48 protein-coding genes (2 of these 48 cut by a window edge) are annotated in these 57,671 nt (G+C 70.6%); 29 read left to right on the top strand and 19 right to left on the bottom strand.

Annotation, left to right across the window (positions count from 1 at the left end; translation table 11 throughout):
* The 3 genes from AB0M46_RS02475 to AB0M46_RS02465 all read right to left on the bottom strand — a co-directional run.
* Window positions 1-839, bottom strand: partial view of an NADP-dependent oxidoreductase gene (locus AB0M46_RS02475; RefSeq protein ID WP_363332445.1) — the 5' portion only. The gene continues 130 nt to the left of window position 1, outside the view; 839 of the gene's 969 nt are visible here — the first part of the coding sequence; its start codon is at window positions 837-839; the stop codon falls past the left edge of the window.
* Between the two features lie 73 nt (window positions 840-912).
* Window positions 913-1,713 carry an alpha/beta hydrolase gene (locus tag AB0M46_RS02470; RefSeq protein ID WP_363332444.1) on the bottom strand — a complete coding sequence of 267 codons (801 nt, stop codon included), beginning with the start codon at window positions 1,711-1,713 and terminating at the stop codon, window positions 913-915.
* A 110-nt stretch (window positions 1,714-1,823) separates the two neighbouring features.
* Window positions 1,824-2,681 (bottom strand): alpha/beta hydrolase, encoded by an 858-nt coding sequence (locus AB0M46_RS02465; RefSeq protein WP_363332443.1) that lies wholly within the window; start codon window positions 2,679-2,681, stop codon window positions 1,824-1,826.
* A 290-nt stretch (window positions 2,682-2,971) separates the two neighbouring features.
* Between AB0M46_RS02465 and AB0M46_RS02460 the strand changes: the two genes are divergently transcribed.
* On the top strand, window positions 2,972-4,018 hold the full coding sequence (locus AB0M46_RS02460; protein ID WP_363332442.1) for a hypothetical protein: 1,047 nt from the start codon (window positions 2,972-2,974) through the stop codon (window positions 4,016-4,018).
* A 30-nt stretch (window positions 4,019-4,048) separates the two neighbouring features.
* Here the strand turns inward: AB0M46_RS02460 and AB0M46_RS02455 are convergent, their stop codons facing one another.
* The 7 genes from AB0M46_RS02455 to AB0M46_RS02425 form a co-directional block, all read right to left on the bottom strand.
* Window positions 4,049-5,920, bottom strand: coding sequence for a DUF4118 domain-containing protein (locus AB0M46_RS02455; RefSeq protein ID WP_363332441.1), 1,872 nt, complete (start codon window positions 5,918-5,920; stop codon window positions 4,049-4,051).
* A 183-nt stretch (window positions 5,921-6,103) separates the two neighbouring features.
* Window positions 6,104-7,756, bottom strand: a complete 1,653-nt coding sequence (locus AB0M46_RS02450; protein ID WP_363332439.1) for a hypothetical protein — start codon at window positions 7,754-7,756, stop codon at window positions 6,104-6,106.
* On the bottom strand, window positions 7,746-9,224 hold the full coding sequence (locus tag AB0M46_RS02445) for a glycosyltransferase (RefSeq protein ID WP_363332438.1): 1,479 nt from the start codon (window positions 9,222-9,224) through the stop codon (window positions 7,746-7,748). The genes AB0M46_RS02450 and AB0M46_RS02445 overlap by 11 nt, the downstream gene beginning before the upstream one ends.
* Window positions 9,225-9,281: 57 nt before the next feature.
* Entirely contained in the window at window positions 9,282-11,045 is a 1,764-nt protein-coding gene (locus AB0M46_RS02440; RefSeq protein WP_363332437.1) for a polyprenol monophosphomannose synthase, read from the bottom strand.
* A gap of 157 nt (window positions 11,046-11,202) precedes the next feature.
* A complete protein-coding gene (locus AB0M46_RS02435; protein WP_363332436.1) occupies window positions 11,203-14,757 on the bottom strand; it encodes a PA14 domain-containing protein in 3,555 nt (1,184 codons plus the stop codon).
* Window positions 14,758-15,008: 251 nt separating this feature from the next.
* The gene (locus AB0M46_RS02430; RefSeq protein WP_363332435.1) at window positions 15,009-16,247 is read right to left on the bottom strand and encodes a HEAT repeat domain-containing protein; all 1,239 of its coding nucleotides are present in this window, start codon (window positions 16,245-16,247) and stop codon (window positions 15,009-15,011) included.
* 131 nt (window positions 16,248-16,378) lie between these two features.
* On the bottom strand, window positions 16,379-17,101 hold the full coding sequence (locus AB0M46_RS02425; RefSeq protein WP_363332434.1) for a M24 family metallopeptidase: 723 nt from the start codon (window positions 17,099-17,101) through the stop codon (window positions 16,379-16,381).
* Window positions 17,102-17,176: 75 nt separating this feature from the next.
* Here AB0M46_RS02425 and AB0M46_RS02420 point away from each other — a divergent pair, with 75 nt between their 5' ends.
* The 8 genes from AB0M46_RS02420 to AB0M46_RS02385 all read left to right on the top strand — a co-directional run bounded on the left by AB0M46_RS02420 (window position 17,177) and on the right by AB0M46_RS02385 (window position 22,081).
* The gene (locus tag AB0M46_RS02420) at window positions 17,177-17,995 is read left to right on the top strand and encodes an MOSC domain-containing protein (RefSeq protein ID WP_363332432.1); all 819 of its coding nucleotides are present in this window, start codon (window positions 17,177-17,179) and stop codon (window positions 17,993-17,995) included.
* 91 nt (window positions 17,996-18,086) lie between these two features.
* Complete coding sequence (locus AB0M46_RS02415) at window positions 18,087-18,425, top strand: gamma-glutamylcyclotransferase family protein (protein ID WP_363332431.1); 339 nt, start codon at window positions 18,087-18,089, stop codon at window positions 18,423-18,425.
* A gap of 43 nt (window positions 18,426-18,468) precedes the next feature.
* On the top strand, window positions 18,469-18,900 hold the full coding sequence (locus tag AB0M46_RS02410) for a hypothetical protein (RefSeq protein WP_363332430.1): 432 nt from the start codon (window positions 18,469-18,471) through the stop codon (window positions 18,898-18,900).
* Between the two features lie 103 nt (window positions 18,901-19,003).
* Window positions 19,004-20,119 carry a sulfite exporter TauE/SafE family protein gene (locus tag AB0M46_RS02405; RefSeq protein WP_363332429.1) on the top strand — a complete coding sequence of 372 codons (1,116 nt, stop codon included), beginning with the start codon at window positions 19,004-19,006 and terminating at the stop codon, window positions 20,117-20,119.
* An 11-nt stretch (window positions 20,120-20,130) separates the two neighbouring features.
* Complete coding sequence (locus tag AB0M46_RS02400) at window positions 20,131-20,358, top strand: heavy-metal-associated domain-containing protein (protein WP_363332428.1); 228 nt, start codon at window positions 20,131-20,133, stop codon at window positions 20,356-20,358.
* Window positions 20,355-20,477, top strand: coding sequence for a hypothetical protein (locus tag AB0M46_RS02395; RefSeq protein ID WP_363332426.1), 123 nt, complete (start codon window positions 20,355-20,357; stop codon window positions 20,475-20,477). The genes AB0M46_RS02400 and AB0M46_RS02395 overlap by 4 nt, the downstream gene beginning before the upstream one ends.
* A 142-nt stretch (window positions 20,478-20,619) precedes the next feature.
* Complete coding sequence (locus AB0M46_RS02390) at window positions 20,620-21,054, top strand: MerR family transcriptional regulator (protein WP_363332425.1); 435 nt, start codon at window positions 20,620-20,622, stop codon at window positions 21,052-21,054.
* A gap of 136 nt (window positions 21,055-21,190) precedes the next feature.
* Entirely contained in the window at window positions 21,191-22,081 is an 891-nt protein-coding gene (locus tag AB0M46_RS02385) for a TIGR03619 family F420-dependent LLM class oxidoreductase (RefSeq protein ID WP_363332424.1), read from the top strand.
* An 80-nt stretch (window positions 22,082-22,161) separates the two neighbouring features.
* Here AB0M46_RS02385 and AB0M46_RS02380 read toward each other — a convergent pair whose 3' ends face one another.
* The gene (locus AB0M46_RS02380) at window positions 22,162-23,769 is read right to left on the bottom strand and encodes an ABC-F family ATP-binding cassette domain-containing protein (RefSeq protein ID WP_363332423.1); all 1,608 of its coding nucleotides are present in this window, start codon (window positions 23,767-23,769) and stop codon (window positions 22,162-22,164) included.
* 598 nt (window positions 23,770-24,367) lie between these two features.
* Here AB0M46_RS02380 and AB0M46_RS02375 point away from each other — a divergent pair.
* On the top strand, window positions 24,368-25,570 hold the full coding sequence (locus tag AB0M46_RS02375; RefSeq protein WP_363332421.1) for an MFS transporter: 1,203 nt from the start codon (window positions 24,368-24,370) through the stop codon (window positions 25,568-25,570).
* Between the two features lie 112 nt (window positions 25,571-25,682).
* Here AB0M46_RS02375 and AB0M46_RS02370 read toward each other — a convergent pair whose 3' ends face one another.
* Window positions 25,683-25,877, bottom strand: coding sequence for a hypothetical protein (locus tag AB0M46_RS02370; protein ID WP_363332420.1), 195 nt, complete (start codon window positions 25,875-25,877; stop codon window positions 25,683-25,685).
* 433 nt (window positions 25,878-26,310) lie between these two features.
* On the opposite strand from AB0M46_RS02370, the gene AB0M46_RS02365 reads away from it, so the two are divergent.
* From AB0M46_RS02365 to AB0M46_RS02345, 5 genes are all read left to right on the top strand, one after another.
* A complete protein-coding gene (locus tag AB0M46_RS02365; RefSeq protein ID WP_363332419.1) occupies window positions 26,311-27,699 on the top strand; it encodes an aldehyde dehydrogenase family protein in 1,389 nt (462 codons plus the stop codon).
* Complete coding sequence (locus tag AB0M46_RS02360) at window positions 27,699-29,156, top strand: sugar ABC transporter ATP-binding protein (RefSeq protein ID WP_363332418.1); 1,458 nt, start codon at window positions 27,699-27,701, stop codon at window positions 29,154-29,156. The genes AB0M46_RS02365 and AB0M46_RS02360 overlap by 1 nt, the downstream gene beginning before the upstream one ends.
* 85 nt (window positions 29,157-29,241) lie before the next feature.
* Window positions 29,242-30,204 carry an ABC transporter permease gene (locus AB0M46_RS02355; RefSeq protein WP_363332417.1) on the top strand — a complete coding sequence of 321 codons (963 nt, stop codon included), beginning with the start codon at window positions 29,242-29,244 and terminating at the stop codon, window positions 30,202-30,204.
* Window positions 30,201-31,154: a substrate-binding domain-containing protein gene (locus AB0M46_RS02350; RefSeq protein WP_363332416.1), complete on the top strand. Its 954-nt coding sequence runs from the start codon at window positions 30,201-30,203 to the stop codon at window positions 31,152-31,154. Before AB0M46_RS02355 ends, AB0M46_RS02350 begins: the two co-directional genes overlap by 4 nt.
* Before the next feature lie 9 nt (window positions 31,155-31,163).
* Window positions 31,164-32,963, top strand: a complete 1,800-nt coding sequence (locus AB0M46_RS02345) for a discoidin domain-containing protein (protein WP_363332415.1) — start codon at window positions 31,164-31,166, stop codon at window positions 32,961-32,963.
* Window positions 32,964-33,224: 261 nt separating this feature from the next.
* On the opposite strand, the gene AB0M46_RS02340 is transcribed toward AB0M46_RS02345, so the two are convergent.
* The 3 genes from AB0M46_RS02340 to AB0M46_RS02330 form a co-directional block, all read right to left on the bottom strand.
* The gene (locus tag AB0M46_RS02340) at window positions 33,225-37,538 is read right to left on the bottom strand and encodes a discoidin domain-containing protein (protein WP_363332414.1); all 4,314 of its coding nucleotides are present in this window, start codon (window positions 37,536-37,538) and stop codon (window positions 33,225-33,227) included.
* Between the two features lie 423 nt (window positions 37,539-37,961).
* A complete protein-coding gene (locus AB0M46_RS02335; RefSeq protein ID WP_363332413.1) occupies window positions 37,962-38,978 on the bottom strand; it encodes a dipeptide ABC transporter ATP-binding protein in 1,017 nt (338 codons plus the stop codon).
* Entirely contained in the window at window positions 38,959-39,879 is a 921-nt protein-coding gene (locus AB0M46_RS02330; RefSeq protein ID WP_363332412.1) for an ABC transporter ATP-binding protein, read from the bottom strand. The genes AB0M46_RS02335 and AB0M46_RS02330 overlap by 20 nt, the downstream gene beginning before the upstream one ends.
* 332 nt (window positions 39,880-40,211) lie before the next feature.
* Here AB0M46_RS02330 and AB0M46_RS02325 point away from each other — a divergent pair, with 332 nt between their 5' ends.
* From AB0M46_RS02325 to AB0M46_RS02275, 11 genes are all read left to right on the top strand, one after another.
* The gene (locus tag AB0M46_RS02325) at window positions 40,212-41,420 is read left to right on the top strand and encodes a membrane dipeptidase (RefSeq protein WP_363332410.1); all 1,209 of its coding nucleotides are present in this window, start codon (window positions 40,212-40,214) and stop codon (window positions 41,418-41,420) included.
* Window positions 41,421-43,007 (top strand): ABC transporter substrate-binding protein, encoded by a 1,587-nt coding sequence (locus AB0M46_RS02320; RefSeq protein ID WP_363332409.1) that lies wholly within the window; start codon window positions 41,421-41,423, stop codon window positions 43,005-43,007.
* Between the two features lie 5 nt (window positions 43,008-43,012).
* Window positions 43,013-43,978, top strand: a complete 966-nt coding sequence (locus tag AB0M46_RS02315; RefSeq protein ID WP_363332407.1) for an ABC transporter permease — start codon at window positions 43,013-43,015, stop codon at window positions 43,976-43,978.
* Window positions 43,975-44,868, top strand: a complete 894-nt coding sequence (locus AB0M46_RS02310; protein ID WP_363332405.1) for an ABC transporter permease — start codon at window positions 43,975-43,977, stop codon at window positions 44,866-44,868. The genes AB0M46_RS02315 and AB0M46_RS02310 overlap by 4 nt, the downstream gene beginning before the upstream one ends.
* A gap of 3 nt (window positions 44,869-44,871) precedes the next feature.
* The gene (locus AB0M46_RS02305; RefSeq protein ID WP_363332404.1) at window positions 44,872-46,050 is read left to right on the top strand and encodes a Xaa-Pro peptidase family protein; all 1,179 of its coding nucleotides are present in this window, start codon (window positions 44,872-44,874) and stop codon (window positions 46,048-46,050) included.
* 66 nt (window positions 46,051-46,116) lie between these two features.
* Window positions 46,117-46,962: an alpha/beta hydrolase gene (locus AB0M46_RS02300; protein ID WP_363332403.1), complete on the top strand. Its 846-nt coding sequence runs from the start codon at window positions 46,117-46,119 to the stop codon at window positions 46,960-46,962.
* The gene (locus AB0M46_RS02295) at window positions 46,952-47,980 is read left to right on the top strand and encodes an Lrp/AsnC family transcriptional regulator (protein ID WP_363332402.1); all 1,029 of its coding nucleotides are present in this window, start codon (window positions 46,952-46,954) and stop codon (window positions 47,978-47,980) included. The genes AB0M46_RS02300 and AB0M46_RS02295 overlap by 11 nt, the downstream gene beginning before the upstream one ends.
* Window positions 47,981-48,286: 306 nt before the next feature.
* Window positions 48,287-48,478 (top strand): hypothetical protein, encoded by a 192-nt coding sequence (locus tag AB0M46_RS02290; RefSeq protein ID WP_363332401.1) that lies wholly within the window; start codon window positions 48,287-48,289, stop codon window positions 48,476-48,478.
* A 130-nt stretch (window positions 48,479-48,608) separates the two neighbouring features.
* Window positions 48,609-49,142: a hypothetical protein gene (locus AB0M46_RS02285; protein ID WP_363332400.1), complete on the top strand. Its 534-nt coding sequence runs from the start codon at window positions 48,609-48,611 to the stop codon at window positions 49,140-49,142.
* Window positions 49,139-50,968: an ABC transporter ATP-binding protein gene (locus AB0M46_RS02280; protein ID WP_363332399.1), complete on the top strand. Its 1,830-nt coding sequence runs from the start codon at window positions 49,139-49,141 to the stop codon at window positions 50,966-50,968. The genes AB0M46_RS02285 and AB0M46_RS02280 overlap by 4 nt, the downstream gene beginning before the upstream one ends.
* On the top strand, window positions 50,965-51,441 hold the full coding sequence (locus AB0M46_RS02275) for a S26 family signal peptidase (protein ID WP_363332398.1): 477 nt from the start codon (window positions 50,965-50,967) through the stop codon (window positions 51,439-51,441). The genes AB0M46_RS02280 and AB0M46_RS02275 overlap by 4 nt, the downstream gene beginning before the upstream one ends.
* 33 nt (window positions 51,442-51,474) lie before the next feature.
* On the opposite strand, the gene AB0M46_RS02270 is transcribed toward AB0M46_RS02275, so the two are convergent.
* Entirely contained in the window at window positions 51,475-51,999 is a 525-nt protein-coding gene (locus AB0M46_RS02270) for a MauE/DoxX family redox-associated membrane protein (RefSeq protein ID WP_363332397.1), read from the bottom strand.
* A 307-nt stretch (window positions 52,000-52,306) separates the two neighbouring features.
* Here AB0M46_RS02270 and AB0M46_RS02265 point away from each other — a divergent pair, with 307 nt between their 5' ends.
* From AB0M46_RS02265 to AB0M46_RS02255, 3 genes are all read left to right on the top strand, one after another.
* The gene (locus tag AB0M46_RS02265; RefSeq protein WP_363332396.1) at window positions 52,307-52,498 is read left to right on the top strand and encodes a hypothetical protein; all 192 of its coding nucleotides are present in this window, start codon (window positions 52,307-52,309) and stop codon (window positions 52,496-52,498) included.
* An 81-nt stretch (window positions 52,499-52,579) separates the two neighbouring features.
* Entirely contained in the window at window positions 52,580-52,705 is a 126-nt protein-coding gene (locus tag AB0M46_RS02260; protein ID WP_363332395.1) for a hypothetical protein, read from the top strand.
* Between the two features lie 3 nt (window positions 52,706-52,708).
* Window positions 52,709-53,791 carry an LLM class flavin-dependent oxidoreductase gene (locus AB0M46_RS02255; RefSeq protein WP_363332394.1) on the top strand — a complete coding sequence of 361 codons (1,083 nt, stop codon included), beginning with the start codon at window positions 52,709-52,711 and terminating at the stop codon, window positions 53,789-53,791.
* 343 nt (window positions 53,792-54,134) lie between these two features.
* Here the strand turns inward: AB0M46_RS02255 and AB0M46_RS02250 are convergent, their stop codons facing one another.
* The 3 genes from AB0M46_RS02250 to AB0M46_RS02240 all read right to left on the bottom strand — a co-directional run.
* Window positions 54,135-55,043: an NADP-dependent oxidoreductase gene (locus tag AB0M46_RS02250; protein ID WP_363332393.1), complete on the bottom strand. Its 909-nt coding sequence runs from the start codon at window positions 55,041-55,043 to the stop codon at window positions 54,135-54,137.
* A gap of 28 nt (window positions 55,044-55,071) precedes the next feature.
* Window positions 55,072-55,896: an AfsR/SARP family transcriptional regulator gene (locus tag AB0M46_RS02245; RefSeq protein ID WP_363332392.1), complete on the bottom strand. Its 825-nt coding sequence runs from the start codon at window positions 55,894-55,896 to the stop codon at window positions 55,072-55,074.
* Window positions 55,897-56,158: 262 nt separating this feature from the next.
* On the bottom strand, window positions 56,159-57,671 hold the 3' portion of the coding sequence (locus tag AB0M46_RS02240; RefSeq protein WP_363332391.1) for an MFS transporter. It continues 29 nt past the right edge of the window; only the last 1,513 of its 1,542 coding nucleotides appear in the window; its start codon lies beyond the right edge, outside the window; the stop codon is at window positions 56,159-56,161.

Raw genomic sequence — 57,671 nt, 5'->3', positions numbered from 1 at the left:
GAGCGCAGCCGGCCGGCGTCGACCAGTGCGGCCAGCCGTTGCAACTGCGTACGGTCGGGCTGCACGACGAAGAACATCGCGTGCACCCGGTGCGCGGCGGCAAGGTCATGATCGGGCGGGGCACCGAGCGTCACCAGCCTGCCGCCGGGCCGCAGCACCGGGTAGGAGCGCGCCAGCGTGGCACCGCCGACGGCGTCCAGCACCACGTCCACCCCGGCCAGTACATGATCGAAGTCTTCCCGGGTGACGTCGATGAACCGGTCGGCGCCCAGCGCCCGCACGGTCTCCGCGTGGTCGGGAAGATCGGTGGCCACGACCGTGGCCCCGAGGTCGGCGGCGATCTGGGTGGCGTAGACACCGACCCCGCCCGCGCCGCCGTGGATGAGGACCGTCTCCCCGGCGGCGAGCCCGGCGTGGTCGACCAGCGCCTGCCAGGCGGTGAGCGCGGACAGCGGCAGGGCGGCGGACTCGGCGTGCGACAACGTCCCGGGTTTGGCGGTCAGAGCCTGCGACGGTACCGCGACGAATTCGGCGGCGGCGCCGTCCCGGTCGAAGTCGATCAGGCCGTAGACCTCGTCGCCGGAGTCCAGCCCGGTGACCCCGGCTCCCGTTGCGACGACCGTGCCGGACACCTCGTGGGACGGGATGACCGGGGTGCGGTCACGGCCGTCGCGGGTGGTCCACGACAGGTCCCAGCCCAGTTCGGCGAAGGTGATCGCGGCGGCGTGCACCGCGACGAGTACCTCACCCTCACCCGGGCGTGGCCGGGGTGCGGTCTCGTAGACGAGCCTGTCGGGACCGCCCCGGGTGTGCGCCCGCAGCGCCATCATGGTGTCCATGAACGAACCATTCCTTTCCTGATGGTGTGACGATCGGCCGGCGCGACGCCGGCCGATCGACCAATGTGGTGTGTCACAACCCCTGCTTCTCGAGCCAGTCGAGGCAGGACTCGGCGATGTCGCGCCAGCCGCTGTCGATGGTCAGCGAGTGGCCGCGGTCCGGGAACTCGATGAGGTCGGTGACAGCGTCGGAGTTGCGGTACTGCCCGAGGGTCGCCTTGGTGATGGCCTCCGGCACCGTGTGGTCCCGGCCGCCCATGGCGAGCAGCAGCGGGCCGCGCTCGGCGTTGTCGGTGTCCACCTTGGCCGGCGAGTGCGGCGAGAAGTTCGCCACGGCCGCCTCGAACAGCGGCCGCCCGGGGGCCGGGATGGTCCACCGCTGGTACAGCTCGTCGGACTCCTCGGCGCTGACGGCGTTGCCGAAGCTGTACCGGAACTGGTCCGCGGTCAGGGACACGGCGTGGTGGATGTTGGCCGGATTCTTGAACACCGGGAGGGTGGCGCGCAGCGACGACAGCGGCAGGGGCAGGACGCCCTTGATCTGGGCGGCGTCGATGGCGATGGCCGCGGCCCCGTGGTTCTGGCCGAGCAGCTTCTCCGCGATCATGCCGCCGAAGGAGTGGCCGATCAGGATCGGGGGCTGCGCGAGTTCGCCGATGATGCCGGCGTAGTGGTCGGTGACCTCGTTGATGCCGCGGTTGGCGATGGCGTCCGGATTGGCGCGGGACAGTTCCACGGTGGCCGCGTCACCGGGCCAGCCGGGCGCCACGGGGGCGTAGCCGGCGTCGCGGAACAGGTCGAGCCACGGCCCCCAGGAGGAGGCGTGCAGCCACAAGCCGTGGATGAAGACGACCGGGATGGGTGACTGGGGCATGAGGGAAACCTCGTCTCTCGAGCGACGGTGGGTTGTTCCGTGATGGTGGCTTCGCCACCGGGGGCTGGGCTTGCGTCGGTCGACTGAGGCAGTGTCTGCAGTCGGCACCGTCAGGCGATGTGCGTGGCCGCGTCGAGAATGATCTGGACCACGGCGTCGGGGTGGGACACCATCACCGCGTGCGAGGAGTGAACGGTCCGGATCCGGGCGTGCGCCCGCTCGGCCATCATCCGCTGACCGGCAGGGTTGATGGCGTGGTCGTCCAGCGTGATCAGGTCCCAGCTCGGCAGCGTGCGCCAGGCGGGCGCACCGGACGGCTCGGTGAACGCGGTCAGCGACAGCGGCCGCTGGGTCACCGCCATCAGGTCGGCGGTTGCGGCGGGAATGTCGCCGGCGAACACCGACCGGAAGTCCTCCGGCTTGATCGTGATGTCCAGGTCGGCGCCGCCTGACGCGGCCGGGTTGGGCACCTGACGCGTCGAGGTCGTGCCGGGGCCGAGCTGCGACGGGTACGTTGCCGGATCGGGCACCGTGGCGATGCTCTCGCCTTGGTCGGGCACGAACGCGCCGACGTAGACCAGGGCCCGTACGTTCGGCAGGCCACGCGCGGCGTTGGTGATGACGGCGCCGCCGTAGGAGTGCCCGACCAGCACGATCGGGCCGCTGATCGACTGCAGCAACGCCCGGACGTAGTCCGAGTCGCTGCTCAACCCCCGCAGCGGGTTCGGCGCGGCAACCACCGGGTAGCCGAGGCGCCGCAGCGCCTTGACCTCCGCATTCCAGCCGCTGGAGTCGGCGAACGCGCCATGCACCAGCACGATGGTCGGCCTGGTCCAGGCGGGGCTCCCACCGGTCGAGGCGGTGGCGGCGTTGATCCCGAAGATGACGATGGTCGCCACGGTCACGACGGCGGTCATCGTCACGGCCAGGCGGTGCCAGCGCGCAGGCGGACGTCGGTGTGCGGGCATCGGTGTTTCCTTTCCACGGTGGACGAGATGACACCGACCATCGTCGTGCCGATGCGGCGGCGGGTCTTGCGTCAGTCGACGGTGCACACCACCGACAGTCGACTGTCCCGGCGGCCCGGGGGAGGGCCGGCCGGCTACGCCGCCGGCCGGGTCCCGCCGTCGAAAATTCGGAGGTTTGGACCCGCGCCGAGTGGACAGGAGCGGGGCACCCGACCGGGTGGGGCCACGAATGTGCGTGGACATAACGCCGGCACCGGGCCACGTTCGCATCGAAAGGATGCCCACCGCGTATGTCGACTCGGCACTCCACCTCGAAGTCGCGCCGGGGGTCGGCGGCGCTGTCCATGGTCCTGCTCGCGCTCAGCGTTGTGCTGGTCGTGGCGATGACCCGGTACCTCGGCCACACCGGCCACCAGAGCCCGGCAGCACCGCCGCGCGCCACGCTGAGTGCGCTGCCGCAGAACGTCAAGCCGCCATTCGATCCGGGTGCCGGGGCGCCGCTGCCGCAGCACCGGGTGGTGGCGTACTACGCGGTGCCGGACGCCGCCGCCACCGGGCCCGCCTACCAGCTCAGCGACGCGATGCTGGCCCGGCTGCGGTCCCAGGCCGATCAGTACCAGGCCCTCGACCCGGCCCACCCCGTGGTCGCCGGGATCGACCTCGTGGTCAGCGTGCCCGACCGGGACCCCGGCCCGGCCGGCACCTACAGCCACCGGGTCGACCGCGCCACCGTCGACCGCTACGTCGAGTTCTGCCGGGCCAACGGGCTCGTGCTGTTCCTCGACCTGAACTTCGGCTGGTCGGACCCGCTCACCGAGCTCAACGCCTTCCGTGACTACCTCAGGCTGCCGTTCGTGCACGTCGCCGTCGATCCCGAGTGGATGTTCCCCCGGCACAATGGTGTCCCGGGCACGAACCTGTCGAACGTGCGGGCCGCCGACCTGAACCCGCTGATCCAGGCGGTCGCCGCGATGCCGCAGGAGTTCCAGGTGCCGCGCAAGATGTTCATCATCCACCAGTACCGGGCCGACGGCGACGGCCTGTCCAACCCGTTTGATCCCGGCGCGGCGCTCATCGCCGACAAGCGGAACCTGGTCGACGACGACCGGGTCGACGTCGTCGTCCACGTCGACTCCGTCGGTGGCTGGGCCGGGGACATCCAGGTGAAGACCCAGCAGTACAACGACTGGGTCGCGCAGGGCATGCAGCAGTACCACAACTTCCGGTACGGCGGATTCAAGATCTTCTACCAGCTGGAGTCCAAGAACCGGCTCATGACCCCGCAGGAGGTCATGGCGCTGCAGCCCCCGCCGATGGTGATCACCTACGGCAACTGAACGCGGCGGGCCGGCGACCACCGCAGCCCGCTATGCGGGAGCGCAGGAGGCGGGGGCAGTTGGGATGGTGGCCTTCAGCAGGGTGCCGCCGTCGGCGGGGCTGGCGACGGTGAGGTGTCCGCCGAGTGCCTCGACGCGGTCCTTGAGCCCGGTGAGGCCGGTTCCGCGGTGCTGGTCGGCGCCGCCGATGCCGTCGTCGTGGATCGACAGGTGCAGGACGTCGTTGCGGAGCGTCGCCTGCACGTGCACGACGGTGGCGTGGGCGTGTTTGGCCGCGTTGGTCAGCGCTTCGGACACGACGTAGTACGCGGCCGTCTCGACCACCGGGGGCATGCGCTGGCTGGTCTGGACGTCGAGGTCGACCGGTACCAGCGATCTGCGGGCGAGTGCTCTGAGCGCGATCGGCAGACCGCCCGAAGCCAGCAACGTCGGGTGGATGCCTCGGGAGATCTCGCGCAGGTTGGCCATGGCACTGTTCAGGCCGGACAGGGCGCGTGACAGTTCCGCCCTGGCCTGCTTCAGTTCCGGCGGCAGGGTGGCCTGGGCGGTACCGAGCTGCATCGCCACGGCGAGGAACTGCTGCATTGCGCCGTCGTGCAGGTCGCGCTCGATGCGCTGGCGGGCCTGGTCCGCGGCGGCCACGAGCCGGGTCCGGGACGCGCCGAGCTCAGCCTTGCTGTCGGCGTTGGCGATGGCGGTGGCGGCAAGGTCGGTGAAGTCCGCGACGCGTGCCTCGGTGCCGGCCGGCAGCGGCTCGTCCCGGGCCCACGCCACGCCCGCCACGCCCCACAGCCGTCCGTCGACCACGATCGGCACCCCGACCACGGAATTGATACCCATCTCACGGGCGACCGAGGCGATGTGGCCGGCCGCGCCCTCGAATTTGTCCACCCTGGCGGCGCGGCCGGTGTCGCGCACCTTGGCCAGCACGTTCTCGCCCTCGACCGGCCAGCGCACCTGCTGCGCGCTCTGGCCGGTGAGGCTGGTCGAGACGACGCTGGCCGTGCCGTCGGGTTCAAAGCGACACAGCCACGTGCTGTAGTCACCCAGCAGCGCGTGCAGCTCGGTGGTGATCGCGTCGAAGACGTCGGGCGGAGGACTGCCGTGCGCCACGAGCTTGGCCACTCGCCCCAGCGCGGCTTGTTCGGCGGCGAGCCGGCGCAGCTGCTCCCGGCTTGTTTCCAGCGAGTCCAGCACTGCCGCACGTTCCCAGCCGGCGTGCAGCAGCGATGCCAATGACGGCACGACGGACTCCCGTAGCCGCTGCATCGTCCGCTTGGGCGTTGCGACGGGCACCACCAGGGTCCCGAGCTGCGCAGCGCCGGAGTACAGCGGAAGCGCCGCGTGCCGGTCATCGCTGGGGACGGCCGCGAGGTGGATCTCGGCGTCCGGCAGTTGGAGGGATCGCGCGATGCACTGTGCGACCGCGGGCAGCACCCCGGGGAGGTCGTCGGCGTGCAGCAGCAGCCGGGCCAGGTCGGCGGTGAGATCAGATTCCTCGGCCTGGGCGGCGCGCAGCCGGGACAGGTCCGCCACCGCGCTCGTGGGCACCGCGACAATGAGCAGGACCGACAACTCGACGAGCTGCCGTATGTCCGACACGGCGAGCCTCTCGACGGGCTGGACGTGGAAGAAGCCGAACGCCACCGTGCTCGCGAGCGCGGTGACCAGTCCGAGCCACATGCCCCACACCATCGAGGCCACCAGCACCCCGACGATGTAGATCACGCCCGGAGAGACCGGTGCCATGCCCTGCCGGAGCGGATAGACCAGCAGGGTCTCGACCACGATCAGCAAGGCGACGACCGCGATCCCCACAGCGCGGGGCGGAGGTGTCGGTCGCACCAGCCGCGACAGCGAACCGACATGCACTGACACCAGTCTAGTCCGCCTGCGGCGCATCGCATGCTTGCAGCCGTGCACCGCTGACGAACGCGACGTACGAGACGCCGACCCGGCTGTACATCGTGCGGCCACGGTGCAGGACGTCAGGTGTGGCCGAGCGGGGTGGCCAAGATGTGTGCGTGCCGTGCGCAGGGCAAGGACGGCAACATGCGACTGTCCCTGGTGCTGTTGGCGCGGCGGTCACGGCCGGGACGGGACCGGGATCAGCGACCACCGAACGGCGCCGGAGGTGTCGGTCCAGGTGTGCTCTGGCCGACTGCCGGCGTCGCGCGCGCCGGCCCGCACCGCGTCGGCCGGACCGAAGGCGGACTGGAGCAGGTAGCGCACTCGGTGGCGGCGTGGGTCGGCGAGGGACGCCGCGAAGTCGCGATCGGGCGTGATGATGAACTGTCTCGGCTTCCCGCTGGCGAGGATGATGGCGAACGCGTAGGCGGAGTCGGCGATGACGGCTCCGTCCGGCAGCGCCATGCCGTCGATGTCGCGGGCGATCTGTTGGTCCAGTCCGGTCCGCTGTGCCGCGCCGGTGACGCCGGCGCGGGTGAACCAGTCCGATTCCTCGCGGGCAAGGACGGGCGAGCGCAGGGTGACCACGGTGGTGGGGACCGCGAGCGCGGCCGCGAGAACGGCCACGGCGACCGTCGACAGGCGCCGGACACGGGCCGAGCGCCACGAGCGTCCGCGGGTGGCAGGCGCGCCCGGAGGTGCGGCCAGCAGCGCGCCGGCGAGCAGTGCCGCAAGCGGCACCACCGTGATCTGGAACCGCAGCCAGCCGAATGAGCCGCCGGCCAGGAACGCGAGCTCGTCGAAGGCGAGCACGGCACCGAGGACCGTCAACGGCGCGATCATCCGGGGGTCGCGGCGGCGGACGGCCATCACCGCGGCCAGGATCAGCAGCAGCGGCACCAACGGTTGCAGTCCCAGAATCTGGTGCAGGGCGTACGCGGTCCTGGCGCCGAGCGTCACCCCGGTGACCGACTCGATGCCCTGCGCGTTGGAAGCGACCTGGGCGGAGTTGCCGTACTCCGACGAGAACGTCGCGAACCACTGCCCGACGATGATCTTACTGGCCAGCGCCCACCCGGCAACGGCCAGGAAGACCGGCAGGCCGACGATGACCGCATCCGTCTGTGCGGTTGCGTACCGCCACCTGGCCCTGCCGCGGCCGCGCCACCAGGTCACCGCGGCGACGACCGCCGGCACCGCCACGCCCGGCGCGAGCGCCTCGTAGCGGGCTCCGTAGGCCAGGCTCAGGCTGAGGCCGAGCGCGACAAGGGACTCCGGGCGCTGGCCGGTCAGCCAGATGAGCAGGCCGCGCACCGACAGGACCAGGAAGAACATGAAGCATGCCTCGCTGGTGCCGTTGCCGCCGTAGATGATCATCATCGGGTGCAGCGCGAGCAGGACGGTCAGCGCCGTGCGGGGCACCGCGGACACGCCCATGCGGCGGAAGATGTCGTTGCCGACCGCGACCGTGCCCGCCATGAACAGCGCCGAGGTGAGCCCGGCGGCCAGCCCGTCGCGGGTCAGTGCCGGTATCAGGGCCTTCAGCGGCAGCAGCGGAAGCATGACCAGCGACGGCAGCGGGTTCCATACGAAACCGACCGCGGCCAGGTGCGGGTCCCGGCTGAACAGGACGTAGTAGGCGTTGGCGACCCGGCTGACCGCGTCGACATGGATCAGGTGGTTGCGCCAGAACCACCCGGCGGCGCCGAGGTAACACAGCAGGACCACCGCGAAGACGACTCGACCCTCGGTCATGCGGGCCCTTCGATGCCGCCGCAACCCCTCGAGCGGGACGGACAGGTCGGCGGTGGTGCGGAGGTCAGTCGACATGCGCCGTGCTCAGCGAGTTGTGCACCCGGGGCAGGTGCAGTCCGTGCGTGGTCTTCTCCCAGTACGACGGGTTGAAGATCAGCTGCAGTGCGGCCTTGGCCCCGGCGATGCTCATCATCACCCAGTACAGCGGCGAGAGCAGTGCGGTTGCGAGGAGGTCGGGCCGCTCGATCTGGCGGACCGTGAGCACGTTGAGGTAGATCACGGTGGCGTTGCCGAAGACCAGGCAGACCAGGCCGACGTAGTAGAAGGGGGCGATGAACAACGCTTCGATGACCGGCGGGGTGGCCAGGAACCACAGCACCGTCATGGCCCAGAAGACCGCGTTCAGCAGCGCGGTGATCGGGGTGCCGCCGACGAAGAGGTTGAGACACAACAGCCCCCGCCAGTTCAGCTGACGAGCCGTTGCCCACGGCGAGCGGGAATGCACGAGCCAGGTCTGCAGATATCCCTTGTACCACCGGCTGCGTTGCTTGATCCAGTTGATGAAGTCGGAGTTGGCCTCCTCGAGCGTCACCGAGTCGAGCACGCCGACCCGGCCGCCGAGACGGGCCAGGCGGATGCCGAGGTCGGCGTCCTCGGTCACGTTGAAGGGATCCCACGCGCCAAGGCTGCGCAGCGTCCGCATCCGGAAGTGGTTGCTGGTGCCGCCGAGCGGGATCGGCATGCCGAGCGCGACGAGCCCGGGCAGCAGCGAGCGGAACCAGGTGGCGTAGTCGAGGGTGAACCACCGCGTGATGCGGTTCTGGTCGCTGTTGAAGTAGCCCAACTCGGCCTGCAGGCATACGTAGGCGGGGTCGAGCCGGCTGAACGCGACGGCGGCGCGCCGTAACTGCAGCGGCTCCGGCCTGTCCTCCGCGTCGTAGATGGTGACCAGTTCGCCTCGTGCGGACTGCAGGCCGTAGTTGCACGCCTTCGGCTTGGTCCGCGGGTGCGCGACGGGCACGGCCACGATCTCCACGTGGGGGCTGGGCAGCACCGCCAGGGCGGCCGCGATGGTCTCGTGGTCATCGGCTTCGAGCAGCAGCTTCACGTCCAGCTTCTGCACGGGGTACTCCAGCGCGGCGATGTGGTCCATGAGCGGCCCGATCACCTGCGGTTCGCGGTACGCCGGCACCAGAACCGTGTAGACCGGCAGCTCGTGGTCGGGGACGGCCCGGGCGTCCTCGTCGCTCACGCGAGTCCGGTGCTCATCGCGACTGGCGGCCCAGACCAGCGCGATGCGAAAGATGATGGCCCCGGCGTACAACACCGTGATGGCGGCGATCAGGACTCGCAGGGTACCGATCGTCCACCACACGAGCGGCGGTACCAGCAGCAGGGCGCTGCCGAGGAGAGCCGCTCGCTGCAGCCGCGTGAGGACGACGTGCGCGGAATAGTCTGGCCATCGGGTGCGCAGCCCATTGATGCTCTTCGCCAGGTCGCTGTCGAGGTGGTGGTCCAGGTGGGCGGATGGTTTCTTGATCAAGTTCATTCCTGGCGTTTCGGACGGCCGGGGGACGTTGTTGATGCAGCGGGTGGAACGTCAGTGGCTGGAGATGAAGCTGCCGATCGCGCTCGATGACCAGGCCACCGGTAGCGCGGGCCCGCCGAGGGCGGCGGCCATCACGACCAACGCCAGCGCGGCGCGGCGCCCGCGAGGCACGTAGCGGCGTTCGGTGGGTGGCGGCGGGGCGACCGCCCGCGACCAGCGCCAAACGAAGATCGCAATGGTGACCGCCAGCACGACATCGAGCACGCCCGGGACGACGGCCACCCGGAACGCGCCGGGGCCGAGCAGCCGCCCCGCCAGCAACGTGCCCGCGAGGCCGAGCACCGCCACGGCGGTCACCACACCCGATGCGACCAGCACCCGGGCCAGCAGGCGACGCGTCGCGCCGAAGCAGCAGAGCCCGGCAAGCGCCAGGCACAGCACTGCGCCCGGCAAGGCGGTCGCCGGGACGGCCGACTCGGGCAGGACGAGCGTCTGCCCGGCGTGCCGGACGAACAGCGACGTCGCGTCGAGCCGGCCGGCGAACGGTGCGCTGATCAGTGCCGCGCCGCCGCGTATGAGCCGGTCGCCGGCGTGTTGCACGGCCGGCATCGGCACGTCGAGCGCCACCAGGGGAAGCACCAGTGCCCAGCGCAGCCGGGCCGCGGCCCGCGTGCCCAGCAGCAGCACGGTCGCGCCGGCGAGATACGCCGCCGTCGCCAGCAGCGCGAACGCCGACGAGGACGCGTCATCTGGCGCGATCACGGTCAGGACCGCGGCCATCATGAGCAGAAACGTCGCCAGCAGGCCGTCCACCTGACGATCGTGTACGTCCAGTTCCGCGTCGGGCGCCTTCAGCCGGCCCACGAGCAGCGCCGCGGCCACAGCCAGCGGAATCACCAGCGGCACATCCGGTTCTCTGCTCCACAGGCCGTTCCAGAACATGGGGGTCACCGCCGGAAACGCGGCCACGGTCAGCACGCAGGCGAGCGCGAAGCGGATCCGGACCGACCGGCGGCCGTCGATGACCATCCGGCGGACGGCGGAGGCTCCCGCCGCGGATCCCGCCGCCCGCGCCGGGCGCAACCGTGGGCGGAGCAACATCTGCGAGCGCAGCCGCGCGAGGTGGTAGCCGAAGCGGAGCCCCTCGCGCAGGGATGCCTTGCTCGCTCCCGCGTGCCGTGCCTGGAACGTGTACGGGACCTCCACGACCCGATCGATGCGGCCGCGGACGAGGATCTCGAGCAGGATCTTGTATCCGTTGGGGCGAAGATCGGACGGTTCGACCGCCTCGCGCCGTACCGCGAAGAAGCCGCTCATCGGGTCCGTGACCGGCCGCAGCCGCAGCGGGAAGGCCAGCCTGGCCAGGGTTCCCGACGCCCGCGATACCAGGCGGCGCAACAGCCCGCCGAGGCCGTCACTGCGGCCCGGCCCGCGGTAGCGGCTGGCAACCACGACATCCGCCCCGGCCTCGGTCGCGGCCTCGATGAGCGCCGGCACGGTCTCGGGTGGATGCTGCAGGTCACCGTCCATGACGACCACCCAAGGGGTCCGGGCGGCGGCGATTCCGGCTACGACCGCCCCGCCCAGGCCGCCGGGGCGTTGTCCCGGCAGGCGATGCAGGAGGCGGATGCGGTCCGGTGCGCTCGCGCCGGCCGCACGGATCGTCTCCGGTGTGTCGTCGTCGCTGTCGTCGACGAACATGACCTCGAACGGCATGCCGGCCAGCGCGGCATCGAGGCGGCGCAACATGGGGGCCACGTTGTCGGCCTCATTGCGCGTCGGAATGACGACGCAGACCTGGGGCTCCGGCTCCATCACCCCTAACGACGCGGCTGGACCCGGACTCTCGGCAGTGGGCTCGATCAATGATGGTCCTCTCGCCTTGCTCGTTGGCGGTTCGGCGTCCGCAGACCCGCTCGCGAGCGCGGCCTCCGATCGCCCGGTCCTCGCGGATGCCGGCCGGCGCACGCGGTCATAGCTTCGCCGGGGCGTCGGTCTGCCGGTAGCTGAGCCGCGCGACGGCGTCGACGAACGCCTCGTAGTACTCCAGGACGATCACGTGGGTGCCCTGGCCGAGGGTGCGGCTGACCACGTGCGGGGCCGCCCCTTGATCCACCCAGCTGTCCAGCACCAGTTTGCCGTCGACGTACAGCCGCACGCCGTCGTCGCCGATCACGGTGAACTCGTAGGTGCCGGCGGCGAGCTGCGTGGTCTTGGTCCAGCGGGCCGAGAACTGGTCGGCCGGGATCGCCGGATCGGGTGAGCCTTCGCCCCAGTCGAAGTCGACGGCGTCGTCGAGACGGGTCACGGCAGGCACGCCGCTGAGGGTCTTGTTCGCGAAGTACTCGGCGTGCCATGGATCGTCCGGCGTGACCGCCCCGATCCGGGTGTAGCCGAAGGACAGCCGGGCGCCGACCATGTCCTCGTAGTACTCGACGCGAATCGTGTGTGTCCCGGCGAGCAGCACCTTGTCGACCGAGTACGGCGCGTTCTGGTCCTGCCAGCGGTCCAGGATCAACGTGTTGTCGACGTACACCCGGACCCCGTCGTCGCTGGCGCCGCTGAACCGGTAGGTGCCGGCGGCCAGCGTGTCGGTCTTGGCCCACCGGCCGACGAAGTGGTCGGCATTGATCGGCGCGCCGGGCGAGCCGTCGCCCCAGTCGAACGCGATCGTCTGGTCGGTGCGGGTCAGGTCGGGCGCGCGGTCCGGGATCGCCGACGTGGGGCTGTTCCAGAACTCGGCGGTGTAGGACGTTGGTGCCGGCAGGTCGCCAGTCTTCGTGTACACCAGCCGGATCTGCGCGCCACCCGCGTTTTCGTAGTATTCCAGCACGATGTTGTGCGGCCCGCCGTCGAGTGACACCTGCGCCGAGAAGGCGGTCGGCGAGTGGTCGGTCCACTGGTCGATCACCCGTGTGCCGTCGACGGCGAGCCGGACCCCGTCGTCGGCGGTCGCGGTGAACGTGTATACGCCGGGCGCCACGCTGATCTGCCGCGTCCAGCGAGCCGCGAAGTGGTCAGCGTTGATGCCCGGCCCCGGCGAGCCGTCGCCCCAGTCGTGGCTGATGTCGTCCTCGGCCCGGCTCAGCGTGGCCGGGGCGCTGGGAATGGTCGGTGCACTGCCGGTGCCGGGAGTGTTCCAGTACTGCGCGGCCCACGCCTGGTTCGGCTGATCCGTGGTGCTGTCCCAGGACAGTTTCGCGACCGCCGCGACCGCGTCGTCGTAGAACTCCATCTTGATGGCGTGGTTGCCGGCCGTCAGGTCCGTGGTGTACTCGTGCGCGACGCCGGACTGGTCGTGCCACTCGTCGATGACCAGCTTGTCGTCGATGAACAGCCGGACGCCGTCGTCGGTGACGGTGGTGAACTTGTACCGGGCGGCCGCAAAGTACTGCGACTTGGTCCAGCGGGCCGAGAACTGGTCGGCGGAGACTCCCGGGCCGGGCTCATCCGGCCAGACGAAGTCGATGAGCGGATCCTGCCTCGTGAGGGCGGGTGCCCCGGTCAAGGTGGGGTTCGAGAAATACTGGGCGCTGAAGGTGCCCGACGGTGCATAGGTGGCCGTGTACGTGGTGTCGGCCTCCGGCGTCGTGATCACGTGCCTGATGGCCTTGCCGTCGGACCAGCCGGTGAAGTGGTAGACCGTGCCATCGCTGGCTTGTGCCAGCGGCGGCGCGGCGAGTTCCCGTTGGAAGCCGCGCACCCCCTGCACCGTGTACGGCGTGGTGATCGGGATGCCGTCGAGGGTCAGCCCGAGGCCGGGCGGCGAGGACTGGAAGGTCAGCGTCGACTTGAGCGGGTTGATCCGTATCGACTTCGAGTCGGACAGCCCGTTGGTGTCGGTGGCCGTCACGAGAATCTCGTACCAGGTGTCCGCGGACGGCTCACCGGTCTGCGGGATGGTGAACGAGCCGACCCGGCCGGTCAGCGGCCCGACGAACGGATGGAAGTGGGTGCCGTGGTGCAGCCGGACCTCGGTCTTGATGTTGGCGTCGTTGAGGTCGAAGCCGGCGGCGTCGCTGGCGAAGGCGTTGTAGGTGATGGTGTCGCCGGCGCGGTACGTCGAACCGTCCGCCGGCGCGGCGACGCGCAGGGTCGGCGGCACACCGACCTGCACCACGAGCGGAATCGCCGGCGATTCGTGTCCCTGGCCGTCGGAGACGGTGAGGTTGACCTGGTACACGCCGACGGCGTTGTAGACCTTCGTCGGGTTGGCGTCGGTGCTGGTGCTGCCGTCGCCGAACGACCACTGGTACGTCAGCGGGTCGCCGTCCGGGTCGCTGCTGCCCGCGCTGGAGAAGTGCACGGTCAGCGGGGTGTTGCCCTTCACCACGTCGGCGGTGGCGTTGGCGGTCGGCTGATGGTTGCCGGCGTCGTAGCTCACGCGGTACAGCCGGCCCGGGAAATAGGTCAGGTAGTACAGCGAGCCGTCGGGTGCCTCCTTGAGATCGACAACCGGGCCGGCGGCCGTGTCGAAGTCGTGCACAGCGGTGACGTGGCCGGTGCTGTCGAGGTCGGCCCGCTTGATGAGACCGATGGCGTAGTCGCCGAAGAAGAGGCTCCCGCGGTACTCGGGCGGAAACATCGTGCCGCGGTACACCGGGCCGCTGGTGACGGCGGCGCTTTGCCCGTTGTGCGGGTATGCGTAGATCGGGTCGAGGTAACCGGCGCAGTTGCTGGTGCAGGCGCCTTCCTTGGCCGGCCAGCCGTAGTTGCCACCCTTGACGATGTGGTTGAGCTCTTCCCACGAGTAGTCGCCGACGTCGCCGCCGTACAGCTCGCCGGTGGCTTTGTCGAACTGGAACCGCCAAGGATTGCGGAATCCGTAGGCCCAGATCGCGCCGAGCTTGTCGGGTTGGCCGTAGAACGGGTTGTCCGCCGGAATGGACCCGTCCTTGTTGATGCGCAGGATCTTGCCGTGCGGGTTGCTGAGGTCCTGCGCATTCGGCGGATACCCGTTGTCGCCCACGGCGAAGTACAACTTGCCGTCGGGCCCGAATCGGATGCTGCCGCCGACGTGCAATTCCTGTGACGGCGACTGGGTCTGGAAGATCAGAAATGGTCCCTGCGTGCCCACGTCGGTGGAAGCGTCGAACCGGACAAGGCGATTGAGCAGGTCAAGACCGGTGTAGTAGAAGTAGACATAGAAGTTGTCGACGCCGAAGGCGGGATCGAAGGCGATGCCGATCAGGCCTCGGTCACCCGAGGCGACGGAGGGCAGCTCCGCGAACGGCTGGGCCAGCAACTGACCGTTCTTGAAGATCTTGATCTTGCCGGTGCGCTCCAGGATGAAGATGCGCCCGTCGGGCGCGATCTCGAAGCCGGAGGGCCCGTCGAGCCCGGCACCGACCACCGGCGAGGTTTGGAAACCGGGCGGCGGTGCGGCATGCGACGGGGTGGCCGGCCCGGTCACGGCGACGGCGGTGGCGGCGACCAGGACCAGCACGGTGAAGAGCGCGGCGCGGACGACCGGACGGCGGCGCCGGGGCGGCCGGACCCCTGGAATTGATTCGCCGAAGCCCCGCACCGCGCACTCCTCTCGAATGGATCTCTCGTGATAGCCGGAACCCGGCAAGCGCATGCGGAAACGGCACAGCGCGCAATTCCGCCGAGCGGTCAGGGTGTGACAACAGACGACACAGCGTCCCGGCGGGACGGGCACGCGACAGCGACATAAGGTCGGCGATGCGGCGATTGTTCGCCCAGATCGTAACCGGCCGGATCGACGCCGTGATGCCGTGATGCGCGGGCGCTGAAGGTGAGGTTCGGAGGAGAAGGTCAGTTCACCCGTCGAATTCGTTTCGTGGAGACTGCGGTCTGGTGGCCGTCGGTGTTGCGGCCGCACCGTCCGGTGGGGAGGTGGCGGCGGACCTTGCCGCTGGGGTCGGCGCGAAGTTGGTCGGTGCGTGCGGTGAAGGTGTCCGGGTCGAGGGTGCCGAGGGCGCGCCATGCCTCGCCGCGGATTCGCGCGTTCGGATGGTCGAGGAAGGCGACGAGTTGGGTGGCATCCGCGCGGGTGCCCATGTCGGCCAGGCCGGCGAGCGCACCGATGATGGCGTCCCGGGTGGCGTCGGCGTTGGTGAGTGTCGCGCGGTAGAGCGCGGCGGAGCTGGTGTGGCCGAGGGCGCGCAGGCTGGTGCGGGCCAGGTAGCGCACCCGTGCGTCGGGGTCGAGCAGGGCGCGGCGAAGGTGCGGTTCGCTGTCGGGGTGGTGGGTGCGGGCCCGCAGCGCCTTGCCCCGGATCCGGGGGTTGGGGTCGGATTCGAGCAGCGGCAGCAGCCGGCGTTGGACGGCCGGGTCGAGGCCGCGCGCGGTGGCCACGCCGGTGGCCCAGTGCCGCAGGGCCGGGTCGCCGGTGGCGACGGCCTGCTCGACGCAGGCGGCCGGCTCGACGGTGGCGAGCATGCGCAGGCAGCTCGCGGCTACCTCGGTGTCATCGCCGCGGGCGCCGGCCCACAGGGCGGCCCGGCCGGCCGGGTCGCCGTCGATGAGCAACTCGCCGATGGTGCGCACGACCGGGCCGGCGCGGCGGCGCGCGCCGAGGCCCTCGATCAGCGGGAGGAGTTGCACGAGCGAGGCGCCGTGGACAACCGTGAGCCGGGTGTGCACCGCGGCGGTGGCCTGCCGGCGGACGGGGTCGACCGGGTCGTTGAGGCGCAGCAGCAGGAACGGCAGGGTGAACAGCTCGCCGCTGGTGGCCAGCCACCGGACACCGGCCTCACGCAGGTATCCGGACCGGTCGAAGGTCAGCAGCGCCGCGACCGCGGGGGCATGCCGGCCGTAGTCCTCGCCCAGCGTGCTGACGCCGGCTCCGAGCGTCGTGGCGAGCGAGCGGCGACGGCCGCGGTACGCACCCTCCAGGACGACGACGGCGCGCGGAGTGGCCCCGCGCAGCAGGCCGCTGAGCCTTGCGGCTGCCCGCGCCGGGTCCTGGTCCCAGCAGCGCAGGACCTCCTCGACGCCGACGATCAGGCGCTCGGCGTTCCAGCGCTGCACACCGTCGTGTTTCCATCGCATCGTGCTACCCGTCCCGCAGCGGCTGCCTCCGCCTGCGCAGGATAGCCAGGGACACCAAGGCGACGCCTCGTATTTTGCCGGCTGTCCGGCGTGGCGAGCGCCCGGTCGCGGTGGCACTCGGCATCCCGGGGTCAGCGTGGCTCGTGCTGAAGGTCCAGGAGCTGCTCGTAGAAGCCGCCGAAGCCGCGGGCACGGTCGACGAGGTGCAGCTCCAGGATCCAGTGGCACGCGCGGCCGGTGGAGTCGGTCCGGCGCAGCGGCTGATCGCTGCCGGCGGTGATGTAGTAGGTCACCTTGTCGCCGTCGATGCGCTCGTGCGGGAACTCGCCGAGCAGGTGTCCGGTGTGCGTGATGCCGAGCTCCCAGCCGGCGTCGGCGATGAGCCGCAGCATGTGCGTGAACAGCTGGTCGCCGGTGATGTCGGGCCGGTCCAGGAAGTACCGCTGACCGGCGGCGAAGATCGTGGCCAGGTCGGCGTTGAGGCGGTGCTTGACGGGGTCGTCGCCGAGGACGAACGTGCGGCCGAAGTCGGCCTCCCAGCCGTCGAAGATCGGCCCGAAGTCGCAGAACACGATGTCATCGGCGTCGATGACCCGGTCCGGCGGGTTCTCCCGGTACGGCTGCAGCGTGTTCGGGCCGGACCTGACGATGCGCTTGTGCCAGTACCGCTGCACCCCGAACATGTCGTGCGCCAGGTCGCGGATCGTATCGCTGATCTCCCGGTCACGGCGGCCCGCCGCGATCAGCCCGCGGCGCTCGACCTCGGCGAACAGCTCCATCGCGTTGACCTCGGCGGCCAGCAGCCGGGCCGCCCGCTCCGATTCCGATCCAACGACGACCTCTGCACCGTTCATCCCACGACCGTACCGCTCGATGGCTCGCTGCACCGGCTACGGTTGTCCGTGACGCGGATCTCTTGGAGGCCAACGGTGGGGGAGATCGTCTGGATCGGCCGCTATCCGGTCAAGTCGATGCTCGGCGAAGATCTGGGCGACGCCGTCCTCGCCGAGACGGGTATCGACGGTGACCGGCGGTACGCGCTGATCGACGAGCAGACCGGTCTCGTCGCCAGCGCGAAGAACCCGCGCAAATGGCGCGGGTTGCTGAGCATGAACGCGCGGTACGACGCCGACGGGCAGGTCGCGATCACCCTCGCCGACGGCACGGTCGTCCGCCACGACGACCCGGCGGCCGACCGGCTGCTGTCCCGGGCCGTCGGACGCCCCGTACGGCTGGCTGCGACCCGCCCCGAGGGCGCGACCCTCGAACGGCTGACGCCCGCTACGGAACCCTCGCCGGGGGCGATGACCCATGGCTCGCTGGCGGCCGGTACGCCGGGCGACACGTTCGTGGACTTCGCCGCCGTGCACGTGCTGACCACGGCGACGCTCGACGCGCTCGCCCGTGCACATCCCCGGCACGCGATCGACGCACGGCGCTTCCGGCCGAACATCGTGGTGCGCATGCACGACGATGTGCCGTTCGCCGAGAACACCTGGCCCGGCCGGAGCCTGATCCTCGGAGTCCAGGCGGCCGTCCACGTCGTCGCGCCCACCCCGCGATGCGCGGTGCCGACCCTCGCGCAGGGCAACGGCCTGCCCGAGGACCCGGATGTGCTGCGCACCGCCGCCCGGGTCAACCGCGTCCCGGTGCTCGACCTCGGCGTGCTCACCTGCGTCGGTGCCTACGGCATGGTCCGGCAAGGCGGGCACCTACGGGTCGGCGACCGCGTGACGGTGACGGCCTGACCTTCCGTATCGCCCTACGTCGATCCTATAGGTCGAGATGCGGCCCCGGTGGCGTGCCGGCCGGATCCGATGCACCGGCAGGATCACCTCCATGCCTCTGCTCTTCTCGTACGGCACGCTGCGGGACCCGGCGGTGCAGCGGGCCAACTTCGGCCGGGAGCTCGACGGCCGCGACGACGCGCTGCCCGGGTACGCGACGCGGCTGCTGGAGATCACCGACCCGGACGTCGTCGCCCTCAGCGGCGAGACCCACCACCCGATTGTCGTGGCGACCGGCGATGACACCGACCACGTCTCTGGCGTGGTGTTCGACGTGACCGAGGACGACCTGACCGCCGCCGACGGGTACGAGGTCGACGACTACCACCGCGTCCTGGTGCCCCTCGCGTCCGGTGTGCAGGCGTGGGTGTACGTGAGCGCCACCGCCTGAGCGCCGGGTTCCGCCGCGGACCGGGCCGCGTATGCTGTGCGCCGTGACACGCCTGGCCATCGGCGCTGCGGCCGCAGTCGGATGGCTGCGGCGTCCGGTGTTGCCGCTGGCCATCTTCGCGGCGATCCTCGCGGCGCTGGCGCTCACCGTGGCCCCCGCCTGCGACGGCATGCCGGTCACCCGGCCGGGTGGCATGGCGGCCAGCATGGATGCGCCGCACCCCTCCGCAGGGCAGCTGGCCGACGGCGTACCGGCGCCGGTCATCCCGTGCCCGATGCTCGCGGCGGGTGCACCGTCCAGCCATGTGCAGGCCTGTCAGCCGGTGCCGACCGCCGGCGCCCACCTTGTCGTGGCTGCGCCAGCGGCTGCCGACGCCGGCGGATACCCGGTGCCGATCGCGGCCGTGCCGTACGCCGGTGTGCCGCTGCTGCTGCATGCGGCGTCCTTGCACGAACTCAGCCAGTTGCGTCTGTAGGGGAGACCCGCACCTCCGAAGTGATCTTGCTCGGGGGTGTCTCGTCATCCGGTCCACCGCCGGGTTTTCGATGGGTTTCCGCTTCGCGAAAGGCGCTGTGTTGGTGAATCTCGCCGCTGTCCTGGCCACCGGGCTGTTTGCCGGTGGTGTGTCCTGTGCCGCTGTGCAAGGCGGCCTGCTCGCGGGTCTCGTGGCCCGGCAACGCCCGGCTCCCGCACCCGGCACACCCGGCGTGCCGGCCTCGACCACGAGCACGGCCGGCCGAACGCCGGCCGGTCCTGCCAATGCGGACGCCGCTCCGGGCTCGGTGCGCAGGCGTCTGGTCGACGACCTCGTGCCGGTCGGCGGGTTCCTGGCCGGCAAGCTTGTCTCCCACACCCTGCTCGGCGCGGCGCTCGGCGCCGTGGGCGCCGCGGTACAACTGTCGGTCGGGCTGCGTACTGCGGCGCAGATCGTCGCCGGCGTCCTGATTGTGGTGTTCGGCCTGGCCCAGCTGGGGGTGCGCGGCTTCCGTGGCATCACGGTCACCCCACCGGCCTCGTGGGGTCGGCTCGTGCGTGGCCGGGCTCGCTCGCAGTCCGTGTTCGCCCCGGCGGTGCTCGGCCTGGCCTCCGTGCTGATCCCATGTGGGGTCACGCTGTCCGTGCAGGCCCTGGCACTCACCTCCGGCTCACCCTGGGCGGGCGCGGCCACCATGGCGGTGTTCGTGGCCGGCACCGCGCCGCTGTTCACCGTGCTCGGCTACGCCGTCCGCAAGGCCGCCACCGCCTGGCGAGGCCGGCTCGCCACCGCGACGGGTCTCGTCGTCGTCGCCGTCGGCGCGTACACCCTCAACGGCGGGCTCGAGCTGGCCGGCTCACCCCTCGCGGCCAGCCGTGTCGCCGAGGCCGCCGGGCTCGGCCCAGCACCGGTCACCACCTTCGCCCCGCAAGACGCCCCACCCGTCGCCACCGACGGCGGACGGCAGACCGTCATCGTCACGGCCCGCACCGGCTCCTACCGTCCGGCGAACCTGCAGATCGCCGCCGGGATCCCCACCACGCTCATCGTCCGTGCCGCCGGCGCCGAGGGCTGCGTACGTTCCTTCATCATCCGCGACCGGCAGTACATCCTGCCCGTGCGCGGCGACACCAGCATCGACCTGGGCACCCTTACCCCTGGCCGGCTGCACTACAGCTGCGGCATGGGCATGTACACCGGGGCCCTCACCATCGTCTGAAAGGCAACTCCGTGAACACGACCACCATCACGCTCCAGGTCGAGGGCATGCACTGCGGCAGCTGCGGCCTGCTCATCGACGACACCCTCGAAGACGTCCCCGGCGTCAGCGCGTCGGCCACCAACGCGCGCACCGGCCGTACCACCGTCACCCTCGACCCGGCCAGGGTCACCCCCGAACAGGTGATCGCGGCGATCGGACAGGCCGGCAACTACACTGCACGGTGGGAGCAGCTATGAACGCCGCGTCCGTACTGCGGCGCCGCTCCGGCCGGGTGCGTTACCGCCCGCTATGGCTGCTGGTGCTGCCCGCCGCCTGGTTCGTCTACGTGCTGGCCTACGTTCCCAACCTCACGTGATACCGAGCGTCGCCGCCCTGGTGCTTGTCGTCCTTGCCGGCGCCGATCACCTGCACTGGGCCACGATGATGGCCTCCTGCATGTGACGGAAGCCGGGCGGCCTTTGACCCTGACACTAGTGTCAAGGTTCTAGGTTCTCTCTATGCGTGAAGGGATGATCGGAGTGCGGATCGGAGAGCTGTCCGATCGCTGCGGGGTCAGCGCGCGCTCGCTGCGCTATTACGAGCAGCAGGGCCTGATCGCCCCCAGCCGCGCGGCAAACGGTTACCGCGAGTATGACGACGTGACGGCCGTCAGGGTGCGCAACATCCGGGAGTTGCTGGAGTCCGGCCTCACGGTCGAGGACATCCGGCTCTCCCTGGAGAAGGGCTGCCTCGACCGGCCGTTGAGCACGCTGCCGATGTGCCCGGACGCGCTCAGGGTCGCGGGTGATCGGCTGGCATCGCTCGACCGGCGGATCGCCGCGCTGCAGGACCTGCGAGAGCGGCTGGCCGGGCAACTCGCGCAGACCGAGACGGCGATGGAGCTCGACGGCAGCCACGACGTGCCCCGATACGCCGCGGCGCCGCGCACCTGAGCGCCGCTCATCCAGTCAGGCCCGGCGACGGCGTGCGTGCTCGGCGCCGTTGTCATCGGGCTCGCACGGTCGTGGCCTGAACCCGGGCCGCCACCAGCAGTTGCCGAGACAGTCCCGACGTTGTCTGGAGACCAGCGTGAAGTTTGGATTTTCCCTCGAGCCGCCGCTGTGGCCCGAGGAGCCCGGCGCGGCGATGGTGCAGGCCGCGCGGGACGCGGAGCGGATCGGCCTGCACTACGTGCTGATGTCGAGCCACGTGTTGTACAGCGAGCACGGTGCGGCAGTGGATCCGCTCGTGCTGCTCTCGGCGGTGGCGGGGGCGACCTCGCGCATCGGCCTGGCCACGAGCGTGCTCGTGCTGCCGTATTACCACCCCGTGGTGCTGGCCAACCAGGTCGCCTCGCTGGACATGCTGTCCGGCGGCCGGCTGACGCTGGGCGTGGGCACGGGGTGGAATCCGCAGGAGTTCGCGGCGCTGGACGTGCCGGTCCGGCAGCGGGGCCGGCGCACCGACGACAGCCTCGAGGTCATGCAGGCGATCTGGTCGGGGACGACGGCACAGCTTCCGGAACGGTTCGGGGTGCTGCGCGAGGCGGTCGGCGGGGTCCGGCCGGCGTCGCCGGGCGGCCCGCCGATCTGGGTCGGCGGGCACAGCGACGCGTCGATCCGGCGTGCGGTGCGGTTCGGGGCGGGCTGGCACGGCTCCGGCATCAGCCATGACCAGGCGCGGTCCTTCCGTGCGCGCATCGACGAGCTGGCCGCCGAGGCGGGCCGGGATCCGTCGACGGTGGAGATCAGCACGGTGGCGTTCCTGGTGCCGCCCGGGTTGCCCGCGGTGCGTCCCGTGCCCGGCCGGCTACTCGGCGGCGACGGAGCCAGTACGGCGGCGATCGTCGACGACCTCAGCCTGCTCGGCAAGGCCGGCGTCACGATGTGTTCGCTGTGGATGCCGATCGACGCTCATCGGGTGACCGAGGCACTCGAATGGTTCGCCTCGGACGTCCTGCCGCGAGTCGCCGAGTTGTAAGCCAACGGGGTGTTCGTGCGCGAAGGAGCGGGCGGGCCGGCCGAACCGTGACCCGCCCGCTTGTCGCGCCGTCACGACCGTCACATGGTCAGGTCACGGCGTTGCTGCATCCGCCCGTCCCTGTCGAGTTCGATGACGGTGTCGACGCCGATCCGTTCGAGGAATGCGACGTCGTGGCTGACGATGAGGAGGGCGCCGCGGTACGCGTCGAGGGCTTCCGCGAGTTGTTCGACGCTGGCGATGTCGAGATTGTTCGTGGGCTCGTCCAGCACCAGCAGCTGAGCCGGCGGCTCCGCCAGGAGGAGCCGGGCGAGGCAGACGCGGAACCGCTCGCCGCCGGAGAGGCTGCTGACCGGACGATCGACGCTGTCGCCACGCAGGAGCAGGCGGGCGAGCTGGTTGCGAATCGTGCCCGCCGCTGTCCCCGGCGCCACCGCCTGCACGTTCGCCATCGCGCTGGCGTCGTCGTCGAGCCCGTCGAGGCGCTGCGGGAGGTATCCGACGAGCGCTGTCACGAGACGCCCGTGCGGCCGGTCGGGCGTGGGAGCCGTGCCGCGTACGAGCTGTTCGATCAGGGTCGACTTTCCGGTGCCGTTGGGTCCGACGAGGGCGACCCGCTCCGGCCCTTGGATCACGAAGGTGCGGTCCTGGTCCTGGAGCTCCGCAAGGCGGCGCCCGCGGGGGACGTCGGGATCGGGCAGTACGAGATGGATGTGTTCCTCTTCGCGGACGCGGGCATCCGCGGCGTCGACGGCGGCCTGGGCCGCCTGGACCTTGTCGTCGAGCGTGGAGCGCAGCGAGCCCGCCGAGGCCTGAGCCTTGCTGGCGCGGTTGCCCGCGAGGATCTTCGGGATGCCACCGTCCTTCTGGGTCTTCTTCGCGGTGCGCTCCCTGCGCGCCAGCTTCGTCTCGGCCTCGACGCGCTGCCGCTTCTCGACCTTGAGCGCCTGCTGAGCCGACCGCGCAGCCTGGACCGCCGCCGCTTGCTCCTGCTCCTGGTACTCCTTCCATGCGCTGTAGGGGCCGCCGAAGGTGTTGAGCGTGCCGCTGTAGAGCTCGGTGGTGTCATCCATGTGCTCCAGCAGCGCGAGGTCGTGGGTGACCACCACGAGCGTCCCCGGCCACTGGTCGACGAACTCGGCGAGCTTGGCCCGCGTGGGCCGGTCGAGGTTGTTGGTGGGCTCGTCGAGGAGGGTGATCGGAGTACGGCGGATCCGCAGCCCCGTGATAGCGATGAGCATCGCCTCCCCGCCGGAGACCTCGGCCACGCGACGGTCCAGGTCGGCGGCGGCGAATCCGATCTGGTGGAGCGCCTCATCGGCGCGGGACTCGATGTCCCAGTCATCGCCGATGGTGGTGAAGTGGCGCTCGTCGACGTCGCCGGACTCGACGGCCCGGATCGCGGCGAGGACGCCGTCGATCCCGAGGAGTTCGGCGATCGTCGTCTCGTGCCGGAGCGTCAGCATCTGCGGCAGGTAGCCGACCTCGCCGATGGCATCGATCTGCCCGGCGGTCGGCCGCAGGATGCCGGCGATCAGCCGCAGCAGTGTCGACTTTCCCGCGCCGTTGCGTCCGATCAGGCCGGTGCGGCCCGTGTTGAACGTGCCGTTGACCCCCGAGAGCGCAACGGTGCCGTCTGGCCAATCAAAGGTCAGGTCGCGCAGTGTGATGGCGGACTTCATAGACATTGGCGGTGTTTCTCTTCCTTCTTCCCGTCAGCTGCCGACGGGCCTGACAGTGGCTGTGGATGCCAGCGGAGCTGGCGGGACAACCGGCCACGGGCTGTGAGGCGATGCGGCGAGAGATTCGATCCGGGCTACCGGAGCACCATCCATCGGCGGTGTGGGGCCGATGCCCGGGTAACGGGTGATAGGTGGGTCCGGCAGGGGGGCCGAAGTCGCGGGTTCGCAGACACGCACTCTGGACCGAGGTCGGTGCGGTGCGAACGTGCCGGCGAGATCCCCGCAGGGCTGTGCACGCCTGCGACAGGCGGAAGCACGCTGCTGCGTTAGGAGACGGGCATGCACCGGTGTGGGCGCCGCCCACACGAGTGAAAGCCACCGGCAGTCCGGTGGCTAGATTCTGTCGACCTCGATCTCCATGCGGCCCATCCTATCAGCCCGTGAGTCCTCCGCCCGAGTGCGCCCGGCGGCGAGGACAGTACATTAACAGAATCCATTTATTGGGGACATTGTTTCCGCCCGTCGGGACTCGCATTTCGCGTGCTTTGCGGCCGGGTTGTTTCCCGGATGGCGGACGTCGTGATCGGAAGGGAGCCGCCGACGGATGTCGATCAGCCTGGGGCGGCGCGTGAGCGTGCTCGCCGCCGTCGCCCTGTCCGCCTTCATGTTCAACACGACCGAGAGCCTGCCGATCGGCCTGCTGCAACTGATGGCCGGGGATCTGCACGTCTCCCTGCCGGCGGTCGGCCTGCTCGTCAGCGGATATGGCCTGGTCGTCGCCGTAGTGTCGCTGCCGCTGGCGCACTGGACCCGGCACCTGCCGCGGCGGCATGTGCTCGCCGGCGTGCTCGGCCTGCTGGCCGCGGCGAGCCTGGTGTCGGTGCTCGCGTCCTCCTACGCCATCGTGCTCGGGTCGCGCATCGTCGTGGCCCTCGCCCAGGCGCTGTTCTGGGCCGTCATGGGTGCGACCGCCGTAGGCCAGTTCTCACCGGCGGTCCGCGGACGGGTGCTCGGGGTGCTTTCGGCGTGCGGGTCGCTGGCCATCCTCCTCGGCGTGCCCGCCGGAACCTGGCTGGGGCAGCACAGCGGCTGGCGGGCGCCGTTCGTGGTGATCGGCATCGGGGCGCTGGCGGCCGCCGCTCTGGTCGCCGTGCTGCTGCCCACGTCGCGGCCGGAGGAGAGCCACGCGGCGTTCGGATCGGCGCCCAACCGGTGGCAGTTTGCGGTCGTGCTGGCCACCACGGTGCTGACGATGACCGGCCTGTTCACCGGCTTCACGTACGTGGTCGAGTTCCTGACCGGGACAACGGGCCTGGCGCAGCGGCTGATCGGCGTGCTGCTGTTCGTCTACGGCCTGGCCGGGCTGCTGGGCGTGACCGTGTTCGGGCAGCTGCTCGACCGGTGGCCCCGGGGCGCCCTGCTCACCGCGGTCAGCATCCAGGGGACCGCCATGCTGACGCTCTCCATGTACTCCGACAACAAGGTCGTCGTCATCGGCTCGCTGGCCGTGCTCGGTGCCGCCTCGGGCCCCATCTTCATGGCCACCCAGGCCCGGATCCTGCACGTCGCCCCGGGCCGCACCGAGATCGGCTTCGCGGCGAACTCGGGCGCGTTCAACGTCGGCGTGGCGGCCGGTGCCCTGCTCGGCGGCATCCTGCTGGCCGCGATGGGCGCGCGCAGCACCTTCCTGGCCGGTGCCGCACTGACCATGGTGGCCCTCGGCCTCCTGCTCGTCGAGCCGCTGCGGGTCGCCGGCCGCAGTCGCGGCAGCAGCGTGCGCAACCAACCATTGCGTGAACCCACGTAGCGGTTCGAGGCACCGCTGCAGTGCCCTCATGTCCGCTGCGCGCCCGGGTACGTCGCGGCGGTGATGGTGGTCAACCCTGGACCCGACAGGTAGCAGCTATCCGCGTGGCCGGCTAATGGTGGGCGGTGCAGGTCGCAGCGTGGTCGGTCAGCCATTGCAGCGCGGGTGCCAGCGCCGGCACGTCCTCGTCGAGGTCGCATCCGGTGCACCGCTTGGTGAGGTACCCGGAGAGGTTCATCTCGATCCAGGCCTGCGCTCCGCCAGCGGTTGTGACGACGTCCGACACGATCTCCCGATATTCCTCCATGCCGTCATCGTCCCGCCGGTCGCGGCCTGTTTGCGCCGCACGCCGGCACAATCATCCGTCCTGGCAACCCGACCGCTCGCCGGTACGCAGGGTACGTGGGAGCGCTTCGACGAGGCGGGCGAAGCGCTGCGCGGCCGGCGGGTGACCGGGAAGGCGTGAGCCCCGGGCAGGAGCCTCGCGCGCTGAACGATCCCCTCGACTATCGAGGGTCTTGACTTGCTCCCCGGTGCGCCGGGTAGATTAATGGCAACCCTCACGTTCCGCTGATCGGTACTTTTTCGCTGATCGGTAACCGCGCGCTGCCATTGATGGTAGCCGATGTAACGGCCTCGGCCGTACCACCTCGCCGGACGGCGCCGGCGGACCGCCAGAACCATTTCGTGCAGCGAATTGGCGCGCCCGCACGCACACCGCCGAAAGAGGGGGCTTCAGCATGCCCGTTGTCACCGTGCGCAATCCCGGCACTGGTGAGACGCTGGGTGAGGTACCGGAGCACGACGCCGGGCAGGTCGCCGCGATCGTCGCCGCCGCCGGCGAGGCGCAGCGGGCGATGGCGGCGCTGCCCGCGCACGAGCGGGAGGCGCTGCTGCGCCGGGTCGCCGACCTCATCGAGGCCGAGCGTGAGGACCTGGCCCGGCTGCTGGCGGCCGAGAACGGCAAGCCGGTCCAGCAGACCCGGGGCGAGGTCGAGGCGGCCGTGCGCATCTTCCGCGGCTACGCGGGCGAGGCGACCCGGCTCTTCGGCCGGCAGATCCCCCTGGACGCGGTACCGGGGCTGGAGCGGCACCTGGCCGTGACCATGCGGGAGCCGCTCGGCGTCGTCGCCGCGCTCGTGCCGTTCAACTACCCCGTCGAGCTGTACGCGCACAAGGCCGCCGCCGCGCTCGCCGCCGGAAACGCGGTCGTGGTCCAGCCGCCCGCGCGCTGCCCGCTGGCCGTGCTGCGCGTCGCCGAGCTGGTCGAGCGGGCCGGCGCCCCGTCGCGGGCGCACCAGGTCGTCGTCGGCGGGGCGGCCGTGTCCCAGCAGCTGGCCGAGCACCCGGGGATCGCGGCGGTCAGCCTCACCGGCAGTACCGCGGCGGGCCGGGAGATCGCCCGGCGGGCCGCGACGACGCTGAAGAAGGTGTACCTGGAGCTCGGCGGCAACGACGCGCTGATCGTCTGCGCCGACGCCGACCCGGAAGCGGCCGCCCGGGCCGTGGTGCTGGGCCGGCTGGCCCGCGGCAACGGGCAGATCTGCTGCGCGGTGAAGCGGGTGTACGTCCAGCGCCCGCTCCACGACGCCTTCGTCGACGCGCTGCTTGCGCAGACGGCGAAGCTGACCGTCGGCGACCAGCTGCTCGAGTCGACCGACGTCGGCCCGCTGATCGCCGAGGCCGCGGCCGAGCGCGTCGCGGACGCGGTCCGGACGCTGGTCGGCGACGGCGCGCGGCTGGTGGCCGGCGGGACCCGCAACGGCGCCTTCGTCGACCCGGCGGTGCTCGTCGACGTGCCGGCGGCCAGCCCCGCCTTCGCCGAGGAGATCTTCGGGCCGGTGGCCCCGGTCGCCCGCTTCGACGAGCCGCAGGAGGCGGTGCGGATGGCGAACGAGTCGCCGTACGGGCTGCAGGCGGCGGTGTTCACCCGCGACATCTCCCGGGCCCTCGGCATCGCCAAGGCCCTCGACGTCGGCGGGGTCGTCGTCAACGGCTCCACCGCCCTGCGCGCGGAGAACCTGCCCTTCGGCGGCACCAAGGACACCGGCGGGTACCGCGAGGGCATCCACGACACGGCCCTGGACTTCACCAAGCAGAAGACCATCGTCGTGATGGACGCATTCTGATGACCCTGGCGCTGCGGGAGGTGCGCAAGGACTTCGCCGGCGTCGAGGTGCTGCACGGCGTCGACTTCGCCGCGCGGCCGGGGGAGGTGCTGGCGATCGTCGGGGCCAACGGTGCCGGCAAGTCCACCCTGATCCGGATCCTCTCCGGCGCGCTGCAGATGAGCGGCGGCGAGATCCACATCGACGGGGAGCGGGTGGAGCTGCGCACGCCGCACGACGCCCACGCACACGGGATTCGCACGGTGTACCAGGAGCTGTCGCTCGTGCCGGAGCTCAGCGTCACCGAGAACTTGCTGATGGGCAGCTTTCCCCGGCGGTACGGGCTGATCGACTGGCCGGCCGCCCACCGCCGGGCGAGCGAGCTGCTGCAGCGGGCCGGGTTCGGGATGATCGACCCGCGGACCCGGGCGGGGCGGCTGCCCGTCGCCCGCCAGCAGATGGTCGAGATCGCCAAGGCGCTGGTCAGCGAGCCGCGGGTGCTCATCCTCGACGAGCCGTCGGCGGTGCTGGCCGGCAGCGACCTCGAGGCCCTGTTCGCCCTTGTCCGGCAGCTGCGGGAGCGCGGCGTGCTGGTCGTGTACGTCTCGCACCGGCTGGCCGAGGTGCTCGACCTCGCCGACCGGATCGTGGTGCTCAAGGACGGCCAGGTCGTGGCCACCACGGAGCCGGGCCGCACCAGCGAGACCGAGCTCGTACGGCTCATGGCCGGCCGGCAGCTCGAGCGGATCTATCCGCCGCGCCGGGACGCGCCCGGCGAGCCGCGGCTGCGCGTCACGGGCCTGAGCCGGCCCGGCGAGTTCACCGACGTGTCGTTCGAGCTGCGGGCCGGCGAGATCGTCGGGCTGTTCGGGCTCGTCGGGTCGGGCCGCAGCGAGCTCGCCGCCTGCCTGTTCGGCGCGGCGCCGGTCGCGGCGGGCGGCGGCGGCTTCGCCGGCCCGGCGCAGGCGATCCGCGCGGGGGTCGCGTTCGTCACCGAGGACCGCGCCGGCAGCGGCCTGGTGCTGGGCATGAGCGTGCGGGACAACATCGGGCTGACCACCTGGCGCACCGTGCGCCGGGGCCCGCTGATCGACGTGGCCCGGCAGCGGCGCGACGCCGACGGCATGATCGAGCGGCTGGGCATCCGGCCGCCGCACTGCGCGGGACTGCCCGCGGTCCGGCTCAGCGGCGGCAACCAGCAGAAGGTCGTGCTCGCCAAGTGGCTGCTGACGGGCCCGCGGGTGCTCATCCTCGACGAGCCGACCCGCGGCGTCGACATGGCGACCCGCGTGGACATCTACCGCATGGTCGACGACCTCGCCCGCGGCGGGCTCGCCGTGCTGCTCATCTCCTCCGACCTCACCGAGGTGCTCGGCGCGACCGACCGGGTGCTGGTGATGAACGCCGGCCGGCTCGTCGGCGAGCTGCGCTCCGAGGGCACCACCGAGGACCAGGTACTGGAAAGGGCGATCGCATGACCGGTCCGGAGCGAAGCGGAGGGGCCGGTCATCAGCAGGCTCAGCGAGAAGGTCATGCAACCGACGAGCGAAGCGAGGAGGGCGCATGAGCACTCTTGCTGTGCGGGTGCGGGGCCGCGACATCACCGTCGAGATCGCGTTCACGCTGCTGATCGTCGCGCTCGTCACGGTCGCCGCGACCACCTCCGAGAGCTTCCTGACCCAGACCAACCTCACCAACCTGCTCAAGCAGATGGTCACCACCGGCCTGCTCGCCTTCGGGATGCTCGTGGTGATCCTCACCGGCGGCATCGACCTGTCCGTGGGCTCGGTCGTCGCGTTCGCCGGCATCGTCACCGCGGGCCTCGCCGCGCACCTGCCCATCCCGCTGGCGATGGCCGTCGGGATCGTCAGCGGCATCGGCTTCGGCGCGGTCAACGGGGTGCTGGTGGCCCGCTTCGCGCTGGCGCCGTTCGTGGTGACCCTCGCGGCGCTGACCACGATCCGCGGTCTGGCGTTCGTGTACTCGGAGGTGCCGATCTCGCCGGCCGATCCGGGATTCCTCTGGCTCGGCTCGGCGAAGCTCGGGCCGATCCCGCTGATCACGCTCGTCATGCTGGCCGTCTTCGGCGCCGGCGGGTTGTTCCTGGCCCGCACACCGGCCGGGCGCTCGATCATCGCCATCGGCGGCAACGCCGAGACGGTCCGCCTGGCCGGCATCAACGTTCGCCGGCACGTCGTACTGGCGTACGTCATCAGCGGTTTCTGTGCCGGTCTGGCCGGGGTCATCCTCACCAGCCGGGTCGGCATCGCCCAACCCAGCGTCGGGGTCGCCTTCGAGCTCGACGCGATCGCGGCCTGTGTCATCGGCGGCGCGAGCCTGGCCGGCGGCAAGGGTTCGGCCAAGGGTGCCTTCGGCGGGGTGCTCGTCCTGGTCCTCATCAACAACCTGCTGAACCTCTACGGGGTCCAGAGCTTCTGGCAGCAGGTGCTGAAGGGACTGATCATCATCGCGGTCATCCTCGTGCAGCGCACGAACCGGCCGCGCTCCCCGAAGGGACGCGCATGAAGAAGCTCCTCATCGGCCTGGTGGCCGCCGGCGTCGCATTATCGGCCGCCGCCTGCAAGGGCGACGACGCCGGCGGCGGTGGCGGCGCGAAGACGTACACCATCGGGATCGCCAACTTCCTGCTCAGCGGGCCGTACTTCAGCGGCATGGACGCCGCCATCGCCGCGCAGGCCAAGACGAAGGGCAACGTCCGGACCGTCAGCACCGACGCCGGCGGTGACGCGGCGAAGCTCGCCGCGAACGTGGAGGACCTGCTGAGCAAGAACGTCGACGCGATCATCATCTCCGGCGGCCCGCTGGAGTCGGCGCCGGCCGCGCTCAACGCCATCAAGGCGGCCGGCAAGCCGGTCGTGCTCGTCGACCGCAAGTTCGCGGTGGGGGAGTACACCAGCTGGATCGGCCCGGACAACGAGGCGATCGGCAAGCAGGACGGGCAGTATCTCAGCCAGCGGCTCACCGGCGGCGGCAAGGTCGCCATCATCAAGGGCGGACCGGCCGACAACTCCATCGGCCTGGCCCGCACCAACGGGCTGAAGTCGGTGCTGGGCAAGGACTCCAGGTTCACCCTCGTCGAGGCGCCCGACTTCGGCAACTGGGGCTCCGACGGCGGGCTGACGGTCATGGAGGGGCTGCTGGCCAAGCACTCGGACCTGGTCGCGGTCTTCTGCGAGAACGACGCGATGTGCCTCGGCGCGCAGCGCGCGATCACCTCGGCGAACAAGACCGGCCAGATCGTGCTCGCCGGCGTCGACGGCCAGGCCGAGGCGCTCAAGACGATCCTCGACGGCACCAACTACGTCGTCACCGGCCTCAACAGCCCCAACGTCATCGGCAAGCTGGCGCTGGACCGCACCGTCGACGTGCTCGGCGGGGCGAAGGTCGAGAAGGACACGGTCGTGCCGTCGCCGCAGATCACCAAGGAAACCGCCGCGCAGTACCTGAACTCCTGAGGAACCGCCATGAGACTTCATTTCGCCGTGGCTGTGACCGTCGCGGCCGCGTCGCTGGTCGCCGTCCCGCTGGTCGCCGCGCCGCAGGCCCTCGCCGCACCGAACTGGCGCCTGCAGTACTCCGAGAACTTCACCACCGCGTTCAACAGCGACTCGGTGCCGTGGGTGCGCGACACGTACGCCACCGGCTTCGACACCATCACCGACGACGCGGGCCAGTGGTACCGCAACGACTACGGCCCCGCCTGGACCACCCAGCTCAACTCGTTCGCCACCTACCGCAAGGAGTTCCGGGTCGGCCAGGACGGCTGGCTGACCGCGTCGCTGTCGGCGCGGGACTTCAACAAGGACGGCGTCATCGAGTCGCCGCCCTCGATCACCACCCAGCCGCTGGGCAGCGAGCAGGTCGCGGTGCTCAACGTGCCGGAGAGCACCGGCGGGGCCATCTTCCGGCCCACGAACCGGCTGCCGGACCAGTACCGCATCGAGTACAAGCTCAAGACGCTCAACTTCGGCGGCAAGCGCAACGGCAGCATCAACTACGACGGGAAGATCAACGGCTACAGCGCGACCGGCTGCAAGACCCAGCACCCGTGGGGCGAGGGGTCGAAGTCGCCGGGCTGGAGCGGCGACGCGTCGGTGCCGTACTGCCAGTGGCAGGGCGTGCGCGAGGGCACGTACGGGTACAACGGCTTCCACTTCCTGTCCATTGTGGACTTTGCGAACCCGGCGCCGCGCAACAACCACTTCTGGCACTACCACCGCAAGGTGCTCATGGACCAGTTCGCCCAGCACCCGGACCGGGTCGGCACCGGCACCGGCGGGCGCGTCTGCAACTCCGCCAACAACACCTACTACAACTACCGCGACGGCAACTTCAACACCGTCAACATGTGGATCAACGGCATGCCGAACTGGAACCCCGGCCCCGGCGGCCTGCCCGGCAACTCCCAGTGGTTCATGACCAGCTGCTCCGGCGGCGTCGCCGAGAACCAGCTCTCCAGCGCCGCCGAGCTGCAGCCGGAGCTGATGCCCAACGAGTTCTACACCTTCGCCATCGAGCGCGACGCGACCGGGTACACGCTGGAGGCCAGCGGCAACTTCGCCCGCGCCGGGCAGAAGACGCTGCGCTTCCACCGCGACTTCGTCGTCAACAACGTGCCGATCTGGCACTACAACACCACCGCCGCGGAGTACAACGGCCAGTTCAACGGCACGCTCACGCAGAACGACGCCAACGGCAGCGCGTCGTGGCCCAACCAGTGGCCGGCCGGCTCGTCCTACCCGGACTACTTCGTCATCGGCGACCTGTACACCAACGTGTACGAGGGCAACGCCGGCCTGACCGACATCAAGCTGTTCGTCCCCGACACCGCCAACCCGAACCCGAACCTGGCGCTGAACAAGCCGGCCACCGCCTCGGGGCAGTGCGCCGCCGCCGAGGGCCCGGAGAAGGCGGTCAACGGAAGCTGGACCGGCGGCAACGCCGACAAGTGGTGCGCGCTCGGCTCGAACAAGTGGCTGCGGGCGGACCTGCAGACCAGCCAGACGGTCGGCAAGGTGGTGCTGCGCCACGCGGCCGCCGGCGGCGAGAAGTCGAGCTGGAACACCAAGGACTTCGACGTCCAGGTGAGCACCGACGGCAACACCTGGACGACGGTCGCCTCGGTGCGGGGCAACACCGACAGCGTCACCACGCACACCTTCACACCGCGGGCGACGCGGTACGTCCGGCTGAACGTGATCACCCCGACCAGCGACTCCGACACCGCGGCGCGCATCTACGAAATGGAGGCCTACGCGTCGTAGCCCGCCCCGCGGACACCCGGCGTCCCGCTGCCGCCCCGTCGGCGCGGGACGCCGCTGTGTGCCGGTCGCGCGCGGTCGCGGCGGCACCAAATCCGGACGCGTTTACGTTGCGCTACCGCGAGCCAGGCCGCCGTTTGGCCGCGGGGAGAGCACGCGGCCGGAGGACCGCTCACGGCCGGCTGGTGCCGGCGCGACGATGCCCCGCCCGGGGAAGCCCGGGCGGGGCATCGCGTGGGTCAGGTCAGGACCGGCGGCGGCCGGTCACGGGTTGACGGTGATGGTGAACGTGGACGTGGTGTTCTGGATGTTGACGTCGTTGTTGTTCTCGGTCAGGTGGTTGAACGTGACCGAGCCGACCGCCGGGCCCTGGCCCGGTTCCGGCAGCGGGTTGGCCCAGATGCCGAAGCCGGACTTGCCGTTGCCGAAGCCGTCGTTGTTGACATGGGTGCCGGTGATCGTGGTGTCGGTGAAGACCGTGTCCTTGACCGGGTTCAGCGCGCTGCCGCCGACGTAGTCGGTCTGGAACATGATGCCGGTGTACGTCGGGTCGGTGATCGTGGCGTTGTTGACCCGGATGCCCTGGAACGGCTGGGTCGCGGAGAAGACCCAGATCGCGCCGAACGCCTGGTTGCCCCAGAAGTGGCCGCCGTCGCGCTGCAGCGAGAAGTTCTGGATCGTCGTCTGCGGTGTCGACTCGAACCCTTCGAAGGCGAACCCGAAGTTCAGGGAGCTGATCGTCAGGCCCGGGTAGCACAGGGTGTCGGAGACGGTGAAGTTCTGCAGCGTGTTGCCGCCGCCGCCGTAGATCGCCACGCCGGCCGCCCGCCAGGGAGCGATCGCGGTGACGTTCTGGATGGTGTTGTTCGTGAGCTTGCAGCCGCCGCACTGGTCCTGCGCGGCGAACAGCGCGAAGCTGTCGTCGCCGGTGGTGCGGGCCTCGTCGTTGGAGATGAGGTTGCCTTGGCTGCCGTTGGTCAGGTTGATCCCGTCGGCCATGGTGTCGCGGATGCGCATGTTGGTGAACGTCGAGTTCTGGACGTTGGACGCGCCCCAGACGCCGACGACGTTGTGCTCGATCCAGACGTTGTCGATGGTGACGTTCGACTGGTTGCGCAGGTCCCAGGTGTGGCCGGGGCCGTCCTGGCGGGTGGTGTAGTTGCCGAACCACGCGAACCCGGTGAACGTCGAGCCGCTGGCGCCGGACTGCAGGTCCCATCCGGTGTCGGTGTTGCTCTGGTTCTGCGGCGCGAGGAACTGGGTGTACCAGACGCCGGCACCGACCACCTTGACCGGCTTGCTGTAGATCAGCAGGCGCCCGGACACGCTGTACTGCCCGGCCGGCAGGTACACGCCGGTGAAGGTGTTGGTGCTGTCCATGCGGACCTTGTCCAGGGCGTTCTGCACGTCCTGCTGGGTGAAGCCGGCCGGGACGACCAGGTGGGCCGGGTCGGGGTTCGCGGTCTGCGCGGCCTTTTCGAGGTTCATGAAGTCGATCGCGTACTGCGACTGGTTCGACGCGTCCTTCTGCAGCTTGAAGACGGTGCCGACGGGGTACGTCTGGGACAGCAGGAAGCTGGACTCGTCGTAGATGTGCCGCGGCGAGCCGGCGCCGGGCGAGTCACCCGGTCCGGTTTCGGCGCCGTAGAGCCATGCGTAGTGCGAGGTGAGGTTCAGCGGCTGGACAAGCTGGCCGTTCGCGTACAGGTTCAGGGTGGCCGTGGTGCCGCCGCCGCCCGACGCGTCCGGGATCGAGTAGCGCAGCACGAACGTGTTCGTCTGCTCCCGCGAGGTCCAGCTGACCGAGTCGCCGGTGTTGTTCAGGGTCACGGCCTTGCGGCCGGTGGCCTCGCCGGCGATGTCGCCGATCGTGCGGTTCGGCCCGACCACGGCGGCGGACCCGCCGAGCGAGCCGTCGGTGGCCTTGTACATGCCGTAGGGCATGTTCGCGCCCTGCCCGACGAACAGCGGGGTGTCGCTGGTGAGATGCGGCTGCTTGACCGGCAGTTCGTTGGCGTCGCTGGCGAGCACGAGGTGCGCGGTGTACTTGCCGTTGGCCGCGGTCCACGACCCGACGTTCACCGGCGCGGCCGAAGCCCCGGCGGCGATGACGCCGGACACCGAGCCGGTGAGGGTGGCCACGGTGCTGTTGTTGGCATCCAGCAGGGTCAGGGTGATGCCGTGCGACCCGGACGTGGTGGCCACGTTGCCCTGGTTCTTCACGGTGACGCTGAAGGTCACCGTGTTGCCGGCGCTCGGCGTGCTCGGCGTCCAGTTGACGGTGCCGACCAGGTCGGCGGACTGCACCGGGGTGACGACGAGGTTCCCCGGGTTGGTGTAGCTCTGGTTGGCCTGCTGCTCGAAGTTCTTCTTCGACTCGTCGACCTTGGTCGTCAGCTGGTAGGTGCCGGCGTTCAGCGTGCCGATCGAGGCGGACACGGTCTGCGTCGCGCCGGGGGCGAGCGCGCCGACCGTCGTGGAGCCGACCTTGGTGCTGCCGACGTAGAAGTTCACGTCGGTGGCCACCGAGGCCGCGTTGCCGGCGTTCTGGATCACGGCCGAGGCGGTGACCGTGTCCGACTCCACCGGCGCTGACGGCGTCCACGAACTGGACGTCGGGGTCAGGTCCGGGTTCGGCGCGGGCGTGCCCATCACCTGGAACTCGCCGACCTGCCCGCCCGGGGCGCCGCTGTTGGACGTGATCGACAGCTCGACGTCGGCGACCCGCGCGGTGACCGGGATGGTGACCGTGTTCTGGTTGGTGTTCGGGTCGAACGAGTACGTCTGCGCGGCGGAGATCGTGGTGAACGTCGTCGCGCTCTGCTCCCGGCCGAGCACCGCGATGGTCTGGGTGCGGGCCGACCACACCGAGGCCGGGTTCAGCTTGACCACGACCGAGGTGATGTCGGCGTTGGCGCCCAGGTGCACCGTCACCTGAGACGGGTAGGACGAGCCCTCGAAGTACGTGGTCACGTCGTTGTCGTTGGCATTGGCGGGCACGAAGATGTACGTGTTCGGCGTGCCGTCGATCGGCTTGCCGACCGCGAGGTTGGTGCCGCCGCCGCCGGAACCCGTGCGGGTCACGGTGTTGCTCGCCGCGGAGGCGTTGCCGGCCGCGTCGTGCGCCTTGACGTAGTACGAGACCGTGGCGGTGTCCGGCTGCGCGTCGGTGTAGGTCAGCGTGCTGCCCGAGACCGTGGTGATCTGCGTGCCGTTGCGGAAGACGTCATAACCCGTGACCCCGACGTTGTCCGTCGACGCGCCCCAGGTCAGCTTGATCTGGCCGGAGGCCGGCTGGGTGTAGGCGAGGTTCGACGGTGCGGTCGGCGGCTGCGTGTCGCCGCCGGACTGGCCGGTGCGGGTGACGCTGTTGCTGTTGGCCGATTGGTTGCCCGCCGCGTCGTGCGCCCGGACGAAGTACGTGATCGTCGAGGTGAGCGGCGGGTTGTCCGTGTAGGTCAGCACCGTGCCGGACACCGAGGTGAGCAGGGCGTTGTTGGCGTACACGTCGTAGCCGGTGACGCCGACGTTGTCGGTGCTCGCGCCCCAGGTCAGGGTGACCGCGCCGCTGGAGTTCTGGGTGTAGGCGAGGTTCGACGGTGCGGTCGGCGGCTGCGTGTCGCCGCTCGACGGGCCGTAGACCTCGAACTCGGAGATCTGCCCGGCCGGCCAGCCGGTGTTGGCGGTGATGTTCAGCCGCACGTACCGCGTCGTCGTGGCGCTGAAGTTGATCGTGACCACGTTGCCCGTGTTCGGGTCGAACGGGTACCCGGCCGAGGCGACGATGTCGGTGAACGTCGACCCGTCGGTGCTGCCCTGCACCGCCAGTGTCTGGGTCCGCGCGCCCCAGGACGCGGACGGCGGCAGCTTCAACACGACCTTGTTGACGGCGACGGAGGCGCCGAGGTCGACCTGCAGCCTTTGCGGGAAGGCGTTGTTCGTGCTCTCCCAGTAGGTCGAGGCGTTGCCATCGTTGGCGTTGGCGGCCACGTAGCTCTGGGTGACGGTGCTGGCGCTCATCGTCTTGCCCGACGCCAGGTTCGTGGTCGAGACGACGGTGCCGTAGATCTCGAGCTCGGAGAGCTGCGCGGCCTGCCAGCCGGTGTTCGCCGTGATGTTGATGCGCAGATAGCGGGTCGACGTCGCGCCGAACGAGATCGTCACCGTGTTGCCGTTGCCGCTGGGGTCGAAGGTGTACCCGGCCGAGGCGACGATGCTGGAGAATGTTGTGTTGTCCGTGCTGCCCTGGACCGACAGCGTCTCGGTGCGGGCGCCCCAGCCGCTGGGCAGCTTGAGGACGACCTGGTTGACCGACGTCGCGGAGCCCAGGTCGACCTGAGCCCACTGCGGGAAGGCGTTGTTCGTGCCCTCCCAGTAGCTCGCCTGGTTCCCGTCGTTGATGTTGGCGGCCACGTACTGGCCGTTGCTGCTGCTGACCGCTACCGCCTTACCCTGTGCCAGGTTCGTGTTCGCGGCCTGGGCGGTGGTGCTGTTGAGCGTGGGTAGCGCGGCGGCGACGAGGCCTGCCAGCGCCAGGGTGACCGCCCGCAGTCGGCGGGGTCTGCGTGTGTTGTTCATCCTCATCGGCTCTCTCGGAGTGGCGCGGCGACTGCGCTGAGGAGGGGTGATACCGGATGCGCCCGCATCGGTGCGACGGGGCGTACATTGGGCCGCCATGCACGGCGGTAAGTCCGGGCGGGAACACGCGCCCGGGCTGGACAGGTCACCACGGTTGGCGGTGGCGTGGAACCTGTGAGCGGCCGGGCAGTCAACGCTATGACTGCGACCTGCAAGCCTCTTGCAGAGTGTGAGCAGAAAATTACAGCAGTCCTACCGGCCGGTCAATACATCGGTCGGTGGCGATATTGCGGCCGTGATGGCGGGTCGGGGATCCGGCGGACTTCACCGCCGGATCCCCCGGCGTAGCGGCATGTGGGCGGGTGTCGGCCGGCTCGCCCCGATGCGTGCGACCTGACGGTCTGCGAGCCATCCGCCGGCGTTTCAGCGGGCTCCGGCGGAGTCCCGGGTCTGCTCGGCGAAGTGGCAGGCGACCAGGCGATCCGCCGGACCGTCGAGCGAGCGCAGGACCGGCTGTTCCTGGCTGCAGCGGTCCTGGCGGAACCGGCACCGGGTGTGGAACCGGCAGCCGCTGGGCGGATCCGTCGGGCTCGGCGGGTCGCCGGCCAGCATGATCCGGTCGGCCAGGCGCCGCCGGCTGCGGTCCACCACCGGGGAGGCCGACAGCAGCGCCTGCGTGTACGGGTGGGTGGGCTCCTCGTACACCGTGGTGGTGTCGCCGATCTCGGCCAGCCGGCCCAGGTACATCACCGCCGTCCGGTCGGCGACGTGCCGCACCACCGAGAGGTCATGCGCGATGAAGACCAGCGCGATGCCCATCCGGTGCTGCAGGTCGCGGAGCAGGTTGACCACCTGGGCCTGGACCGACACGTCGAGCGCCGAGACCGGCTCGTCGCAGACCAGCACCTCGGGTTCGAGCGCGAGCGCCCGGGCGATGCCGATGCGCTGGCGCTGGCCGCCGGAGAACTGGTGCGGGTACCGGTGCATCAGCTCGGGCGCCAGGTTGACCAGGCTCAGCAGCTCGGCGACCCGGTCCCGGCGGGCGGCGGCGCCGTCCACCCGCTTGTGCACGATGAGCGGCTCGGCGAGCAGGTCGAGCACGCTCATCCGGGGATCGAGCGACGTGTAGGGGTCCTGGAAGACCATCTGCACCTGGCGGCGCAGCAACCGGCGGTCGCGGCCCCGCGTCCGGGCGACGTCCCGGCCGTGGATGGTGATGCTGCCGGAGTCCGGGCGTTCCAGTCCGACCAGCATCCGGGCCAGGGTCGACTTGCCGCAGCCGGACTCGCCGACGATGCCGAGCGACTCGCCGGCGCGCAGCCGAAGGCTCACCCCGTCGACGGCGCTGACCCGGGTGCGATGCCAGCCGGTCCGGCCGGTGGCGAACGACTTGTGCAGGTCCTGGGCGTCGAGCACCAGATCACCCGGTGACGGCGGCATGACGTACCTCCTCGGTGCGGTGGCAGGCGGCGGTGCGGCCGTCGGCGACGACGGTGAGCGGCGGCCGCTCGGTACGGCAGCGGTCCACGACGAAGCCGCAGCGCGGGTGGAACGGGCAGCCCGCCGGCTGGTGGGTCGGGCTCGGCGGGCTGCCCGGGATGGCATAGAGCGCCTGGCCGCGCTGGTCGGCCTGGGGGACCGAGCGCAGCAGCGCCTCGGTGTACGGGTGCGCGGGGGTGCCGAGCAGGTCGTCGGCGCTGCCGGCCTCCACGACCCGTCCGGCGTACATCACCATGACCCGGTCGGCGACCTCGGAGACCACGCCGAGGTCGTGCGTGATGAGCAGCACCGCCATGTTGAGATCCCGGCGCAGTGAGTCGAGCAGCTCCAGGATCTGGGCCTGGACGGTGACATCGAGCGCGGTCGTCGGCTCGTCGGCGATCACCAGCTCGGGGCGCAGCGCGATGGCCATCGCGATGAGGATGCGCTGGCGCATGCCGCCGGAGAACTGGTGCGGATACTCACCGACCCGGCGGGCCGGGGCCGGGATGCCGACCTGGCCGAGCAGGTCGACGGCGGCTGCCCGGGCCTGCCGGCGGGACATGCCGCGGTGCTCGCGGAACAGCTCCCCGATCTGGTCGCCGATGGTGAGCACCGGGTTGAGCGCGGAGAGCGCGTCCTGGAAGACCATGCTCATCCGGGTCCCGCGCAGGTGCCGCAGCTGCGGTTCGGCGAGGCCGAGCAGGTCGGTGTCGCCGAGGCGCATGGCGTCGGCACTGACCGTGGCGTTGCGTGCGGACAGCCCCATCACCGCACGGGCGGCGGCTGACTTGCCGGAGCCCGACTCGCCGAGCAGTGCCACCAGCTCGCCGCGGGCGACGTCGAGGTCCACGTCGACCACCGCCGGCACCGACCCGCGACGGGTACCGAAAGTGACCGACAGGCCGCGTACGTGTAACGCCGATTCGGAGGCGTGACGCATGTGTTTCCTCTCGGTTGATCAACCGGTAACAGGGTGCCCGTACTTCACTCGCGGAGCATCGTCAGTGCCTGTTCCTTGCTCGCATCTTGACTTCGGTGCCCGATTATTGCAACCCTCGCATTGGTCATCCCCCGCTGGACGTTGCTCCGGCAGGGGTGTCGACGACCCGCGCGGCCTTGTGGACGGCGGCGCCCTCCATCCCGGGCGTGCGTCCGGCGCCGTCGCGCGTCATCACGGAAAGGGAGGCTTTGATGCTGGAAAGCGCAAAGCGATACACCGGTTACACGGCGTACGAGTATCTCGAGCCGGGTAAGGACTTCAAGGTCTTCGAGTACGCCGAGCAGATCGGCCGCGTGCCGGCGTACCAGGGGCTGGAGCTCTCCGACAGCCAGCGGGAGCGGGTCGTGCGCCTGCTGACCGACGAGATCGTGATCTCATTGCACGACCACGTGCAGGTCTTCCCGAAGGACATGGGCCGGCTGCGGGAGCACATCCGGCAGGGCCGCGAACCCACCGGCTACCGGGGCCTGGCCCGGTCCGGCATGACCGCGGTCTTCGACAACGGGATGGACGGCACCTGCTGCATCTCCAGCGACGCCGGCTGGAAGTACCAGGACGTGCTCTTCGACCTCGGGGTCCGGATGGCCGACCTGGCCCACCAGGACTACGTGATCAAGGCGGAGTCCCTCAAGGACATCCACCACGCGCACGAGACCGGCCGGCTCGCCCACGTCTTCGCGCTCGAGGCGGCGACGCCGATCGAGAACGAGGTCGACCGGCTCGACGTCCTGTACGGCTTCGGCGTACGGCAGATCGGCATCGCCTACTCCGAGGCGAACTACCTCGGCAGCGGCCTCAAGGAGCGCGGCGACGGCGGGCTCACCTACTTCGGTGAGAAGGCCGTGGAGCGGATGAACAAGCTCGGCCTCGCCATCGACATCTCGCACTCCGGCGACCGCACCGCGCTCGACGTCATCAACTACTCCACGAAGCCGGTCCTGATCACGCACTGCGGCTCCCGCGAGGTCTGGCCGACCAACCGGATGAAGCCGGATGCCCTCATCAAGGCATGCGCGGAGCGCGGCGGGGTCATCGGCATCGAGGCGGCGCCGCACACCACCCTGTCCGATGCGCACCCGCACCACTCGCTGGAGTCGGTGATGGACCACTTCACGCACCTCGTCGACAAGGTCGGCATCGACCACGTGACGTTCGGGCCGGACACCCTCTTCGGTGACCACGTCGGGCTGCACGACGCCTTCTCGGGCAACCTGTCCATCTCGCAGGCGCACGGCCATGTCGAGCACCCGCGGGTGGAGTACGTCGACGGCCTGGAGAACCCGGCCGAGTGCTTCTACAACATCATCGGATGGCTGGTCAGCCACGGCTACTCGGACGACGAGATCCGCAAGGTGGTCGGCGGCAACACCATCCGCGTCCTCGAGGAGGTCTGGGTCTAGATGCGTGTCCGTCTACCGTTCACCGCGCTCGCCGCCGTCGCCGTGGCGGCCACGGTCGCAGCCTGCAGCCCGAGCGCGCCCAGCGGGCCGGGTGGCAGCACGAGCGATGCGGTGCTGACCATCGCGACCACCACCGACGTGGTCAACTTCAATCCGCTGATCGGCAACAGCCGGACCGACTCGTGGATCACCGGTCTGATGTACCCCCGGCTGCTCACCATCGACGCCAACGGTGCCAAGCAGCCGTACCTGGCCAAGGACTACGGCTTCACGGATGCCACGACGGCGTACTGGAACCTGCGCGACGACATGAAGTGGAGCGACGGCAAGCCGGTCAGCGCCGACGACGTCGCCTACACCATCAACTCGATCCTGAAGGACAAGCCGACCGGCAACACCACGTACGGGCAGCTGGTCAACGTCGACTCCGCGTCCGCGGCGTCGCCCACCCGGGTCGAGCTGAAGCTCAAGCGGCCGGACTCCACGGTGGTCACCGAGGTCGGCTTCTGGATGAACGTGGTGCCCAAGCACGTCTTCGAGCCGGCCGGCAGTGTCGCGAAGTTCCCCAACAACAGCAACTGGGTCAGCGCCGGTCAGTTCAAGCTGACCACGGTGGCGAAGGGGCAGAGCTACACGCTCGAGCGGGTCACCCCGTATCCGTTCGCCCCGAAGGGCACCCCGACCGTCGCCAAGATCGTGTACCGGGTCTACCCGGACGTGAACACCGAGATCCTGGCGCTCAAGAACGGCGACGTCGACCTGATCGCCAACGCGCTGCCCCCGGCGCAGGTGAAGAACCTGCAGAGCGCCCCCGGCGTCAAGGTCGAACAGGTGCCGGGCCTCGGCTACGCGCACATGACGTACAACATGAAGCGCAAACCGCTGGAGAACCTCAAGGTCCGCGAGGCGCTCGCGCACGCCGTGAACTACGAGGCGATCCGCAGCGTCGTGCTGCAGGGCCAGGCCGTGTCCACCGGCTCGAGCCCGATCCCGCCGGTGCTCAAGGACTTCGCCGACCCGTCGAGCAAGGAGTACGCGTTCGACACCGGCCTGTCCAAGCAACTGCTCGCCGAGGCGGGGTTCGGTCCGGACAAGCCGCTGTCGCTCACGATGATCTACTCGCTGCAGGACGCGGTGACCTCGCAGTGGGCCGCGCTGGTCAAGGACGACGCGGCCAAGGCGGGCATCACCATCAACCTGCAGGGCATGGACCGCAACACGTATCTGGCCAAGACGAACGCCGGTGACTACGACATCTACGCCGGCAACTTCGCCATCATGGACGACCCGACGACCAACATGGCGCTCACGTACCTGCCGGGCGGGGCGATCAACTACTCGAACGTCGACGACCCGGCGCTGAACGCGCTGATCACCAAGGCCCAGTCGACCACCGACAAGGGCCAGCAGAAGCAGCTCGCCCAGGAGGCCGGGAAGCTGGTCCGGGACAACGTCTACGACAACGTCATGTACATGCAGAACCTCTACATCGCACACAGCGACAAGTGGAGCAACTTCATCATCAAGCCCAGTGAGCTGCTCTCGCTCGTCGACCCCCAGTCGCTGGCCAACGCGACGAAGAGCTGACGCCGATGCCACAGGTACTCCGATTCGCCGTCCGCAGGATCGGGCGCGGGCTGCTGACCCTCTGGTTCGCCGCCACGGTCACGTTCCTCCTGCTCCGGCTGCTGCCCGGCGACCCCGCGCTCGCGGTGGCCAGCCCGAACATGACGCCGGAGGCGCGCCAGACCCTGCTGCAGCAGTACGGGTTGGACGAGCCGCTGCTGACCCAGTACGGCAAGTATCTGTGGCAGTTGCTGCACGGCAACCTCGGCACGTCATTCAGCCAGCAGCTTCCGGTCAGCACGGTGCTCTTGCAGCGCCTGCCCTGGACCCTGCTGCTGACCGTCTCCTCACTGCTGGTCACGGTCGCCGTCGGCATCCCGCTCGGGGTGCTGGCGGCGACCCGCCCGCGGGGCTTCCTCGACCGGCTGGTGCAGGTCGGCGGCGTCGTCGGCCAGTCGCTGTTCGTCCCGAGCGTCGGCATCTTCCTGCTCTTCGTGCTCGGGCTGCAGCTGCACTGGCTGCCCATCGGCGGCGCCTACAGCCCGGGGGTCTACGGCACCGCGTGGTACGGCGACGTGCTGCAACACCTGGTGCTGCCCTGCTTCAGCCTGGTCCTGGTGCAGCTCGGCTCGTACGTGCTGACCCTGCGCTCCACCCTCATCGACTCGCTCGGCGAGGACTACTGCGTCCTGGCCCAGGCCAAGGGCCTGCCCAACCGGAAGGTGGTGTGGAAGCACGCACTGCGCAACGCCCTGCTGCCCACCACCACCCTGGTCGGCCTGCAACTGGGCTTCCTGGTCGGCGGCGCGGTGCTCACCGAGACCGTCTTCGCCTACCCGGGCATCGGCCGGGGCATCTACGAGGCCGTCACCCAGCTCGACTTCCCGGTGCTGCAAGGCGCCTTCGTCCTGCTGGCCGCGACCGTGGTGCTCGCCAACGTGCTGACCGACCTGGCGTACGGCCTGCTCGACCCGAGAGTGAGGACCGCATGACCGCAACACCGGGTCCTGCCGCGGCAGGCCTGGAGACCGTCATCACGGACCAGGTCACCGCGGCCCGGGCCACCTGGTCGGCGTTCCGGCGCAACCCGCTGGGCATCGCCTCGCTCGGCATCCTCGCCGTGCTGGTGCTCGTCGGCGTCTGCGCGCCGCTCATCGCCGCCTCGCCCTCCGGATACGGCGACCAGGTGTTGCAGCCACCCTCGGGCGCGCACTGGTTCGGCACCGACAACCTCGGCCGGGACATCTTCGCCGAGGTGGTCTGGGGCGCCCGGCTGAGCATCGTGATCGCCGCGCTGTCCTCGGCCCTGGCGATCCTGATCGGCGTGCTGGTCGCCGTGCTCGGGGCGTACTTCCCGAAGGCCGACACGGTGATCGGCACGGTCGTCGACCTCTGCCTGTCGCTGCCGGTGCTGCCGTTGATGATCCTGGTGGCGGCGCTTGCCGGGCCCAGCCTGGTCACGCTGGTACTGGTCATCGCGTTCTTCTCGTGGCCTGAAGTGACCCGGGTCGTGCGTTCGCAGGCGCTGTCGGTGGTCCGGCTGCCCTACATGGACGCCGCGCGGGTCACCGGCGGGTCCCACGCCTGGATCATCCGCAAACACCTGCTGCCCGCGGTCGCGCCGGTCATCGTCGTGTCGGTGGTGCTGACCGCGTCGCGGGCCGTGCTGTCCGCCGCCGGTCTGGCCTTCCTCGGCCTCGGCGACCCGACCAGCTGGTCCTGGGGACGCATCCTCTACGAGGCCGAGCAGTCCGGGGCGATGTCCAGTGCCTGGTGGACGACGCTCTTCCCGTCGCTGGCGATGCTCGCCCTGGTGGTCTCGGCGACCCTGATCTCGATCGCGTACAACGACGCGCGCAATCCCCGTACCCGGGAGGACTAGTCCATGCTGGACACCCAACGCCTGCCCGCCGGCTTCTACCGGCGGCTGCAGGACGACATCCGCGCCCAACTGGCCGATGAGGCGCTGGACGCGATCCTCACCGACGACCCCGATGACGTCGCGTATCTCACCGGCTTCTTCCACCACCCGAACGAGCGGCCGGCCGTGGTCCTGCTCCCCGTCGAACGGGCCACCCTGCTGCTCGTACCGGAGCTGGAACGCGAGTACGCACAGGCCCAGCGGGCCGCGGCGGAGATCGTCGCGTACCCCGAGTTTCCCGGCCTCCGACCGCCGTTGTCGTACCTCGGCGCCGCGGCGGAACCGACGACGGGCCGGATCGGGTATGCGGGCAGCATCACCGTGGACCGGCTCGACCAGGTCCGCGCCGCCTTCCCGAAGGCCACCCTGGTCCGCACCGACCTGGTCATGCGGGCCCGGTTCCACAAGCGCCCGGAGGAGATCGCGCTGCACGCCGAGGCGGCCCGGATCACCGACCTGATGCTCGCCGCCGGGCGCGCGCTCGTGCAGGAGGCGGTCGCGGCCGGCGGCGAACTGCCCACCGAGGCCGAACTGGCCGGGCACATCACCGGCGTCGGCACGCGCACGATGTACGCCGAACACGCCGACGTCGTCGTGGTCTCGTTCCTGGCCGGCGGGCTGGTCTACTCCGGCCCGAACAGCGCCCGGCCGCACGCCCTGCCGTCCGGGTACCGGCTGCGCCCCGGCGAGACGTTCATGCTCTCCCTCGGCTGCGCGGTCGGCGGCCGGTTCGTCGAGGGAGAGCGGACGTTCATCCTCGGCGAGCCCAGTGCCGACCAGATCCGCTACTACGAGGCGGTCCGGCAGGCGCAGCAGACCGGGGGAGAGGCACTGCGCCCCGGTGTCGCCTGCGCCGAGGCGAACCGGGCCTGCCTGGACGTGATCCGCGAGGCCGGCCTGGGCCAGTACCTGCGGCACCGGCAGGGACACGGGATCGGGCTCGGCATGCACGAGGCGCCGTGGCTCTCCGACGGCGACGACACCCCGCTGGCCGAAGGCATGGTCGTGTCGAACGAACCGGGCATCTACATCCCCGGGCACGCCGGCTACCGCATCTCCGACTCGATGCTCATCACCTCGGACGGCGCCCGCCCGTTCACCGCCTACCCCCGCTCCCTCGACGACGTCGTCATCGCGCTCTGAGTGCGTCTTCGTTTTGTGCATCGTTCGCTCGTATGTGCATTTCGCTCGTATGTGAAAGGACTACCTGTGCGGCTTCCGATCAACGGCAACGAACTCGAGGTGGAGGTTTTCGGCGCGGACGACGCGCCGGTCCTGATCGCCCACCACGGCGCGCCCGGCCTCGGCTCGCGCGCCGAGCCCCGCGCCACGTTCAGCCCGTTCGCCGACACCTACCGGGTGATCGTCTTCGACGCCCGCGGCTCCGGGGCCAGCGAGGGCCGGCCGCCCTTCACGCACGAGCAGTGGGTCGCCGACGTCGACGCGCTGCGCGAGTGGGCCGGGGTGGAGAGCTTCGTCATGGCCGGTGGTTCGTACGGCGGCTTCATCTCGATGGAGTACGCCATCCGCTATCCCGACCGGGTGCGTGCGCTCGTGCTGCGGGACACCTCGGCCGACCACGACAACGACGAGGCCGCCCAGCACAACGCCGAGACCTCCACCCGGGTCCAGATCGACCTGGAGAAGCTGGACCGCATCAACAACGGGCGGGTCCGCGACGACGACGACCTGCGTGACTGCTGGGCCGAGATCCTGCCGCTGTACGACCACGTCTACGACCCGGCGAAGGTGGCCGAGCGGGTGGCGGCCACCCCCTACCGCTACCAGACGCACAACTTCGCCTTTTCGGTGAACATCCCGGCGTACGACATCAAGTCCCAGCTGCACCGGATCACCTGCCCCACACTGGTCACCGTCGGCCGCGACGACTGGATCACGCCGGTGGCAAGCAGTAAGGTCATTGCATCGTTGATTCCGAACGCGCGGCTCGTCGTGTTCGAGAAGTCCGGGCACTCGCCCCAGGTCGAGGAGGCGGAGCTGTGGCGGCAGGTGGTGCGCGACTTCCTGCACGAGGCCGGCGCCGGTGACCGCTAACGGTTACGCCAGCAACCTCGACGACCTCGACCGCCGGATCATCGCCGCCCTGCAGGGAGACGGCCGGGCGAGCTGGACCGAGATCGCGGAACTCTCGGGCAGCTCGGTCGCGACCGTCGCCCGGCGCGGGCAGCAGCTCCTGCGCGACGGGGTCGTCCGGGTGGCGGTGATGCCACGCAACAACCACAGCGGTCCGCACGAACTGTTCGTCCTGCGGATCACGTGCGCGCCCGGCGCTCAGATGGCGGTGCTCGCCGAGCTGGTCCAGCAGTCGGACCTGCGCTTCCTCAGCCTGGTCACCGGCCCGTACGACATCCTCGCCGAGCTGAACCTGTCCCGGGAGGACTCCCTGCGGGCCCGGATCGTCGAGCGGATCCTGGCCATCGACGGCGTGCAGCGCTGCGACACCGACCTGACGCTGCACGTCTACAAGATCACCGGGGACTGGAGCCGGCAGCTGCTCACCGGCGTGCCCATCGAGGAGGTGACGGAGGCGCACCAGTGCGACCCGAGCCACTTCGACGCGCTCGACCGCCAGATCATCGGGCTGATGCGGGAGGACGGCCGGGCCAGCTTCCGGACGGTCGCCGGCGAGGTCGGGCTCAACGAGAGCACCGTGCGGCGGCGGTTCGAGACGCTGCGCGGCCGGGGCTGCATCGTGGTGACCACGCTCGTCCCGGCGCCGGCGCTGGGCTTCGAGTCCGAGGTCGTGCTCAACATCGCCGTCGCCCCGCAGTTCCTCGACGCGGCGGCCCGCACGCTGAGCAGCTACCGCGGGGTGCGATACGTCGCCGCCCTGCTGAGCAACAACGCGCTGATGTGCGAGCTGATCATGCCGAGCACCCAGGAGCTGTTCGAGTTCACCACGAAGACCCTCGGCCGCCTGGAAGGGGTGCAGGGCTGGACGGCGAGCGTCGTGCTGCTGGTGCTGCGCCGGGCCTACGTCGAGACGCCGTGGTGGCGGGAGAGCGTGGCCCTCGCCCCGGCGCGCCGCTCGGTGGACGACGGGTCAGCGTAACCGGCGCGCGGCCCGTCCCACGACGGGTCGCCGTGACCGGCGCGCGGCCCGTCCCGCAGCGGGTCACCGTAACCGGCGCGCGGCCCGGGCCGGTATCCGGCTCGCCTGTGCCGTCGCTCAGGTAGGCGGCCGGTCCCCGCAATACGTTGTCACACGCGACTCCGTCGCGCCGGCCCGCGGAGCCTCCGCTGCCCGTGCGAGCTTACGCCGCGCCCGTTGAGAAGTTCATCGTTGACAATTCGTTGACACGTCTGTAACTCTGACGAATGTCAATATTTGGATCTTCGAACGGGGAGGAAGACCAACATGACCCGAATCATCGGGAGGCTGGCGGATCGCCTGATGTCCGTCGTCGTGCCGCGGACGACCGCGACGGCCGGATACGAGACCGAATGCCACAGCTGTTTTCTCGGCGGCGGCGGAACCGATTCGCTGTGGACCCGGTATTGCGCGGGTAGCTGCAGCAAGTGGTACATCGGCAAGTGCGGTACCTGCTGATCGAAGATGCGCCGGGGCGGTCTTTCGGCTGCCCCGGCGGGCCAGGTCGAGGAGCCGGCCGCAGCCCGATGCGGACAACCGGTGCGGCCGATCCGTGTGCATCCACCCGATTGGGAAGGGACGTCCCGACGTGTCCTACGTCGTCGCCGCGCTCATCGTCACGAACGTGCTGACCCTGCTGAACCTCCTGCTGCTCTTCGGCGTCATCCGGCGACTGCGCGAGCAGCCGGCACCGCCGCCCGGTGGCCTGCTCGGCCGCCCCTCACTGCCGGTCGGCGCGCAGATCGAAGCGTTCTCCACAGTCGATGTCGATGGCCTGCCGCTGCGCCGGGACGAGCTGCCCGAGGGCGCTGTGGTCGGCTTCTTCAGCCCCGGCTGCGCGCCGTGCGAGGCGCTCATACCGAAATTCGTGGCCCACGCCGAGGGCGTTCCCGGCGGCCGGGAGAGTGTCCTGGCCGTCATCACCGGCTTCCCGGACGAGGCGGCCGGCTACGTCGCCCGGCTGTCCCCGGTCGCTCGCGTGGTCGTCGAGGGGCGCGAGGGCGCAGACGTGGTGCGGGCGTTCCAGGTTTCGGAATTTCCGCAAGTGTTCCAGCTCGACGGCGACGGCCGAGTGCTGGTCAGCGACGGATCCCTGGACCGGCTGGCCGTGCCGGCGGCATGACCGGGGTCCGCACGGAGCCGGTGCGGCGGACCATCGGGGCCGCCTTCCGGCTGGCGTGGCGTGCCGCGCCGGCGCACCTGGCCGGCGCTGTCGTCGTCGCCGCGCTCAGCGCCGCAGCGCCGATCATGACCGCCGGGCTGACCCGGGCGACGGTCGACGGCATCCTGGCCGGCCTGGGCGACCGCGAGCTGATCGCGCTCGTCGGCGGACTGGCTGCGGCAGGTATCGCGGTCGGGGTGCTACCGCACGCCGCCATGTATCTGCGCGCGGAGATCGGCCGGCGCAGCGCCGTCCGGGCCCTCGACGAGCTGTACCGCGCGGTCGAGCGCCAGGCCGGCCTGCGCCGGTTCGAGGATCCGCCGTTCCTGGACCGGCTGCGGATGGCCGGCTCGGGCGGTCGCGCGCCGGGCGAGCTGTGCGGCGCGGTGCTGGGCGCCGGCACCGGTCTGCTGAGCGCCCTCGGGCTGGTCGCGGCGCTGGTCCTGGTGAGCCCGCTGATGACCGTCGTGGTGCTCGCCGCCGCCGTGCCGGTGCTCGTGATGGAGCTGATGCTCGCCCGGCGGCGGACCGCCATGTTGTGGCAGCTGAGCCCGGCGGCCCGGCGCGAACACTTCTTCAGCCAGCTGCTGGCCCACCCGGTCGCGGCCAAGGAGGTCCGGCTGTTCGGCCTCGCCGGCTTCCTGCGGGAGCGGATGCTCACCGAGCACCGCGCGATCGACGTCGCCCAGCGCGGCATCGACCGGCGGGCGCTCGGCACGCAGGGCGGACTCGCCCTGCTCAGCGCGTGCGTCGCGGGCGGCGGCCTGGTGTGGGCCGTGTTCGCCGCCCGCGCCGGCCGGCTGAGCGTCGGCGACGTGTCGATGTTCGTCTTCACCGTCGCCGGCCTGCAGGCGGCCCTCGCCGGGCTCGTCGGCTCGCTCGCCAGCGGCCACGCGTCCGCCCTGCTCTTCGCGCACCATCGGGTGGTCCTCGCCACCGGGCCGGACCTGCCGATGCCCACCGAGCCGCGCCCGGTGCCCGCCCTGCGTCGCGGCATCGAGCTGCGCGACGTGTGGTTCCGGTACGCCGACGACCAGCCGTGGGTCCTGCGCGGCGTCAGCTTCACGATCCCGCACGGCATGAGCGTCGCCCTCGCCGGCCGCAACGGCGCCGGCAAGACGACGCTGGTGAAACTGCTGTGCCGGCTGTACGACCCGACCCGCGGTTCGATCCTCTGGGACGGGATCGACCTGCGGCAGATGCCGATCGCCGAGCTGCGGCAGCGGATCGCGGCGGTGTTCCAGGACTACATGGAGTACGACCTGACCGCCGCCGAGAACGTCGGCCTGGGCGACGTGGCGGCGATCGACGACCGGCAACGGATCACCGACGCGGCGCGGCTGGCCGGGATCGACGACGTCCTGGCCGGCCTGCCCCGCGGCTACGACACGATGCTGTCGCAGATGTTCGCCGCGGGCGACGACCTGGACGACGCGCAGGCCGGGACGACGCTGTCCGGCGGGCAGTGGCAGCGGCTGGCCCTGGCCCGGGCCCTCATGCGCGGCGAGCGCGACCTGCTGATCCTCGACGAGCCGAGCGCCGGCCTCGACGCCGAGGCCGAACACGAGGTGCACACCCAGCTGCACCGGTACCGGACCGGGCGGACCAGCCTGCTCATCTCGCACCGCCTCGGCGCCGTCGCCGACGCCGACCGCATCGTGGTCCTGGCCGACGGCGTCGTCGCCGAGGAGAGCGACCACGCCGGACTCATGGCCGCCGGCGGCACGTACGCACATCTCTTCGCGCTCCAGGCGAGCGGCTACACCCGGGCCGGGGCCGAGCGGTGACGGCGGCCGCGTGGATCGCCGTCGCCGCGCTCGTGGCGATCGGGCTGGCGGCGTGGTGGCTGCGCCGGCGGTTCGTCATCGTGACGGTGCTGGGCGAGAGCATGGCCCCGACCTACGCGCACGGCGACCGGGTGCTCGTGCGCCGCGTCCGCCTCGCCCAGGCGCGCACCGGCGAAGTCGTCGTGGCGGCATGGGGCACGCCGGAGCCCGGCGGGCCGTTCCCGTTCACCAACGCCGAGCCGGAGCCTGGCGTACCGCCGACCCTGCAACCGTGGATCGTGAAGCGTCTGGTGGCCGGCCCGGGCGACCCCGTGCCCGAGGCGATCCGAGCAGCCGTGCCGGACCGGGAGGTACCCCCTGGCCGTTTCCTCATGATCGGCGACAACGTCGAGGCCAGCGCCGACTCCCGCCAGCTCGGCTACGCCCACGCCGAGTATCTGCTCGGCTCGGTGGTCCGCCGGCTGCCACGCTGACCCTTGCCCGGCGGCGGCCGCCATCACCGGCGCTCAGGGCGTGCGCATCAGGGCGGCCAGATCGTCCCACCTCGTCACGAGCAGGCCCGCGACGGCGCCGGCCAGCGCGATGACCGCCACCATGGGCGCCTGGAAGGCGCCCCCGGCCAGCGAACCGGCGAGCCCGAGCACCGCGACGACGACGAGCGTCAGGTTGCGGACGACGTGCTGCATGCTCAGCGGCGTGTCGGACACGCCGAAGCACCGGCACGCAACCGCGGCACCCCGCCGCACCACCCGCGCGACGGCAACGGTAAGCGCGCCGAGCAGCCCGGCGGCGAGCACGAACGCCGCCGTGCCGGCCGGCCGGACGGGCACGAGCGCCAGCACGACGATCGCCGCCTCCGCCACGACGGTCGCGACCGCCGCCGCCCGCATCCAGGCCTCGCCGACGACGTCCATCCGCCGCAGCGACGCCACGAACGCCGCCCAGGCCGACCGGCTGGACACCTTGCCGGCCAGTGCCAGTGCGAACACGATTACGAGCACCGCTCTACCGGCCACCTCGACGTACTGCACCGTCGAAACCTATCCATCGTTGCCCATGCGCGACAACCCCGCCCGCAGCGCGTCGCCGCGAACCCGCCTGGGTGGCACGTGACGGGACGATGCGTTGCGTACTCACGATGGGGCACGGTCCCGTACGACACCCCGGCTCGCTCGCCGCGTTTTCGCAGCGCTCAGCGCGATCGGCCGCGGCGGCGTCTACCTCGAGGATGGCGCTCCAGCAACGACCGCGTAGCCACTCCGAAGTGGACGAATACGCCGCACGTCGCCGGCCATCAGCGTCTCGGCAGCTGGGTCACCCTGCCGGGGAGGTGATGGTGTGGCCGAGCGTTCGCAGTGCCTTTCGGAACTGGGACTCGTGTTCGACCGGTACGGCGAGGTGGCGGTCTCCGACGAGCGTGCACAGGGCGCGCAGTTTCCGGTCGTGGGCGATGAGGGCGGCGAGCGGCGGGTCGGCGCATTCGATGAGGCGGACGATGCCCCTGGTCGCGGATTCCTACCATGCCGCTAGGACATGAGTTGTCATGTAAACCCAGTACCCCGGTTGGCGATCCGGGCCCAGCACGCCTCGGCGAAACGGAGTACAACACTAATGGGCAAAGCTGTCATACCGATCTACGTACCCGCCTGCACTGTGGCCGCCACGACGAAGGTCCAGGGCCTGACGTTCGACCTCCTCAACGAGCCGATCCTCAACGACGCGTACTTGGCGGGCTGAGCCGTGAAGTTCCTCCTCTTCTCGGCGATCAACGGCATCGACGAGCCCAACCGGGTCACCGGCGAGCGACCGACGCAGCAGCAACGATTCCGCCGCATCGTCAACGAGGCCGTGCTCGCCGACAAACTCGGCTTCGACGCGTACGGCGTCGGCGAGCGGCACTCCGCCTCAGTGATCAACTCGTCGCCCCCGGTCCTGCTCAGCCACATCGCGGCGCTGACCACGCGCATTCGGCTGATCACCACCGTCACCGTGCTCAGCCTGCTCGACCCGGTGCGTGTCGCTGAGGACTACGCGACTTTGGATCATCTCGCCGGCGGACGGCTCGACCTGATGATCGGAAAAGGCGGTGACGCCGACCAGTTCCCGATCTTCGGCCTGACCGCGGAGCAGGCGCGCGAGAGCCTGGCCGAGCGGTACGAACTGCTGCGCAGGCTGTGGGCGGAAGACGAGGTCACCTGGCGCGGAAGGTTCCGGCCGCCGCTGAGCAAGGTCACCGTCCAGCCGCGCCCGTTCCGGCGTCCCATCCGGGTGTGGCACGCCGGGTCCAGCCGTCTGTCAACCGCGGACACCGCCGCCCGGCATGGCGATGCCCTCTTTTCAACGGCGGGCGGACCGAACAGGCAGCAGTACCGTGCGTTCTTCGAACACTACCGGGAGAGGTGGCAGTTCTACGGACGTGACCCCGGCGACGCGTTCACGGGGATCAGCGGTGGGTTCCTGTACCTGGCGGACACGACGGAGCAGGCGATCAAGAGATTCGAGCCGCACTACGTGAACTATCTGCACACATCGGTCGGCCTCAAGAACGGATCGCCCTACCGCAATCTGCGGGAGTACGTCGACAGCACCCCCAGCCTGATCGGAAGCCCACAGGATGTCATCGAGCGGATTCTGGGCTATCACGCCGACTACGGCAACGAGGTCATCAACCTGCTCATCGACGCGCTGGCCGAGCCGGAGCAGATCGAGCAGCTCGAGCGATTCGCCGCGCAGGTCGCGCCGATCGTCAGAAGCGCGGTCCCGAACCGGCTCTGGGACGACACCACGCCGCCGAGCGTGACGGCCGCGAGCCGTCGATGGTGACGTTCGCCGCCGGCAGAGTGCTGGCGGCGCCGGCGAGCCGTTCGTCGTGACGCTGCGGGCGCCCGGCGGGCAGCTCGTCCGGTCCGGACGCGGAGTGGAACCCGACGCCGCGGCGGACGGACGCGCGCCCGGCTCGTCTCGGTGATGGCCTGCAAATCCGATCGAAAATATGGTGGTTCGATGGCTACGCGACCGAGAGAAATACGGCGTTTCGGACTTCCCTCGGACAGTTATCGATCAGTTCGGGCGCACTGCTGCGTCGATGGTGTCCGATCGACATGTTACGCAGCGTGGCGGAGGGCGGCGGTGCTGCTGCCGGTCGACCCGGGCAAGCGCTGCTCCGTCAGATCAGGACCACGACCTTGCCGCGGACATGCCCGCCCTCCGTCCGCCGGTGTGCGGCGGCGATCTGCTCCCCGGGAAACGTCTCGACCGGCATCACGAGCTTTCCGGCCTCGGCGAGCGCGAGCACCTCGGCCAGCCGGGCGGGGGACCGGGGTGCGAACGCGAGCCGCGCGCCGTATCGCGCCGCGCCCGCCGGGTCGGCGATGGTGCCGATGCGGCTGGGATCGGCCACCAGTTGGGCGGAGGCGGCCAGCGCCTCGCCGCCGATCGCGTCCAGCACCACGCTCACCCCCTGGGGCGCGACCTTGCGCACCCGGTCGACCAGGCCCTCGCCGTAGCGCACCGCAATGGCGCCGAGGGTGCGCAGGTAGTCGTGGTTGGCGTCGCTGGCGGTGCCGATCACGGTCGCGCCGATCTCGCGGGCCAGCTGTACGGCGACCGTGCCCACGGAGCCCGCTGCGGCGTGCGCCAGCAGGGTGTCGCCGGGGCCCACGCCAAGGATGCCCAGCGCACCGGACGCGGTCTGTGCCGCGGCGACCAGCGCGCCGGCGGTCACCAGATCCAGTCCTGCGGGTTTGGGGACCACGTCCTCGACCGGGGCGAGCACGTACTCGGCGCAGCCCGTGCCGTTGACGGAGCCGGCGACCTCCTGGCCGATCGGCGGCCCGGAGACGCCGGGACCCCACGCGTCGACCGTCCCCGCGTACTCGTTGCCCACCTGAGCGGGGAACCGCACCGGGCGCTGGGCGGCGAGGTCGCCGCGCCGCAGCTTGATGTCGAACGGCTGGACGCCGGCCACCCGTACCCGGACGCGCACCTGTCCGGGGCCCGGTTCGGGCAGGTCGACCTCGTCCCAGGACAGCACCTCCGGGGGACCGTACTGGTGAAAGCGGGCAGCGCGGCTCATCGAAACAGCCTCCGGGTTGTCGTCGTGCTCAGCCCGCGCGCAGGAGCGGGCTGGCCTGTGGGTAGTGGTTGGTCTCCACGCGCTCCAGATCGGGATCGGCGTCCAGGATCGCCCGTTGGAGTCGCTGAAGCTGTGCGGAGGGTTCGACGCCGAGCTCCGTGTTGAGCACGGTCCGCAGCCGCAGGAACACGTTGAGCGCGTGGGAGCGTCGCCCCGATCGGTAGAGCGCGATCATGAGCTGGCGGTGCAGGCCCTCGTGCATCGATTGCTGCGAGGTGAGGGCGGTCAGCTCGCTCAGCACCATGTGGTGCATGCCGAGCGCGAGGTCGCACTCGATGCGGCGTTCGAGGGCGCTGAGCCTGGACTCCTCGAGCCGGGTGGCCTCGACGCTCAGGCGGGAGCCGAGCTTGACGTCGACCAGGGCGGGGCCCCGCCACAGCCGCAGGCACTCGGCGAAGCGCCCGCAGGCCGCCTTGAGATCGTTGTGCTGCATGGCCAGGTTCGCGTAGTTCAGGCAGCGGGTGTAGTCGGCCGAGTCCAGGCGCCCGCCGTGGCGGTTGAGCGCGTATCCGCTGTACTCGGTGCGCAGCACGTCCTTGCTGGTGTAGCCGGCGTCCGGCCTGAGCGCCTGCGCGATGCTGCGACGCAGTTGCATGACGTACGTCTGCAGCGTCGTGGAGGCGCTGCGCGGCGGTGTTGCGCCCCATAGTTCCTCGGTGAGCACGGCGACGGGCACTACCTGGTCCTCGTGCAGGGCGAGCAGCGCGAGCACCGCTCGTGGTTTGGCCGCGGATGGTGTGACGTCCCGGCCGTTGATGCGCGCCTGGAAGCTCCCGAGTACACGAACGTCCATGACCCATCCTCCGTAACAAGCCCAGGCCACGCTCTTTGCGTGCCGCGTTGTGGGTGCCGCGCACCCCAGGGGTTGGGCGGGACCGGCAGCGCTGCTGGCCAGCCGACTTTCAAAGATTCGGAAACTGGTGGGATTACGCGTCCGGGTGAGGCTCCGTGGCGGCGCTGTGAGGTCGACATTCTTCACTCCCGCGCGTCATCGGAACCCCTACTGTCGGTGCGGCCCACGAGATGGCAAGCGCCGATCGGTGAGCGGCGAGACCTCAGGATCGCGGCGCAGGCACGTCGGTCCCGGTGCCGACGCCGGTCTCGAGCAGCGGCGCATCCGTCGCCGGGGCGGCGCCGGCCGCCTCGGGGTTCTCCACGGCGGCGCGCGCCTTGCCCGGCAACAGCACGAGGGCCGCCAGTAGCGCCACGAGCGCCACGCCGGTCGCCACCGCGAAGGCGACGTGGTAGCCGTAGGTCAGCCCGGCCGTGTTGCCGGCGCCGCCGTGCCGGGCGGTGGCGCTCGTCGCGATGGAGGCCAGCGCGGCGAGGCCGAGCGCGCCACCGACCTGCTGGGAGGTGTTGAGCAGGCCGGACGCGAGCCCGGACTCCTCCGGCCCCACTCCGCTGGTGCCCGCCACGGTGACGGCGACGAACGCCAGCCCGCCGCCGATGCCGACGAGGATCTCCGGGCCGATGATCTCCACCAGGTATCCGTGGCCGCCGATCCGCGACAGCCAGAACAGGCCGGTGGCGACGAGGAGCAGCCCGATGCCCGCGCCCGCCCGCAGGCTGACCCGGCCGAGGACCTTGCTCGCGTTCATGGCCGAGGCGACGATGACCACCGCGATGGGCAGGAGCGCGAGCCCCGCGCGCAGCGGCGAATACTGGTAGACGAACTGGGTGTAGAGGCTGAGGAAGAAGAAGGTGGGCGTGAACGCCGCCGGCATCAGCACACCCACCAGGTTCGCCCCCCGCAGCGCCCGCCGCCGGAAGATGCCCAGCGGCACCAGTGGCTGGCGCGACCGGGCCTCGACGAGCAGGAACAGCAGGATCAGCGCCACCGCGGCGGCGCCGAGGCCGATTGTCCGGGCCGACGTCCACCCGTAGGTGCTCGCGTCGACGGTGACGTAGACCACGAGGATCAGGCCGGCGGTGACTGTGGCGGCCCCCAGCACGTCGAACCGCCCGCCCCGGGAGGTGGGCGCGCCCGCGGGAAGCAGGCGGGCCGCGAGCAGGGCGGCGGCCAGTCCGATCGGCACGTTCACGGAGAAGACCGACTGCCAGCCCATCAGGTCGGTGAGCACGCCGCCGAGGATGTAGCCCACGGCGCCGCCGGCGCCGCCCACCGCGGCCCAGACGCCGAGCGCCTTGCCCCGGGCCGCCTTCTCCTCGTCGGTGCCGTCCGGGAAGACCACCAACAGCAGCGACAGCGCGGCCGGCGAGGCGATCGCCGCGGTGAGCCCCTGCAGGCCCCGGAAGGCCACGAGCCATCCGGCCGAGGGCGACAGCGCGGCGGCACCGGAAGCGACGACGAACAGGATGAGGGCGCCGATGAAGAGCCGGCGACGGCCCAGCAGGTCGGCGAGGCGCCCGCCGAGGAGGAGGAACCCGCCGAACAGGAGCGCGTAGCCGTTGGTGACCCACGAGAGGTCACTCTGTGTGAAGTGGAGCTGTCGGGCGATGGACGGCAGCGCCACGCCGACGATCGCCGCGTCAAGGATCAGCACGAACTGGGTCACCGCGAGCAACGCGAGGGCCGGACCTGGTGAGGAGGTCCGACCCGGCGAC

Source organism: Dactylosporangium sp. NPDC051485, assembly GCF_040682015.1.
Classification (GTDB): domain Bacteria; phylum Actinomycetota; class Actinomycetes; order Mycobacteriales; family Micromonosporaceae; genus Dactylosporangium.
This window is presented reverse-complemented; position numbering and strand designations above follow the sequence as displayed.

Excerpts from the sequence above, each read along its gene's own strand:
- AB0M46_RS02470 (WP_363332444.1), bottom strand. The coding sequence starts at position 1,713 with ATGCCCCAGTCACCCATCCCGGTCGTCTTCATCCACGGCTTGTGGCTG.
- AB0M46_RS02465 (WP_363332443.1), bottom strand. The coding sequence starts at position 2,681 with ATGCCCGCACACCGACGTCCGCCTGCGCGCTGGCACCGCCTGGCCGTG.
- AB0M46_RS02460 (WP_363332442.1), top strand. The coding sequence starts at position 2,972 with ATGTCGACTCGGCACTCCACCTCGAAGTCGCGCCGGGGGTCGGCGGCG.
- AB0M46_RS02455 (WP_363332441.1), bottom strand. The coding sequence starts at position 5,920 with ATGCGCCGCAGGCGGACTAGACTGGTGTCAGTGCATGTCGGTTCGCTG.
- AB0M46_RS02450 (WP_363332439.1), bottom strand. The coding sequence starts at position 7,756 with ATGTCGACTGACCTCCGCACCACCGCCGACCTGTCCGTCCCGCTCGAG.
- AB0M46_RS02440 (WP_363332437.1), bottom strand. The coding sequence starts at position 11,045 with ATGGAGCCGGAGCCCCAGGTCTGCGTCGTCATTCCGACGCGCAATGAG.
- AB0M46_RS02430 (WP_363332435.1), bottom strand. The coding sequence starts at position 16,247 with ATGCGATGGAAACACGACGGTGTGCAGCGCTGGAACGCCGAGCGCCTG.
- AB0M46_RS02425 (WP_363332434.1), bottom strand. The coding sequence starts at position 17,101 with ATGAACGGTGCAGAGGTCGTCGTTGGATCGGAATCGGAGCGGGCGGCC.
- AB0M46_RS02415 (WP_363332431.1), top strand. The coding sequence starts at position 18,087 with ATGCCTCTGCTCTTCTCGTACGGCACGCTGCGGGACCCGGCGGTGCAG.
- AB0M46_RS02395 (WP_363332426.1), top strand. The coding sequence starts at position 20,355 with ATGAACGCCGCGTCCGTACTGCGGCGCCGCTCCGGCCGGGTGCGTTAC.
- AB0M46_RS02390 (WP_363332425.1), top strand. The coding sequence starts at position 20,620 with ATGCGTGAAGGGATGATCGGAGTGCGGATCGGAGAGCTGTCCGATCGC.
- AB0M46_RS02380 (WP_363332423.1), bottom strand. The coding sequence starts at position 23,769 with ATGTCTATGAAGTCCGCCATCACACTGCGCGACCTGACCTTTGATTGG.
- AB0M46_RS02375 (WP_363332421.1), top strand. The coding sequence starts at position 24,368 with ATGTCGATCAGCCTGGGGCGGCGCGTGAGCGTGCTCGCCGCCGTCGCC.
- AB0M46_RS02370 (WP_363332420.1), bottom strand. The coding sequence starts at position 25,877 with ATGGAGGAATATCGGGAGATCGTGTCGGACGTCGTCACAACCGCTGGC.
- AB0M46_RS02365 (WP_363332419.1), top strand. The coding sequence starts at position 26,311 with ATGCCCGTTGTCACCGTGCGCAATCCCGGCACTGGTGAGACGCTGGGT.
- AB0M46_RS02360 (WP_363332418.1), top strand. The coding sequence starts at position 27,699 with ATGACCCTGGCGCTGCGGGAGGTGCGCAAGGACTTCGCCGGCGTCGAG.
- AB0M46_RS02355 (WP_363332417.1), top strand. The coding sequence starts at position 29,242 with ATGAGCACTCTTGCTGTGCGGGTGCGGGGCCGCGACATCACCGTCGAG.
- AB0M46_RS02350 (WP_363332416.1), top strand. The coding sequence starts at position 30,201 with ATGAAGAAGCTCCTCATCGGCCTGGTGGCCGCCGGCGTCGCATTATCG.
- AB0M46_RS02345 (WP_363332415.1), top strand. The coding sequence starts at position 31,164 with ATGAGACTTCATTTCGCCGTGGCTGTGACCGTCGCGGCCGCGTCGCTG.
- AB0M46_RS02340 (WP_363332414.1), bottom strand. The coding sequence starts at position 37,538 with ATGAACAACACACGCAGACCCCGCCGACTGCGGGCGGTCACCCTGGCG.
- AB0M46_RS02335 (WP_363332413.1), bottom strand. The coding sequence starts at position 38,978 with ATGCCGCCGTCACCGGGTGATCTGGTGCTCGACGCCCAGGACCTGCAC.
- AB0M46_RS02325 (WP_363332410.1), top strand. The coding sequence starts at position 40,212 with ATGCTGGAAAGCGCAAAGCGATACACCGGTTACACGGCGTACGAGTAT.
- AB0M46_RS02320 (WP_363332409.1), top strand. The coding sequence starts at position 41,421 with ATGCGTGTCCGTCTACCGTTCACCGCGCTCGCCGCCGTCGCCGTGGCG.
- AB0M46_RS02315 (WP_363332407.1), top strand. The coding sequence starts at position 43,013 with ATGCCACAGGTACTCCGATTCGCCGTCCGCAGGATCGGGCGCGGGCTG.
- AB0M46_RS02310 (WP_363332405.1), top strand. The coding sequence starts at position 43,975 with ATGACCGCAACACCGGGTCCTGCCGCGGCAGGCCTGGAGACCGTCATC.
- AB0M46_RS02305 (WP_363332404.1), top strand. The coding sequence starts at position 44,872 with ATGCTGGACACCCAACGCCTGCCCGCCGGCTTCTACCGGCGGCTGCAG.
- AB0M46_RS02290 (WP_363332401.1), top strand. The coding sequence starts at position 48,287 with ATGACCCGAATCATCGGGAGGCTGGCGGATCGCCTGATGTCCGTCGTC.
- AB0M46_RS02280 (WP_363332399.1), top strand. The coding sequence starts at position 49,139 with ATGACCGGGGTCCGCACGGAGCCGGTGCGGCGGACCATCGGGGCCGCC.
- AB0M46_RS02260 (WP_363332395.1), top strand. The coding sequence starts at position 52,580 with ATGGGCAAAGCTGTCATACCGATCTACGTACCCGCCTGCACTGTGGCC.
- AB0M46_RS02250 (WP_363332393.1), bottom strand. The coding sequence starts at position 55,043 with ATGAGCCGCGCTGCCCGCTTTCACCAGTACGGTCCCCCGGAGGTGCTG.
- AB0M46_RS02245 (WP_363332392.1), bottom strand. The coding sequence starts at position 55,896 with ATGGACGTTCGTGTACTCGGGAGCTTCCAGGCGCGCATCAACGGCCGG.